Raw genomic sequence first — 56,281 nt, 5'->3', positions numbered from 1 at the left:
CACCGAGGAGATGCACGCGCTGTCCCTCGGCCAGGCGGTCACGGGGCTGGCGGCGTTCCGCTGATCCTTTTTTGTCGGTGGTGCCGGGTAGCTTTCGCCTCGTGACTTTCACCGAGTACGAAACGGTCCTGGAGCTGCGGCGCTACACGCTGCACCCAGGGCGTCGCGACGAGCTGATCGAGCTGTTCGAGCGCGAGTTCGTCGAGCCCCAGGAAGCCGCCGGCGCGCACCTGTTCGGCCTGTTCCGCGTGCCGTCTTCCCCGGACGAGTTCTGGTGGCTGCGCGGATTCCGGTCGATGGAGGCCCGGAAGGAGGCACTGGAGGCCTTCTACTTCGGCCCGGAGTGGAAGGCCCACCGGGAGGAAGCGAACGAGACGATGATCGACTCGGACAACGTCCTGCTGCTGCGCCCGGTCCAACGTGGCCTGACGTCACCACCATCGGGCTCGGAGCTGTACCTGTCCCTTGCGGCGCCGCCTACCGCTTTTGCCATTTTCGAGACGGAGCCATCCCCGAACACCTTCCCCCAGCTGCCGGTCCGCGAAGACGGCCCATTTTCGGTGTCGTTCAGCCGCTCTGCTTCGCCTTCGGGGGTGTTGCTGGAGCCGACGACGCGGTCACTGCTCCGGTGAGAGCAGCTCGGTGAGCCCTCGCGGGTAGAGGATCTTGCCGCCGTCACGGAAGTCGACGAACGGAACCCAGCGCGCGGTGGCGGGGTCGTCGAGGATCTCCATCTCGTCACGCTCGTAGAGGCTTGAGTCGGCGAACCCGGCGTCGAACATGAAGGCGATCTCGTGCCCTTGACGCCCTCGCCAGGTGTAGACGTTCTCGAGCACGCCGATCCGCTCACCGACGGTCACCTCCGCGGCAAGCTCTTCGACGAACTCGCGTTTCAGAGCGTCCCGGCTGGCCTCACCGAACTCGATCCCGCCTCCGAGCGGCCGGTAGAAAGTCTCACCTTTGAGGTCGTCCCGCCCTTCGAAGACGAGCAGCGCGTTTCCTCGCCAGATGACCCCGAGCGCAATCGGCCGAATCGTGGACCCCATGGCGGCCACGTTATTCCCTCCGGAGGACCCAGCCCAGCCACGCCACACCGGATACGGCGAACACGGCAGCCACCCCGTACGCCCATCCGGACCCGAACACCCCTGCCACCGCGATCGCGGCGATCACGGCCGGTGGCACGGCCCACGGCGAAACCGTCATCCCGCCTGCCTCACCTTGTCGACTGAGCCAGCATGCTGACCTAACATGGTCGGATCCTGGAGGGCGGGGTGAGGCGATGCGCGGACTTCGGCTCCTCCTCGCCATCGCACTGTTCGCCGCGTTCGGTTACGGCAAGGGCCCGCTTCCGCCACCAGGTGAGGCCGAAGACAAGACCAGCAGTGGCAAGTGTCCACGCTGCGGTGGCACCCTCCGGCGGCGTGAAGACAAATCCTACTGCCGCAAGTGTGCGAGGGTGATCTACAAGTCCTCGGGCGGAGATTGAGATGGCAGCACCCTCGTTGCCCGACGCCGCAGTGGGTCTCGGCTCTCGCATCGGCCGCTACTTCAGCGTCGTCAGTGTCCTGCCCGCCCTGTTTCTGGTCGTCTGGACCGCCGCGCTGGTCACCAGCAATGCCTGGCAAGGCCGGCCTGATCTGGGTTTGATGGCGCGCAGACTCGGCGGCCTGAATCTCGGTGGCGCCGCCTGGCTCATCCTGATCACGATACTCGTGGCGTTGTTCCTGCACCCGTTGCAGTTGGGGATGACCCGCCTGCTGGAAGGGTACTGGGGAAGCTCCCGGCTGGCCACGGTCCTGCTTCGCCTGCGCATCACTCGGTATCGCAGGCGGCTGGAACGACTCGAGGATCGCAGTGATGCGCTCGAGGAACGACGCGATCAGGAGCTCGACCGGTTACGAATCGCAGCCTACGAAGCCGCTTTGGCCGAAGGTGAGGACGACGAACCGGATCCAGCCAAACTGACCGGAAGCAAGCTCGACGACTCCCGTGAGGCTATGCTCGAGACCGCGGAAGCCGAAGGACTGAGCGGTATCCACGCGGCGCGCGCAGCGATTCCGCGGGCCAGATCACGCTACCCGGTCGTATCACGGATGATGCCGACCCGACTCGGCAACGCCTTGCGCTCAGCCGAAGACAAGGTCGGGAAGCAGTACCGGCTCGAGGTCATCAAGACAGCACCCCACATCGCCCTGATCGCGCCGGAGAGTCACCTCAACTATGTCGACGACGCGCGACAGCAACTCGACACGTCGGCACGACTGTGCGTCGTCGCTTTGGTGGTCACCGCCGAAACGGTGGCTTTTCTCCTGACTGGCGGATGGTGGCTGCTTCTTGCCTTGGGGCCGTATTTCCTCGCCTACATCGCATATCGAGCGTCGGTGGCCGCGGCCGAGCAGTACATGGGAATCATCGGTACCGTACTCGACCTGAACAGGTTCAAGCTCTACGAGAGCCTGCACGTGAACCTTCCCAGAAACAGTTATGAAGAACGCAGCAGCAACCTTCGGCTGATGGAGTTGCTCAACGGCTCGACCGAGGTGAGCGTGTTGTACAAACACCCAGCCGCGGGCAACCCCGGCACCGGCGCCACTCCGTCTACTCCCCCAGGAACTCCCTGATCGACAGCCCCAGCGACCCCGCGTCCAGCCCGTGGGCCAGGTCGTGGTCCGCGATCTCCCCGTACGTCCGCACCTCCGCGTCCCGTCGCACCCCCAGCGACCGCAGCCGGTGCGGCACGTCCGACAGCGCCTCCGAAACCCAATGCGCCGACGTCCCCGCCAAGTACGGCTCCACCATCACGACGGAAGCCGAAGCAGCGAGCACCGCCGACCGCAAGCCCGCCGCGTCGAAAGGGCGGATCGTCGACGCGTACAGCACCGTCACGTCCAAGCCGGAAGTGGCCCGCAGCACCCGATCCAGCACCGGCCCGACCGCCACCACGACACCGCGAGAGCCCGATCGCAGCCGCGTGAACCCGACTCCCAGGTGCGGCGACGCGTTCTCCTGAGCCGAAAGGCGCAAGTAGACGCGGCCGTCTCCCGGGATCGACTCCAGCAAGAGCCGGCGTGCCTCCGAAGGGTGGCCTGGGACGTGCACCGTCCAGCCCGGCAGAGCATCGATCAGCGCCACGTCCCCCGGCGCCTGGTGCGTGCGGCCCGCCGTCGGCATGTCGTACGACGCGCCGTACGACACCAGTACCCCGCCCAGCTCCTGGTGCGAGAAGTCCAGCTTGATCTGCTCGAACCCGCGCTCCACCAGGAACGACGAGAACGTGTGCACGATCGGCCGCAGCCCCGCCAGCGCCAGGCCCGCGCCCGTGCTGACCAGCAGCTGCTCGCGGATCCCGACGTTGATCACCCGGCCCGGGTGCCGTCGCGCGGCGCCGGCCAGCTGCGCCGCCGAGATGTCCGCCAGGACGATCGCGACGTCCGGGTCGGCGTCGAGGATCTGCTCGGTCGTCGTCAGGAACGTTTCGCGCATGGGTTCAGCCCTTCGGTTCGACGACGGCGACGACCGCGAGCGGCCGGCCCGGGTGCGGGGTGGCGAACGCGTCGTACAGCGCGTCGTGGTCGCGGCCGGGCACCGTGCGCGTCTCCCAGCCTTCGACGTCGAACCGGCGCGCGATGCCGCCCGGCCAGCCGCGCGTCGACGACTGGTTGTCGATCACCACCGTCGTGAGGTTCTCGAGCGCGAAGCGCGCGGCGACGACGATCGCCTCGTGGTTCGAGCCCTCGTCCAGTTCGGCGTCGCCGATGAGCGTCACCACCTTGGGTGACAACAGGCCGCGGGCGCGCAGGCCCAGCGCCGTGCCGAGCGCGATCGGGAGGCCGTGGCCCAGCGAGCCGCTGGAGATCTCGACGCCCGGGATCCGCCGCCGGTCCGGGTGGCGGCCGAGGCGCGACACCGGGTCGGACCACGTCGGCAGCTCCGCCTCGTCCAGGAAGCCCTTCGCGGTCAGCACGGCGTAGTACGCCATCGGCCCGTGCCCCTTCGACAGCAGGAACCGGTCGCGGTCCGGCTCGCGGAAGTTCCCGTTCGTGATGTCGAGCACGCGGTCGTAGAGCACCCACAGGACGTCCACTGTGGACTCCGCGGCGGCTTGGTGCTTGTCGTCGCCCGTCATCAGCGAGATGAGTCGGGGCAGCTCGGCGTAACCCGGTTCGGTCGCAGTGGTCATGCTTCCGACGATGCAACCTCGACTAAACTCGAAGTCAAGGCTAGCCTGAGCCGGTGACGAGGCTCGCCGAACATCTCAGCATCGGGCAAGTGGCAGACCGCAGCGGGGTACCGCACACGGCGCTGCGGTTCTACGAGGAACGAGGGCTGATCAGCTCGGAGCGCTCGGCGGGCAACCAGCGCCGCTACGCGCGTTCGGTGCTGCGGCGGATCGCGTTCATCCGCGCGGCGCAACGGGTCGGCCTCTCCTTGGAAGACATCAGCGCGGCGCTGGCGACCCTGCCCGTCGACCACGCGCCGACGAAGGCCGACTGGGCCCGCCTTTCCCGCGACTGGCAGCACGAGCTCGACGCCCGGATCGACGCCCTGCAACGCCTTCGCGACCGCCTCACCGGCTGCGTCGGCTGCGGCTGCCTATCGCTGCGCAGCTGCGCGCTCTACAACAACGACGACGACCTCGCGCGCTTCGGGCCCGGCGCCAGCAAACTGCGTCCCGCGGTCGAGGGCGGCATCTAAAATCGCTTGCCCACGGCGGGATCCTGGGGAGGCAATGAACGACGAAGAAATGATCCGCATCTCGAAACGGCTGGCGCTGCACCTGCGCCACGACCCCGCCGCGATCGGCCTCACCCTCGGCCCCGGCGGCTGGGTGGCGGTCGACGCGCTCCTGCGCGCGCTGCGCGCCCACGGCTTCACGCTCACCCGCGAGCAGCTCGACGAAGTCGTCGAGACCAACAGCAAACGCCGGTACGCCTTCGACGACACCGGCACCATGATCCGCGCGAGCCAGGGCCACAGCGTGGACGTCGACCTCGGCCTGGCGGACACGCCGCCGCCGGCCGTCCTCTACCACGGCACGGTGGCGAAGTTCCTCGACGCGATCCTGCGCGACGGCCTGCGCCCGATGAACCGCCACGCCGTCCACCTGTCGGCGACGATCGACACGGCCCGGACGGTCGCCGCCCGCCGCGGCAAGCCGGTCATCCTCCGGGTGGACGCCGCCGCGATGGCGGCCGCGGGCCGCACCTTCCAGGTGAGCGCGAACAGCGTGTGGCTGACCGCCGTGGTGCCGCCGGAACACCTCCACCGCCTGGCCTGACACGGCCGACACGCGCACCTGAGCGGACGACACGTGTACCGGGATGGACGACTCGCGTACCCGGAGGGTCGGCTCGCGTACCCAGAGGGTCGGCTCACGTACCGGGACAGTCGGCTCGCGTGCCCAGAGGACTCGGCTCGCGTACCTGGAGGGTCGGCTCGCGGGATCAGAACCCGAACTCGCGTGATTGAGCGCGCATCTCGCGTGATTGAGCGCGGGACTCGCGTGATTGGGCGCGTATCTCGCATGGCTGAGCGCGGGACTCGCGTGATTGAGCGCGGGACTCGCGTGATTAGGCGCGTATCTCGCGTGACTGGAGGGGTATCTCGCGTGGTTGGGGGGTCGACTCGCGAGGCGGGGGGGGGCTCGCGGGTTAGAGGGTTGAGATCGGGAGGTGGGCTCGGCGGCGGGGGCGGCCCAGGAGGCGGCGGCCGACGTCGAGGAGTTCCGTGCGGAGTTCTTCGTCGTCCAGGCCGGCCAGGTCCGGGGAGCCACCGGCCATCGCGATGCCCGTCAGGGCCACCATCGCGTTGACGCGGGCCGCCGTGTCCGGGTCCGGGCCCGACAGGATGCCGAGCAGCGCCTGGCCGAAGCCCTCCATGCCGCCGTGGGCCGACTTCTCGATCGCGCGGATGAGGCCCGGGTCGCTCGAGAACAGCGCCACCAGCGTGCGGTGCCGGACCACCAGGTCGACGAACCCCTCCAGCAGCAGGTCCACCTGCGCACCGCGGCGCTTCTGCGCGGCCGCGCGCAGGACCAGCTCGTCCAGGTCGCGGATACCGGGCTCGGCGACGGCCTCGGTGAGCTCCGCCTTCGTCTTGAAGTGGTAGTAGACCGCGGCCTTCGTGATGCCGAGCGCGTCGGCGATCATCTGCAGCGACGTGCCTTCGACCCCGTGTTCGGTGAACAGCCGCAGCGCGGTGTGCAGCAGTCGGGTCCGGGTGTCCTCGGCCGGGCCGGCGGTCATTCTTCCTCCTCAGCGAGTCGTCGGAGCGTACGTCAAGCCCCTCTTCACGGGCAAACCCGCTTACTTGCCGATCGGCAAGCGAACTCCTTGCTGTTCGACAAGTCACATACTTGCCGATCGGCTTGGACGCCTCCTTGCCGATCGGCTAGCTTGGAAAGTAATCAGATGGAGTGAACCGACCCCGTTCGGGCGAAACGGAGCTGACTCGTGGCGACCTTCCTATACCGGCTGGGCCGGTTGTCGTTCCGGCGGCGCGCGCTGGTCGCGGCCGTCTGGGCGGCCGTACTCGTGGCCCTCGGACTGGGCGCGCTGACGCTGTCGGGCCAGCTGTCCAACTCGGTGACCATCCCCGGCACCGAGTCGCAGCGGGCGATCGACCAGCTCACCGAGAAGTTCCCGCAGGCCAACGCCGGGGGCGCCACCGCGCGCGTCGTGATCGAGGCCCCGGCCGGGACCACCGTGGCCGACGCCCGGGGCAAGGCCACCGTCGAGGCGCTCGTCGGGCAGCTGAAGACCGCGCCGAAGGTGTCGAGCGTCGTCGACCCGTTCCAGGCCCAGTCGATCTCGCCCGACAAGCGCGTCGCCCTCGCGCAGGTCAGCTACGGCGCGAAGGCCTACGAGCTCACCGACGAGGACCGCCAGGCGCTGCTGAACACCGCGAACGCCGCCCGCGCGGCCGGGTTCACCGTCGAGCTCGGCGGCGACGCGGTGCAGGGCATCCCCGAAACCGGCGCGACCGAAGGCCTGGGCGTCGCGGTCGCGGCCGTCGTGTTGATCATCACCTTCGGCTCGCTGATCGCCGCCGGGATCCCGCTGCTCACCGCGCTGATCGGCGTCGGCACCGGGATGGGCGGCATCTTCCTCGCCTCCGGCTTCCTCGAGCTGAACTCGAACACGCCGATCCTGGCGCTGATGATCGGGCTCGCCGTCGGCATCGACTACGCGTTGTTCATCGTGTCGCGCTACCGGCACGAGCTCAAGCTCGGCCGCAGTCCCGAGGAAGCCGCGGGCCGCGCGACCGGCACCGCCGGGTCCGCCGTCGTCTTCGCCGGTCTCACCGTGATCATCGCGCTGGCCGGGCTGACCGTCATCGGCATCCCGTTCCTCGGCCAGATGGGCGTGGCCGCCGCGGTCACCGTCGCGGTCGCCGTCGTCATCGCACTGACGCTGCTGCCCGCCATCCTCGGCTTCGCCGGGAAGCGGGTCGCCGGCGAGCGGATCCGCCTGCGCCGCAAGCCGGTCGAGACGACGCACGGCGAGCGCTGGGCGCGGTTCGTCGCCCGCCACCGCTGGCCGGTGCTGCTCGTCGCGCTGGCCGGGATGGCCGTCGTCGCGCTGCCCGCGCTCGGCATGCAGCTCGGCCTGCCCAACGACAGCACCGCCGCGCCGGAGTCCACGCAACACAAGGCGTACGAGATCGTCAGCCGCAGCTTCGGCGAAGGCGCGAACGGGCCGCTGCTGGTCGTCGTCGACGTCGGCTCGAGCACCAACCGCCAGGCCGCGCTCGGCCAGGCCGCGGCCGACATCCAGAAGCTGCCCGACGTCGCCGCCGTCACCCCGCCGAAGGTCAACCAGAACGGTGACACGGCGTTGCTCTCGGTGATCCCCAAGAGCGGGCCGAGCAGCACCCAGACCGAAGACCTCGTCGCGGCGATCCGCACCGAATCCGGGACGCTGCAGGAGGCGACCGGCGCGAAGCTGGCCGTCACCGGGCAGACGGCGGCGAACATCGACGTCTCGGAGAAGCTGTCCGACGCGATGCTGCCCTACCTCGCCCTGATCGTCGGGCTGGCGTTCATCCTGCTGATGCTGGTGTTCCGCTCGGTCGTGGTGCCGCTGAAGGCGACGATCGGCTTCCTCGGCTCGGTCGCCGCGACGTTCGGCGCCGTGGTCGCGGTGTTCCAGTGGGGCTGGCTGACGGACCTGCTCGGCGTCGAGTCGACCGGGCCGATCATGAGCATGCTGCCGATCCTGCTCATCGGTGTCCTCTTCGGACTCGCGATGGACTACCAGGTGTTCCTGGTGACGCGGATGCGCGAGGAGCACGTCCACGGCGCCGAACCCCAGGAGGCCATGGTCACCGGCTTCCGGCACGGCGCCCGCGTGGTCGTCGCGGCGGCGCTGATCATGATCAGCGTGTTCGCCGGGTTCATCCTGGCCGAGTCGACGCTGATCCAGTCGATCGGCTTCGCGCTGGCGTTCGGCGTGCTGGTGGACGCGTTCGTGGTCCGGATGACGCTGGTGCCGGCCGTGATGTCGCTGCTCGGCCGCGGTGCCTGGTGGCTGCCGAAGTGGCTCGACCGGATCCTGCCGGACGTCGACGTCGAGGGCGAGAAGCTCACGAAGCACCTGGACGACGCCCCCGGCGACGACCCGCGCGAACTGGTCGGCGCGAGCCGCTAGCCGCAAAGTCCGTGAAGGCCTCCTTACCGGCCATAAGAGCCGGTAAGGAGGCCTTCACGGCTTTACGGGGTCAGCTGGCGAACCAGAAGATGGCGCCGCCGATGGCCAGTACGGCCGCGATGCCCAGGACAACCGCCATGAACTTGGCCGTCTTCCAGGCCGAATAGACGCCGCCCACCAGGAAACCACCCAGGGCCAGCAGCAGGACGCCCACTACTTCCTTGCTCACGCTGGTTAGGGTGCCACATGCCGTTCGACGTGATCGTGCTGGGCAGTGCCAGCCCCTACCCGCGCCCCGGCGAGCCGTGCTCGGGGTACCTCGTGCGCAGCGCGGGCGCCACGCTCTGGCTGGACGCCGGGCCCGGCACCCTGGCCGCGCTGCAGGAGCACACCACCCTCACCGACATCGACGCGATCTGGATCTCGCACCTGCACGCGGACCACGTCGCCGACCTGCTGCCGGCGGTGTACGCGCTGCTGTTCGCCGACCTCCGCCCGGCGCGGCCGGTCCCGCTGTACGGCCCGCCGGGCATCGCGGCCCGGCTCGGCGCGTTCCTGACGAACACCGCGGCGGCGCCGATCGGCGAGGCGTTCGAGGTGCACGAACTGCACGACGGTCACTTCGCCGAGGCCGGCGGGCTGACACTGGCGACCACCGCGGTGGACCACGGCTTCCCGGCGTTCGGCGTCCGCGTGACCGACGGCGACCGGGTGCTGGCGTACTCCGGTGACACCGGCCCGTGCGCCGCGCTCACCGAACTGGCCAACGGCGCCGACCTGTTCCTCTGCGAGGCGGACGGGCCGGAGCCGTCGACGGTGCACCTGACGCCGGAGGACGCCGCCCGGGCCGCGCACGGCTCCGGGCGGCTCGCGCTGACCCACCTCGGGCCGTTCCTCGGCGCCGCCGACGCCGTCGAGCGCGCCTCGGCCGTCCACCCGGGACCGGTCGAGGTCGCGACCCCCGGCGCGGTGTTCGCGGTCTAGAGCACGCCCTTCGTGGAGGGGATGCCGCCCGCGCGGGGGTCCGGTTCCGTTGCCGCGCGCAGGGCACGGGCCACCGCCTTGTACTCCGCCTCCGCGATGTGGTGCGGGTCGCGGCCGTGGATGACGCGGACGTGCAGCGCTATCTGGGCGTGGAACGCCAGCGAGTCGAACACGTGGCGGGTCAGCACGAACGGGTAGTTGCCGCCGATCGTGAAGGTGGTGAACTGCTCCGGCTCGCCCACGTGCACGCAGTACGGCCGGCCCGAGACGTCGATCGTCGCGTGGGCCAGGGTTTCGTCCATCGGGATCCAGGCGTCGCCGAAGCGGCGGATGCCGCTCTTGTCGCCCAGGGCCTGGCGGATCGCCTGGCCGAGCACGATCGCCGTGTCCTCGACCGTGTGGTGCGCGTCGATGTGGACGTCGCCCGTCGCCTCGACCTTGAGGTCCAGCGAGCCGTGCACGCCGAACGCCGTCAGCATGTGGTCGTAGAACGGGACGCCGGTCGAGATCTCCACCTCGCCCGTGCCGTCGAGGTCCAGCTGCACGGAGATCGAGGACTCCTTGGTGGTCCGCTCGACCTTGCCGATGCGCGTCATCGTGATACTTCCTTACTCGCCTCGAGGAAGGCGTCGTTCTCCTCCGGGGTGCCGATGCTGACGCGCAGGTGCCCGGGGATGCCCGGGTCCCGGATCAGCACGCCTCTGTCCAAATAGGACTTCCAGGCCACCGAAGGCGCAGCGAACCGTCCGAAGAGGACGAAGTTCGAGTCGCTCGGCACCGGGTCGAATCCCAAGCCCGCCAACGCCTCCACGACGCGGTCGCGTTCCGCCGCCAGCTTGTGCACGGTGCCCAGCGTCGCGTCGGCGTGGCGCAGCGCAGCGCGTGCGGCCGCCTGGGTCAGCCGCGAGAGGTGGTACGGCAGGCGCACCAGCAGCAGCGCGTCGACGACCGCGGGGGCCGCCGCCAGGTAACCGAGGCGGCCGCCGGCGAAGGCGAACGCCTTGCTCATCGTGCGCGACACGATCAGCCGCGCCGGGTAGTCGGCCAGCAGTTCGACCGCGCTGGGCTGCGACGAGAACTCCGCGTACGCCTCGTCGACGACGACGATCCCGGTGGCCGCGTCCAGCACCACGCGCAGCTCGTCGAGCGGGATCGAGCCGCCGGTCGGGTTGTTCGGGCTGGTGACGAACACGATGTCCGGCCGCTTCTCAGCGATCACCGACGCCGCCGCGGCCGTGTCGAGCGTGAAGTCGGCGCGGCGCGGCGCCGGGAGCCACTCGGTGCGCGTGCCCGACGCGATGATCGGGTGCATCGAGTACGACGGCTCGAAGCCGAGCGCGCTGCGCCCGGGACCGCCGAAGGCCTGCAGGATCTGCTGCAGCACCTCGTTGGACCCGTTGGCGGCCCAGACGTTCTCCTCGGTGAGCACGACCCGCGTCGACACGCTCAGGTAGTCGGCCAGGTCGTGACGCAGCTCGAGGGCGTCGCGGTCCGGGTAGCGGTGCAGCTCGGCCGCCTCCGCGCGGACGGCCTCGGCGACGTCCGCGACCAGCTCGGGCGGCGGCGGGTACGGGTTCTCGTTGGTGTTGAGCCGGACCGGGACGTCCAGCTGCGGCGCGCCGTAGGGCGACTTGCCGCGCAGGTCGTCGCGCAGCGGCAGCTCGTCCAGCGTGATCTCTTCGCCGATGGTCATCGGGCCTCCCCCGCGAATCGGGCCGTGACGGCTTCGCCGTGCGCCGGCAGGTCCTCGGCGTTCGCCAGCGCGACGACGCGGCCGGCGACCTCGCGCAGGGCGTCCTCGGAGTAGTCCACGACGTGGATGCCCTTGAGGAAGCTCTGCACGGACAGGCCCGAGGAGTGGCGGGCGAACCCGCCGGTGGGCAGCACGTGGTTGGAGCCGGCGCAGTAGTCGCCGAGCGAGACCGGGGCGTACGCGCCGACGAAGATCGCGCCGGCGTTGCGGACGCGGGCGGCGACCTCGCGCGCGTTCGCCGTCTGGATCTCGAGGTGCTCGGCGGCGTAGGCGTCGACCACGGTCAGGCCGTCGTCCACAGTGGACACCAAGATGACACCGGACTGCTTGCCGCCCAACGCTTCGGTGACGCGCTCGGTGTGCTTGGTCGCCGAGACGCGCCCCACCAGCTCCTTGTCGACGGCGTCGGCCAGCTCCTCCGACGTCGTCACCAGGACGCTCGCGGCGAGCGGGTCGTGCTCGGCCTGGCTGATCAGGTCGGCGGCGACGTGCACCGGGTCGGCCGTTTCGTCGGCGAGGATGGCGATCTCGGTCGGGCCGGCTTCGGAGTCGATGCCGATCAGGCCGCGCAGCATCCGCTTCGCCGCGGTCAGGTAGATGTTGCCCGGGCCGGTGACGACGTCGACCGGGGTCAGCTCGGTGCCGTCGGTGTCCGTGCCGCCGTAGGCCAGCAGCGCGACGGCCTGCGCGCCACCGACCGCCCAGACCTCGTCGACGCCGAGCAGCTCGGCCGCGGCGAGGATGGTCGGGTGCGGCAGGCCGGCGAACCCGGCCTGCGGCGGTGAGCAGACGACCAGCGAGCCGACGCCGGCGATCTGCGCCGGGACGACGTTCATCACCACGGTCGACGGGTACACCGCGAGCCCACCCGGCGCGTACAGCCCGACGCGCTCGACCGGGACCCACTTCTCGGTGACCGTGCCGCCGTCGACGACCGTGGTCGTGACGTCGGTGCGGCGCTGCCCCTCGTGCACCTTGCGGGCGCGGGTGATCGACTCCTCCAGCGCGGCGCGCACGGCCGGGTCGAGCTGGGCGAGGGCCTGGGTGAGCCGCTCGCGCGGCACGCGCACGCTCACCGGCCGGACCTTGTCGAACTTCTCGGTGTACTCCAGGACGGCTTCGACACCGCGGTCGCGGACCGCCTCGACCACCGGCCGCACCTGATGCAGCGCCGCGTCCACGTCGTATTCGGCACGCGGGAGGGTGGCGCGCAGTTCGGCGGCGGTCGGGACCTGCCCACGCAGGTCGGTGCGGTTCAGCATGCCCACCAGGGTACGAGGTCACGATCCCGGCCCGTTCGGCGATACTCCCCGGTGACGGCGGATCCCAGCATGCAGGAGGCCACGGTGGCGCGAATCGCGTTGTGCCAGCTCAACTCGGGTGACGACCCGGAAGCGAACCTGAAGCTGGTTCGCTCGGGCGTCGAAGCGGCGGTCGCCGACGGCGCCCGGATCGTCGTGTTCCCGGAGGCGACGATGGCGCGCTTCGGCCGGCCCCTCGACACGGTCGCCGAGCCGCTGGACGGGCCGTGGGCGTCGGCGGTCGCGGCGGTGGCGGCCGAGCACGACGTGGTGGTCGTCGCCGGGATGTTCACCCCGGCGGACCGCCGGGTGCGCAACACGCTGCTGGTCACCGGCGGCGGGCACCACCGCGGCTACGACAAGATCCACCTCTACGACGCGTTCGGCTTCGCCGAGTCCGACACCGTGGCGCCGGGCGCTTCGTTGACGACGTTCGAGTTCGAAGGCGTCGTCTACGGCGTCGCGACGTGCTACGACGTCCGGTTCCCGGAGCTGTTCCGGTCGCTGGCCGACGACGGCGCCGACGTCGTGCTGCTGCCGGCGTCGTGGGGCGCGGGCGAGGGCAAGCGCGAGCAGTGGGAGGTCCTGGTACGGGCCCGCGCGCTGGACTCGGGCTGCTGGGTCCTGGCGTGCGGCCAGGCCGACCCGGCGGCGACGGGCGTCACGGTGAACCCGAAGGCGCCGACGGGCATCGGCCACTCCCTGGCGTCCGACGGCTTCGGCCGGGTGCACGCCGCGGCGGGCCCGGGCGCGGAGACGCTGGTGGTGGACGTCGACCCGGCGATTTCCGCGCGAGCCCGCACGGCGACCGGCGCCCTGGCCAACCGCCGGCTTTGAACCGCAAAGCGGAACTTTCGCTAGGAAAGATACGTCGGAGGCCCCTCCGGACGCATCTTTCCTGGCGAAAGTGACGGCTTAGCGGAGCAGGCCTTCGCGGATCGCCACCCGGACGAAGCCCGCGCGGCGGCGTTCGCCCGTCTTGTCGCGGATGCGGTCCAGGTAGGAGCGGACCGTGCGGACGCTGATGTTGAGGATCTCCGCGACGTCGACGTCCCGCTCGCCCGCCGCCACCAGGCGCAGCACCTGCTTCTCGCGCTCCGACAGCACTATCTTCGGCCCGGCGTGCCGCTCCTCGCTGTCCTGGATGATCATCCCGGCCAGCGTCGGCGACACGTAGGCGTTGTCGTCGGCGATCGTGCGGATGGCGCGCAGCAGCTCGTCGCCGTCGACGTCCTTCGACAGGAAGCCCTTCGCGCCCGCCTGCATCGCGCCCAGCACCTCGGGCTGCTCCGCGTGCGCGGACACCACCAGCACCTTGTGCCCCATGTGCCCCACCTCCAGGACCGCGGCCGCGTCCTGGACGCCACGCAGCTTGAGGTCGAGCACCACGACGCTGCCGGCCGGCTGTTCCTGCACGGCGAAGCGGGCCACCGAGTCGGCGACCGCGCCCAGCTCGATGTCCGGGGCCTCGGTGAGCACGCGGGTCAGCGCGTACCGGTAGAGCGGGTGGTCCTCGATCACGCCGACGCGGATGCGCCGCGGGGCCGGGGTCTGCTCGCCGGAGTCGCTCACTTGCGACCGCCGCGCCGCGGGCCGGACCCGCCGATGAGACCGCGCCGGATGGCTTCCTTGACCAGCCCCGGCCGCCGGCGTTCGCCCGTCTTGTCGCGGATCCGGTCGAGGTAGCCGCGCACCGTCCGGACGCCGATGCCGAGGATCAGGGCGATGTCGACGTCCCGCTCCCCCGCCGCGACCAGCCGCAGCACCTGTTCCTCACGCGGTGACAGCTCGACCTCCGCCGCGGTGACCGGGCGGTCGGCGTTGTCCTTGATGATCATCCCGGCGACCACCGCCGAGACGTACGCGCCGCCGTCGGCGACCGTCTTGATCGCGATCAGCAGCTCGTCGGCGTCGACGTCCTTCGACAGGAAACCGCGCGCGCCGGCCGCGATCGCGCCGAGCACGACGTCCGGTTCCGCCTGGGCGGACACGACGAGCACGTGGTGGCCCAGCTCGCAGACCTCCAGCACGGCCGCCGCGCCCGCGACACCCGGGAGGCCGAGGTCGAGCAGCACCACGCTGCCCGGCGGCTGCCGATGGACGTGGAAGCGCGCGACCGAGTCGACCACCGCGCCGAGCTCGACGAAGTCGGCCTCGGCCAGCACGCGCTCCACGGAAACGCGGTACAGCGGGTGGTCCTCGACGACCGCGACCCGGATCTTGCCCATCGCGGCCAGTGCGTCTTCGGTCGAGCGCTCTTCTGTCATGTGCACGACTTTCACCCCGTTCCACCCGACGGGGCCGGCCGGCCGGCGGTGACCGGATCCAGCGCGGGGCCCGTCGGCACCAATGCGAGCAAACTACCTGCGATCGACTGGCGGGCCACTCCTCCGTACCCCAGCGAGGCCAGCGCCTGTGTGTTCACCACCGGATACTTCAAGCCCGTGTCGGTCACCAAGTACGTCGTCGCCGAACCCGCTTCGACGACCACCGCACCTCCCGACGGCGGCACGAACACCTCGTCCGCCACCCGTGCTTCGGAGCGGGTCGCGACCTGGATGGCCCGGGATCCGGCGGGCAGCGGAAGTTCGGCCGAAACGAGCAACCGGTTCCCCTGACTGCACAGCGTCACCGAGTTCCCGGTGATCGGCGCCTTGCCGGGGATGCGGTCCGGGAAGGCGGCCGGGTCGGCGCCACCGGCGCGGGGCGCGGCGAGCTTCGGCGCCCCGGCGACGTCGGCGGCGCGCACCTGGACCGGCGCCGGCGTGCCGGCGTAGGCCGCCGCGTTGGCCTCGGTCGTCACCAGCAGGCTCGCCTCGGTCTGCCCGACCGGCTCGAGCCCGTCCGCGCGGACCAGGTAGTACGACGTCGCGGTGCCGGGCGCGGCCATCGCGTCGACCACGGAAAGCACTTCGCCGACGCGCGTGTCGCGGCCGCCCACGACAGGCCCGCGGCCGCCGGCGCCGTCGACCGGCAGCGCGGTGAGGTCCCGCCCGGAGGCGACGGTGTCGATCCAGCGGGCGGACACCGCGATCGTCGGGTAGCTGTCGAACTGCAGCGCGGTCGCGGCCTCGTCGCCGAGCTTGTAGCGGCGGCCGCCGGCGAGCAGGAACCTCTCGCCCTGCGGCAGCCGGACGATGACGCCCTGGTCACGCGGCAGTTCGACGCCGGACGCGGGCGCGGCGAGCAGGACGGCGGTGCGCGGCTCGGCCGACGCGGGCGCGTCCTGGGTGGTCCGGCTGCAGCTCGTCCAGGGCGCGGTGACCAGCGCCGGCGCCGCGGGCAGCGAGTCGGGGGCGCCGGCGATGCCGATCTGGGCGCCGCGCCCGGCCTTGCCGAGGTTCTCCGAGGACACCGAAACGGTCGCGTCGCCGTTGCCGCCGGCCAGCAGCCGGGCGGAGGCGTAGTTGAGGACCGGGTGCAGCACGCCGTCGGCGCCGAGGACGAACCGCGCGCCGGTGCCCTCTTCGACGATCACCTTGCCGCCGGCCAGCCAGTCCTTGCCGCCGGAGGGGTTCAGCAGGCCGATGATGCCGAAGACGGCGGTCACGAGCAGGGCGGCGACGAGGCCCAGGACGGTGCCGAGCACGAGGCGGCGGCTGGGCGAGACGGGGTGGTTGGCGTCGGCGGCGACGAGCGCGGAGACCAGCCTGCGGCGGAGGAACTGGTACGCCTGGATCTGGTCCCGCTGCGTCCACACGCTGCTGCGCCCCCGGTGTGTGCGTACCGACCCTCCGAGCGGTTGATGCTAAGCACCCGATCCGGGCACGGCGAGGGTAATTTTTACGCCCACGCCGTATCTGGGGAGGTACTAGCGTCCCGGACCGGGGAAAGGGGAACCTGTGTCCGTCGGAACCGCTGAATCCGCCGTCCGCCCGGCGCCGCCGCGACCCGCTCGCGCGCCGCTGCCCTGGCTGCTGCCGATCCGGCCGCTGCAGGCCGCGGTGTGGGAGGTCGCGGCCATCGCCGCGCTGCTCGCGTGGACCGTCGGCGGCCTCGCGCAGCCCGTCCGGATCGGCGTCAGCGCCGCCGCCGGGCTGGTGGTGCTGCTGACGTCGGTGCGGTTCGCCGGCCGGCACCCGGCCGGCTGGACGCTGACGTGGATCGCCTACCGCTTGCGACGGCACGACACCCGCCACGACAGCCCGGACCCTCTGATGCGCGTGGCCGGACCGGTGAAGGTGCGCCAGCACGTCGACCGCGCGGGCAACCGCTTCGGCGTCGCCGAGGTCGACGGCGGGTGGAGCGCGCTGGTGCGCCTCACGCCCGGGTCGGGCTCGCCCTCGTCCGCGGCGCTGGTGGACATCCTGCGCGCGGCCTACCGCCGCACCGACGTCCCGCTGGCGTCGGCGCAGCTGCTGACGTGGGCGGTCCCGCGCGGCGACCAGGTGCTGCGCGTGCGCTGGCTGGCCGTGCGCTACCGCCCGGACCTCGCGCCGATCGCGGCGCTGGCCCGCGGCGGCGGCGACCTCGGCGCGTTGCGCAGCACGGCGTCGGCGGCGCTGAGCCTGATGGGCGAGCTGGCCGAGGCCGGCTACCCGAGCACGGTGCTGGAGGCGGGCGAGCTGGGCCAGGAGCTGCGGGTGGCGCTGGGCGTCCAGGGGCCGTCCGCCGCGCAGGCCGACCACTGGCGAGCGTGGACGTGGGGCGAAGCGAGCCAGATGTGCTTCATGCCGCGTTCGGTGCGGACGCTGGACGTCTCGGTCCCGGAGGCGGCCTTCACGGCGACGTCGTACACGCTGCGCCGCACGGCGGCGGGCAAGGAACACGAGGAGCTGACGATCCGGGTGGGCGGCCGTCCCGGCAAGCCGGTGCCGTCGCCGGGCCACTCGGCCGTCCCGCTGCACGGCCGGCACGGCGCCGGAGTCCGCCGGACGCTCCCGCTGGCGCTGGACTCCTGAAAAGCCGTGAATGCCACATTGAGGGACACTTAGTCCCTCAATGTGGCATTCACGGCTTTGGGCCAGGGTCAGCCGCGGACGGCTTCGTAGACTCCGGCGATCATGCCGACGAACGGGACCAGCGAGAGCAGCACCAGGAACTCCGAGACGTCCAGCAGCCGGGACCAGTACGGCGAACGCAGGCCGCGCGCTACTCGCGTGGCGTAGGCCAGGCAGATCGCCGCGGCGAGGACCACCGCGCAGCCCGTCGCGAAGATCGCCGTGCGGTTGCCCGAAGCGACCAGCCAGCCGCCCGCGACGACCAGGCTCGTGATGCCGAAACCCACCAGCACCAGGCGTTGCGTCTTCCCCGCGTACGACCGCGACCGCAGGATCCACGCCAGGCCCAGCACCGCCGCCAGCCCGGCGTCCCACGGGCCGCCGGTCGCCAGCACCACCGTCGAGAACAGGACCACCAGGCCCAGCGCCACCAGCAGGCCCGTCAAGACGGCTTGGGCGCGAGACGTCCGGCCGAACATTTCGTCGCCCAGTGACGGCTGTTCGTCGGCGCGGAAGGCCTCCATGTCCTCCGGCACCCGCGGCAGCGGGAGCCGCGCCAGGCGCAGCGCCAGCATCGGGGCCACCGCGGCCAGTGCCGTGGCGAGTACCGCGGCCACCGCCGCGGCCGCCACCGGAGTGGTGCCGGCCAGCAACACGACCCCGGTCGTCACCGCGCCGAAGCCGGCCGCGACCGTGATCGCGACGAACCACGGCAGCCGGTCGGCGACCGAGACCGCCGCGAGGACGCCGTAGATCGTCACGGCGGCGAAGCCCGCGGCCAGCGGGCCGGCCGACAGCGAGAACAGCGGGTGCGGCGGCAGCACGGACATCCCGGCCAGCAGCGCGACGCCGACCCCGGCGAGCGACCCGGCCGCGCCGGCCTCGGCGTCGCCGTACGCACGGCTCAGCGCGCCGCCGCCCAGGAGCAGCACCAGCGCCAGCAGCCCGGTCCCGATCGGGGCCAGCACGCTGCCGGACGCCGCGGCCTGCACCAGCAGCCCGCCCGCGAGCAGCAGCACGACCGCGGCCACCAGCCCGGACCGCCGCGCGACCGACGGGCCCCAGCCGCCGTTCGAGTCGGCGACGCTGGCGATCGAATCGATGACGTCGTCGAACAGCAGCGGACCCCGCGGGCGTTCCCGCGGGGTCAGGTGGAGGACTTCGCCGTCACGGATCTGGGCCGCGGCGACGCTCAGGCCGAGTGCGAGTGGCGCCCCGCCCAGCCGGGAGAGCACCCAGCCGGGATGGTCGGCCGACGCCTGCCCGGCGGCGCCGGCCAGCCGCACCAGCTGCGGCACCAGTTCGGCGAACGTCGATTGCTGCGGCAGCGCGACGTCCACCCGGGCCCGCGGCGTGACCACGGTGACCCGGCGGGTTGTCCCCGTGATTGCGGCGGCGGTCATCAGATGTTCTTGGCGGCCGAGATGACCGGGGCGAACTTCGCGTTCGAAGCCTCGGCGAGCTTCGTGAGCCCGGCGTTCACCGCCTCCAGCACGATCTCCGAGAGGTTGCGGGCGTCGTACTCGCGGATCGCGCGGGGGTCGATGTCGATCGAGGTGAACCGGCCGTCGCCGCGGAGGGTGACGGTGACCTCGTTCTGCCGCGAGTGCGCCTTGACCTCCATCGCCTCGACCGTGCGCTGGATCCGCTGGACCTCTTCGGTCTGCTTGCGCACCTGCGCCAGCAGTTCGTCCATGTCCGGCACCGCGTACGGATCGGTCATCGCGTTTTCCCTTCGTGCTGGCGGACGTGGACGCTGCCCACGAACCGCTGGAAACCGGGTGAGAGCGCCCGCGCGGTCGCGGGCGCGGCCGTGCAGGCGAGCTCGAGCACCAGCCGCTGCTCCGGCGTGGCGCCGGGAACGGTCAGGTGCACCTGGGTCTGGATCAGCTCGGTGCCCTCGCCGGTGCGCAGGCGCAGCAGCTGCATGACACCGGGCGCGGCCGGGGCGCCGACGTCCCGGTGGCTGAGGACGTCGAGCCCGGCCGAGGTGAGGGAAAGCCGTTCGACGGCTTCGGCGGCGATGTCGTCGATCGACTTCGCGTCGGGCCGCTGCTGCACGCTCACCGTGATGTTCGGGACGAACTCGCCGGCCGGCGCGTCGTGCACGGCGACGAACACCGCGCCGGACTCTCCGGGGTCGACGGCCGTCCAGCCGTCGGGGATCACGAAGTCCAGGGGAAGGGTCACCACGCCCCCACCGACGAAACCGCGTCGTCCCAAGCGGAACCGACGGCGTTGGCGGCGTCGTGCGCCGCGGTGCCGACGTAGTCGACGGCCGCGCCGCCGTACTCGCTGATCGTGTGGCCGACCTTCGGCAGGTCGATGTCGATCTTCGCGCCGACGCCCGCGCCGAAGCCGAGCGCGGCGCCCGCCTTGAAGTTGACCTTGAGGTGGCCGGCGTCGTAGACGGCCTGGGCGTCGAGCTGCGCGCCGATGCCGTACTGCAGCGTGCCGTTCGCGCCGACGCCGATGCCGGCGACGTCCGCGGCGACCTCGCCCTCGACCTTGCCGCCGACGAAGACGTTCGCGTGCGCGCCGACGCCGTGCGCGCCGAGCGTGCCGGACGCGCTCGCCTCGCCGCCCGCGAACACCGTGCCCTTGGCGTGCGCCGACGAGACACCCCAGTCGCCCTTGAGCTCGGCCTCTTCCTTCACCGCGGCCAGCTCGGTGTGCCCGGACGCGCCGACGTCCCAGCCCTTCGACGTGATCTTCCCGTCGTACTCCGGGGTGAGCCCGTCCTGGTCCTGCTTGAACTTGTAGTAGGTGATCTCGGTGTTGTTGCCCAGCTTGTCCTTGAGGCCCTCGGGCTTCGGCTGCCCGAACGGCGTGTCCGCCTTCTTCGGCGCGCGCGTGCCTTCGAGGCCGTCCCAGGTGAGCTTCTTCCAGCCCGAGTTCTTGAACCACGACGGCGCGTCCCGCGGCCGCTTGCGCCCGTCGAGCGGGCTGCCGTTGAGCCAGCCCAGCGGGCCCGCGGTCTTCTTGCCCAGCTTGTACTCCAGCCGCTGGGTGCCCTCGGGAGGGAACAGCTCGGCGAGCGCGTCGGAGAACTCGTCGACGACCTGGCGCGCCGCTTGGACGCTCTGCTCGCCGAGCTGCCGGGCAGCCTGGATGAACGCGCCGACCGAGGCCGAGTTCACCGCTCGGGCCTGCGCGGTCAGCTGCTGGGCGTACTGGTCGAACTGCGCGAGCACCGAGTCGACGGCGGCCTTCGCGGACTGCACGAGCTGCGACGCCGTCGAAAGCCGTTTCGCCTGGTCGTCGAGCTTCGTGGCGGCGTCGGTCAGCTCCCCGCCCAGTTTCTGCGCCGCGGTGGCGAACGCGGTGTAGGCGTCGCCGTCCCAGTCCGCGTGCAGCGTCTTCGCGGACTCGTCGATCTCCTTGGCCTTGCCCGAAACCGTCGAGGCCTGGGTGGCGACCCGCTGCGACGCCGCGCTCAGCGCACCCGGGTCACCCGTGACGCGCCGCCGGCACTCGAGCAGGACCTGCCGGTACCCGGACAGCACGGAGCTGACCACACCCGACGCGTCGACGACCCCCGAGCCCGTCATCGGCTAGTTCCCCGCCGCGTCGTAGCCGACGTGCTGGCTGAAGTGCTTGCCGTCGTAGTCGAGGTTGATGTCGACGTCGAAGTCGCGCCCGCCCGGAGCCTCCACAGTGGACTCACCGGTGGTGAGGTTGGTGTGGATGACGACCTCGTTCGCCCCGCCGGCCGCGCCCGCGCCGCCGGTGACCGGGGCGGGCTGGGTGACGGGCTGGGTGACCGGCGCCGGCTGGGTCGGCACGGTGGCGCCGTTCTGGGCCGGGTCCACGGCGATCCAGCTGTTCGACGGGTCGAGCGGGGTGCCGTTGGCCGTCACCGGCGTCGTCGCTCCGGTCGCTCCGGTGCTGGAACCGCCGCCGGTGGCGAGTGCGGGCGGGGTGTAGTCGGTGAACGAAGGCTGCTGCGGGATCCCCCCGCCGCTCCCGCCCGCCACCGCCTGCTGCCCGGCCGGGCTCGCCACCGACGACGGGGCCTGCGGGGCCGTGACCGGGGTGGTCCCGGCCGACGGCGTCGTCGCTCCCGCGGTTCCGGTGTCGTGGTGGAACAGCTTCTCGATCTCCCCGATGACCGTCGCCAGCTGGGTGATCTGCTGGGCGAGGTCGGTCGCGCCGAGCGCCTTGAGCAGCGCGCCGATCGACGTGATGAAGGCCCGCAGCGACGCGCTCGTGCCGGTCGACAAAGCGACCGCCGCGCCGTAGGTCCACGGGTTCGACATCAGCGAGGCGACCGTCGGGTTCACCGCGGCGACGACCGCGCGGTAGGCCTCCTGCGCGGTCTTGATCAGCGTGCCGGAGATGCCGAGCAGCTCGGCACCCTTCTGGACCACGCCGATGATCTTGGTGAGCTGGTCGAGGGAGTCGGTGATCTTCTTCAGCGCCGACTCGCTCGCCGCGCCGGACCAGATCTTGCCGAGCTGGTCGGCGGCCTTGGACAGCTCGGTGTACATGCTCAGGAACTGCTCGGCCTTCTTGACCAGGTCGAGCACGTGCTGGGCGATCTGCTCCGGCTGGCCGGTGACGATCTGCGGCAGGATGGTGATCGGCCCGCCCGAGGACGCGGTCGCGTCCATCGCGCTGGAGTTCGGGAAAGTCAGCATCGGACGACCTCACAAAGTCTCATCGGGCGGGAAACACAGCTCAGACGACGGAAGCGGGCCGGTACACACTGACTTTCGCCAGTCCGCTGATGCGGGCGTCGAGGAGCCCGTGGTTGTACAGGCGGCCGCCGTCGCCGGCGACGCCGATGACCGGCTGGCGGTCGGAGAACAGCAGCGGTTCGACCACCACGACGTCCCCGCTGTGCACGCCGCCGGGGACGTCGGAGAACGTGCGGGCGGTCCCCGCGTAGACCTCGATCAGCCCCATCCGCGCCTGGTTGTCGGCGTCGCCGGCGAGCCAGTCGTTGAAGTCGGCGACCCCGTGGAAGCGGGTGTCGGTGATCGGGTGGTCGCCGAGCTTGCCGAGGTCCGCGTCGCCGAGGTAGCGCAGGACGTTGCCGACCGACGACGGCTCGCCGTGGGCGCCCGCGCTGTCGTTGATCGCCAGGGTGGCGAGCTCGGAAGCGTGCGAGTTCCCCCAGATCGACGCGGGCGGCGTGGCCCCGCCGGACGCGGTGCCGCCGCCGTAGCCGGTGGCGACGTCCTGGTCCGCCGCCTGGTAGGCGTCGGCGCTGGCCTTGACGAGCCCGTTGATCTGCTGCAACAGCTGCAGGAGCGTGCGGACCGCGGTGATCTGGCCGGAGTGCAGGGCGGCGTTGGCGGCGGCGACCGCGCTGCCGAACGTCGCGAACGACGTCGGCTGCACGACCAGGCGTTCCAGATCGGCCACGGCGTTGATGCCGTGGGCGATGATGCCCCCGACGTTGCCCACGGCGGAGCGCATCGCCTCGGGCTCCGCCCGGTACTCGCCGGCCATGGCTCTCCTTCCGCGGATGGCTGCTCGGCAGAGCGTAAGTTCGTCCCCGGAAGCGGGCGGACGGCAAAAGTACCCACCGCGATGCCGTGGGAAGTGGCCAAAATACCGGGCAGAGCCGTCCCGATCTGGAGTTTTCGCCGCATGAACGAGCCTGCGAGTGAATCATTGAACACAGCGCCCTCGCGAATGCGAGCGCCGAGCGTCAGCGAGGCGGCGCTGTGAGCCTTTCGCCCGAGCGCCCGACCGAGATCGTGCTGCAGTCGCCGCCGATGCTTCCGAAGAGCTCGTCCGGCGGGATGATGCAGCTGATGATGTTCCTGCCGATGATGCTCGGCATGGGCGCGATGTCGTTCGTCTACATCGGACGCGACGGCGGGGTGATGACCTACATCTTCGGCGCGTTGTTCATCTGCGCCATGGGCGGCATGGTCGTGATGTCGCTGGGCCGCGGCGGGATGGCGAAGAAAGCGCAGATCAACGACGAGCGCCGCGACTACCAGCGTTATCTCACCGGCCTGCGCGGCCAGGTCCGCGACATCGCCGACGGCCAGCGCGCCGCGATGGTCGCCGTCCAGCCGGACCCGGCCGACCTGTGGGCCTACGTCGAGACCGGCCAGCTGTGGGACCGGCGCCGCACGGACGGGCAGTTCGCGCAGGTCCGCGCGGGCACCGGGCCGCAGCGGCTGGCGACGCCGTTGAAGGCGCCGCAGACCGTGCCGCTGGAGGACCTGGACCCGGTGTCCTCGACCAGCCTCAAGCACTTCATCCGCACCTACTCGACGGTCGACGGCCTGCCGGTGGCGCTGTCGCTGCGGTCGTTCGCCGCGGTGAGCCTGGCCGGGCGCCGGCCGGACGTGCTCGGCCTGGCGCGGGCGCTGCTGTGCCAGCTCGCCACCTTCCACTCCCCCTCCGACCTGCGGCTCGCGCTGTGCGTGTCGCCGGATCGCCGGCACGACTGGGAGTGGCTGAAGTGGCTGCCGCACGCGACGGCCGCGACGGCGTCCGACGCCGTCGGCTCGCGGCGGCTGGCCGCCGACACCGCGGCCGCGCTGGCCGAGCTGCTCGGCCCGGACCTGGGCGAGCGCCCGGTGTTCAGCCGCCGCGCGGCGAGCGAGCTCGACCTGCCGCACCTGGTGGTCGTCGTCGACGGCGGCAACGCCCACGGCGAGCCCCGGCTGATCGGCGTGGACGGCCGGCTCGGCGTCACGGTGATCGAGGTCGGCGCGGAGCACCCGCGGACGTACTCGACCGAGAAGCTGCTGAGCCTGCACACCACCCCGGACTCGCTCGGCATGGTCGTCGGCGACGCCACCGAGCAGCGGCTCGGCTTCCTCGGCCGCCCCGACGTGCTCGACCGCGGCGCCGCCGAAGCGCTGGCCCGGATGCTGACGCCGTTGCACACGCCCGCGGCCGTCGTCGGTGAGAAGCCGATGTCGGCGACGTTCGGGCTGTCCGGGCTGCTCGGCATCGGCGACCCGCGCGACACCGACACCGCCGTGACCTGGGCGCCGCGCGCGGCCCGGGACCGGCTGCGGATCCCGCTGGGCATCAACCCGGAGGGCCGGCCGGTGGAGCTGGACCTCAAGGAGTCGGCCGAGGGCGGGATGGGCCCGCACGGCCTGGTCATCGGCGCGACCGGGTCCGGCAAGAGCGAGCTGCTGCGGACGCTGGTGACGGCGCTGGCCGTGATGCACTCGTCGGAGACGCTGAACCTGGCGCTGATCGACTTCAAGGGTGGCGCGACGTTCGCCGGGATGACCGACCTGCCGCACACGTGCGCCGTCATCACGAACCTGTCCGACGACCTCGCGCTCGTCGACCGCATGGCCGACGCCCTCAACGGCGAGCTGCTGCGGCGGCAGGAGCTGCTGCACTCGGCCGGGAACTACGCGTCGGTGCGGGACTACGAGAAGGCCCGCGCGGACGGCGCGCCGCTCGACCCGCTGCCGTCGCTGCTGGTCATCATCGACGAGTTCAGCGAGCTGCTGTCCGCGCGGCCGGAGTTCATCGACCTGTTCGTCGCGATCGGCCGGCTCGGGCGCTCGCTCGGCATCCACCTGCTGCTGGCGTCGCAGCGGCTGGAGGAGGGCCGGCTGCGCGGGCTCGACTCGCACCTGTCCTACCGCGTCGGCCTGCGGACGTTCTCCGCGGCGGAAAGCCGCGCGGTGCTGGGGGTCGCCGACGCCTACCACCTGCCGCCGGTGCCGGGGTCGGCCTACCTGAAGGCCGACACCGACACGCTCATCCGGCTCAAGGCGGCCTACGTCTCGGGTGAGCTGCCGCCGCGCAGCACGGTCGTGCGCGAAGACGGCCAGGCGCTGGGCGTGCTGCCGTTCTCGCTGGCCCCGGTCGAGATCCCGGTGACGACCGAGATCTCGGAAGCCCCGGTCGCGCCGGACGGCACCGGTGAGACGATCATCCACGCGATGCTGTCGCGGCTGGAGGGCCGCGGGCCGTCGGCGCACCAGATCTGGCTGCCGCCGCTGGCCGAACCGCCGACGCTGGACCAGCTCCTGCCGCCGCTGGGCGAGGACGCCGCGCGCGGCCTGTGCCCGCTCGGCTGGGGCGGCAACGGGAAGCTGACGGTCCCGGTCGCGCTGGTGGACAAGCCGTTCGAGCAACGCCGCGACATGCTGTGGGCCGACTTCTCCGGCGCGGGCGGGCACGCGTTGATCGTCGGCGCCCCGCAGACCGGCAAGTCGACGCTGATGAAGGACATCGCGGGCATGCTCGCGCTGACCCACACCCCGGCCGAGGTGCAGCTGTTCGTGCTGGACATGGGCGGTGGCGCGCTCGCGCCGATCGCCGGGCTGCCGCACACCTCCGGCTACGCCACCCGCCGCGACGCCCAGCGCTGCCGCCGCGTCGTCGCCGAGCTGACGACGTTGCTCGAACAGCGCGAGGAGTTCTTCGCCGCCAACGGGATCGAGTCGATCACGACGTTCCGCCAGCGCCGCGCGGAGTTCACCGAGAGCACCGAAGGCCGCGAGTTCGGTGACGTCTTCCTGTTCGTGGACAACTGGACCACGATCCGCCAGGAGTACGAGCAGCTGGAGGAGCAGATCACCGGGCTGGCCGCGCGCGGGCTCGGGTTCGGCATCCACGTGATCGTCTCGCTCAACCAGTGGATCGGCGTCCGCGCCCAGCTGCGCGACGCCATCGGCACGCGCTTCGAGCTGCGCCTCGGTGACCCGATGGACTCCTCGATCGACCGCAAGGTCGCGATCAACGTCCCCGCCGACCGCCCCGGCCGCGGCATCACCGCGGAGAAGCTGCACTTCCTGGCGGCGCTGCCGCGGATCGATTCGGACCAGCGCCCGGAGACGATCGGCGCGGGCGGCGTCGACCTGACGCGCCGGATCAACGAGGCCTGGCAGGGCCCGCGCGCGCCGCAGGTCCGGCTGCTGCCGCCGGAGGTGCCGCTGGACACGCTGGCCGCGGCCCCTTCCCGCCAGGTCACGCTGGGCATCGCGGAGTCGACGTTGCGCCCGGTGTACCTGGACTTCGCGGCGGACCCCCACTTCGTGGCCTTCGGCGACGTCGAGTCCGGGAAAAGCTCGCTGCTGCGGGCGATCGCGACCGGCATCACCTCGGCGTACACGCCGGAGGAAGCGGCGATCATCGTCGCCGACTACCGCCGCGGCCTGCTCGGCGCGATCTCCGAGGAGCACCTGCTGGGCTACGCGGGCGCGGAGGGCAAGCTGACGGAGCTGATCGCGGACTGCGCCACGGCGATGCGCAACCGCTTGCCGGGCCCGTCGGTGACGCCGGAGCAGCTGCGCAACCGCTCGTGGTGGCGCGGCCCGGAGCTGTTCGTCCTGGTGGACGATTATGAGCTGGTGGCCACCGTCGGGCGCAACCCGCTGCAGCCGTTGCTGGAGTTCCTGCCGCAGGCCCGCGACATCGGCCTGCACGTGATCATCGTCCGCGGCTCGGGTGGCGCCGGACGCGCGCTGTTCGAGCCGGTGCTGCAGCGGCTGCGGGAGCTGGGCTCGCCGGGGCTGATCATGTCGGGCACCAAGGACGAGGGCGCGCTGCTGTCGGACGTCAAGCCGTCACCGCAGCCGCCGGGCCGCGGGACGCTGGTCTCGCGCCGCCACGGCACGGGTCTGGTGCAGGTCGCGTGGACCAAGCCCGTGGAGTCCTGACCGCACCGCGCTACAGTTTCCGCCTGCGCCATCGCGGGCGCGGCCGGTTTCCCGGGCGCGCGCGGGTGCCGGTGTCTTCCCAGGGAGCTGTCCGTGAAGACCGTGGTCGTCGAGGAACCCGCCGCCGTCTCGCCGTGGCGGCTCGTCAACCGCGTGACGCTGGGGCTCACCGTGGCCGGCTTCGCCGCCGCGGCCTGGGATCGGCGCTGGATGAGCGACGACGGCCTGATCGTGCTGCGGACCGTGCGGCAGCTGCTGGCCGGGAACGGGCCGGTCTTCAACGTCGGCGAGCGCGTCGAAGCCAACACCAGCACGCTCTGGACGTACCTGCTGGCCGCGTTCGGCTGGGTGCCCGGCGTCCCGCTCGAATGGGTCGCCGTGGTCACCGGGCTGCTCTGCTCGGCCGCCGGGCTGCTGCTGGCCCTCGACGGCGCCCGCCGGCTCGGCGGCGGGTTCACCCTGCCGGCCGGTGGGCTGGTCGTGCTCGCGCTGCCGCCGTTCCGGGACTTCGCGACGTCCGGGCTCGAGACCGGCCTGATCCTCCTGTGGCTGGGCGGCACGTGGTGGCTGCTGGTCCGCAGCGCCCGGCGGCAGCCGTCCGGTCCACTGTGGACGACGGCCGTCGCGGTGGGCCTGGGCGTGCTCGTCCGGCCGGATCTCCTGCTGTTCAGCGTCTTCGCCGGGATCGGCCTGCTGGTGCTGGAGTGGCGGGGCTGGCGGGCCGCGGCGGCCTGGCTCGCGGCCGCCGCCGCGCTTCCGCTGGCGTACCAGGTGTTCCGCATGGGCTACTACGGCCTGCTGACGCCGAACACCGCGCTGGTGAAGGAGGCGTCGAGGGTGCGGTGCGACCAGGGTTTCGCGTACCTGGACGACTTCTTCACGCCGTACCTCCTGTGGATCCCGCTGGCGTTGTGCGCGGTGGCGGCGCTTCTCCGGCGCTTCTCCTTCGACCGCCGAGTGGTCGTCGTGTGCGCGGTGCCGGTGGTGGCCGGGCTCGGCCTGGCGCTGTACGTCGTCCGCATGGGCGGCGACTTCATGCACGCCCGGATGCTGCTGCCGGCGCTGTTCTGCCTGCTGCTGCCGGTGATGACGGTCCGGCTCACCCGCGCGTCGGCGCTGCCGGTGGCCGCGCTGGGCGCCTACGCCCTGATCGCCGCCGGCGACCTGCGGACCGCCTACGCCGACCTGCCGGCCCCGCTCGACGAGGCGACGGGCATCGCCGACGAGCGCGCGAGCTACGTCGTCGCCAGCGGCCACGCGAACCCGGTCCTGGCCACGGACTTCACGCGGTTCACGGCGATCGCCGACCGCATCCGCCCGCAGCTGGCGGCGGAACCCGCCCCGGTCGTCTTCTGGGACGACGATTCCTGGCACGCGTACCCGACGGCGGCCGGCCACAGCACCGGGACGTTCTTCAACATCGGCGGCCCGGGCCTGCTGCTGCCCCTGGACGTGGCGGTCCACGACCCGATCGGCCTGGCGAACCCGCTGGCCGCGCACACGACGCCGTACCCGGGCCGCCGCGTCGGCCACGACAAGTACGCGGGCCCGATCTGGACGGTGGCGGACCAGGGCGTCGGCGCCCCGGCCGGCTTCCCCCCGGACCGGCTGGCGGCGATCCGCCGGACGCTGGCCTGCCCGGAGGTGCGCGAGATGCTGGACTCGGTCCGCGCACCGTGGACGTTCGAGCGCTTCCGGGACAACCTGCTGGGCGCGTTCGCGCGCACCAGCCTGCGCTACGACCACGACCCGGTGAAGGCCCAGTACTGCGGCCCGGCTTGAGCCCTCAGCGCGCGGGCGCGGTCATCTCGGCCGCGAAGCGGTAGTAGCAGACCGCCCGCGGCTTGCCGCCGACGCCGCTGACCGAGATCGGCGTCATGACCTGGACGCGCGCGCCGGGAACCGGGCGGGCGGCGGCCTTCGGTGCAGGTCGTCAGCAGCACGTCGACTTCACTCGGGCCCGTCAGGGACAGGAAGCACTGGCCCGTTGTGACGTCGAGTCCGTGCGCCTCCCCCTCCGGCAGCCATTCCCCGGGCGGCTGCCGCCACCACACCACGCAGGCGGCGAACACGATCAGCCCGGACACGAGCGTCGCGATCGCCGACCGGCCGACGGCACCGTCCGGTGCGCGTCAGCTCGTCGAACAGTTCCGCATCACCGTCGGCGACTTTCCGACTTCGGTAGGTTTCGGAAAATTCCGGCGCAACTTACCTTGGGCTGATCGTCCCGCTCGGGACGGATCACCAGGCCGAAGGGCATTTTCATGCGAATGTCGAGGGCTTCGAGGGCGGTCGCCGCCGTGGGTGCCGCTGTCGCCGCGTTGAGCTTGGTCTCCGCGGGAGCCGCGGACGCCCAGCAGGACATCATCGGCGGGAGCACCGTCTCCTCCGCGCCGTGGGGCGCGCAGATCTACTGGAACAACGTCACCACCTACGGCGGGTTCGAGTGCTCCGGGACGATCATCGCCCCGCAGTGGGTGCTCACCGCCCAGCACTGCCTGAACTCGCCGGGCATGCACGTGAAGGTCGGCAACGTGACCCTCCAGCAGGGCACGAACGCCGTCGTCGACCAGCAGAAGGCCTCGCCCAACGGCGACGTCGCGCTGCTGCACCTCACGACCGCGGTGAACACCACCTTCATGAAGCTCGGCACCGGCAACCCGCCGTCCGGGTCCACCAACCAGATCTACGGCTGGGGCCGCACGCAGGGCACCAGCCCGCCGTCGAGCACGCTGAAGACCGCCAACGTCCGCGTCACCGGCACCAGCACGGACGCCTTCGGCGGCACGGCCATCGCGAGCCAGGGCGTCAACGGCGCGGCCTGGCACGGCGACTCGGGCGGCCCGGAGCTCTACAACGGCGTCCAGGTCGGTGTCTGCTCCACCGGCAACAACTCCGGTTCGAACCCGCAGGGCACGCAGAACTACGCGAGCATCGCGTCGAGCCGCAGCTGGATCCGCACCACCGCCGGCGTCTGACACGCGCCCCGCGCCGGCCTCACCGCCCGGGAGGCCGGCGCGGGGCATACTCGCCCCATGAAGTTCCGCACCACGGTCCTGCTCGGCGGCAAGACGGCGACCGGCTTGCCGGTGCCCGGCGACGTCGTCGAGGCGCTCGGCGCCGGCAAGAAGCCCGCGGTCACCGTCACCCTCGGCGGCCACAGTTACCGCACGACGGTCGCGAGCCGCGGCGGGCAGTTCCTCGTGCCGCTCAGCGCCGAGAACCGCGAGCAGGCGGGCGTCGCCGCGGGGGACGACGTCGACGTCGAGATCGTCCTCGACACCGCCCCGCGCGAGCTGGAGATACCGGACGACCTGGCCGCCGCGCTGGCCGCCGATCCCGAAGCCCGGAAACGGTTCGAAAGCCTGTCCTACAGCCGGAAGCAGGGGTTCGTGCTGCCGATCGGGCAGGCGAAGACCGAGGAGACCCGGCAACGGCGGATCGCCAAGGTCGTCACGGACCTGCGCGCCGGGAAGTGATGGACGCCCGCACGGTCCTGCGGGTGCTCGAAACCCTGGCCCCGGCGCGGGTCTGGCTCGCCGGCGGCTGGGGCGTCGACGCCCTGCTCGGCCGGCAGACGCGCGAACACCGCGATCTCGACCTGCTGCACCGCCGGGAGCAGGAGCCCGCGGTGCTCGCGGCGCTGGCCGAGCTCGGCTACCGCGAGACGCTCGACCTGCGCCCGGTCCGGTTCGTCCTCTCCGACGGCGGCACCGAGCTCGACCTGCACCCGCTGGTCTTCGCCGCGGACGGCTCAGCCGTCCAGGCCGCCCCCGACGGGACTTTCCCTTACCCCGCCGGGTGTTTCGTCACCGGCCGGATCGACGGCGTCGAGGTGCCGTGCGTTTCCGTGGCCCAGCAGGTGTTCTTCCACCAGGGTTACGAGCCGGCCGGGCGCGACCTCGCGGACATGCGGGCCCTGCGCGAAGAGTTCGGCGTCGACACCCATTTCTAGTCCACGATGGACGCCCGTAGCGCCGCTTTGTCCGGTTTTCCCGACGGCGCCACCGGCACCGCGTCCACCAGCTCGAACCGCGCCGGCACGGCGGCCTCCCCCAGCTCGGCCGCCACGCCCTTGCGCACCTCGGCCAGGTCCGGCGAGCGCCCCGGCACCGGCAGCACGAACGCCACCGCGGCCTCGCCGGTCAGCGCGTCCGGCACCGCGACGACGTACGCCTGGTCGACGTCCGGGTGCGCGGCGATCGCGTGCTCGATCGGGCCGGTGTAGTGGATGATCGCGTTGACGATCACGACGTCGCGGGCGCGCCCGGACAGGTGCAGGTAACCCTCGGCGTCGAGGTGGCCGAGGTCCTGGGTGCGGACCCAACCGTCACGCAGCACCTCCGCCGTCGTGGTCTCGTCGCGCCAGTAGCCCGCCAGCGCCGACGGCGTGCGCACCCAGACCTCGCCCTCCCGCCCCTGGGCCACCGCCGCCCCGGCGGCGTCGCGGACCTCGATCTCGACCGTGTCGCACGCCTTCCCGACGGACCCGGGCCCCTCGTCCGCGCCGCAGACCGTCAGCATGCCGGTCTCGGTCTGGCCGTACGCGTGGTGCATCGCGGGCCCGATCAGCTCGGCCGCCTCCGCGAGCTTGTGCGGCGGCACCGGCGAGCCGGCCACGATCAGCGTCCGCAGGTCGCTCAGGTCGACGTCCTCGGCCCGCAGGGTGTCGAGGACCTGGTGCAGCCGCGGCACGGTCATCAGCGCCGCGCTCACCCGCAGCCGCGGCAGGATCCACGGGAAGTCCGGGAGCCCGTCGGGGATCACGGCCGTGCCGCCCGAGAGCAGGCAGAGCGCCAGCTGTTCGAGCATCACGGCGCTGGAGAGCGTGCCGAACAGCAGGAACCGGCTGAACCCCGCGCCGAGCTTCTCGTGGGCCGAGCCGGGCACCGGGGCCCGCCAGACGCGGCCCTCGCTCAGGGCCCGGTAGTCGAAGGCGACGCCCTTCGGGACGCCGGTGCTGCCGCTGGTGAACACGACCGTCGCGATGTCCTCGGGCCGGCCGGCGGGCACCGGTTCCTCGTACGCGGCGAGCAGCTCCGGCCCGATCCGCAGGATCAGCGCGCCGGCGACGGTGCCGAGCAGCTCGGGCGACTCGGTCGCCTCGTCGACCACGAGCGCGTCGATGTCCTCGACGACGTGCCGCAGCTGCGGCACCGGCAGCCCGGCCCGCACGCAGACGACCCGGCAGCCGAGCACGTGCGCGGCGATGATCGCGGCGAAGCCCTCGGGCGTGACGGCGGTGGCGATCCCGACGCCGGCGCCCGGCCCGAGCCCGGCGGCCCGCAGCCCGGCGGTGAACCGGCCGACCAGCTCCTTCAGCGACGCCCGCGTGGTCACCGCGTCCCCCCGCTCGAACGCGGGCACGTCCGGCGCGCGGTCCAGTTCGGTGAGCAGAGCGTGCGGGTGGACCATCTCGGGCCGCCTTCCGTCCGGGCCCCCGGGTCTACCGGGCGGATCTCAGAATTTCGGCAGAGACCTCCCGGAGCCGGATCGGCGTGTTGACCACCGTGCGATCATCTACGAGCAGCCCGGGCACCGGCGCCACGCACAGCGGCGCCGTCGCTCCGGCGAGCACGACAGCGGGTGGTGCCACGACCGGTGCGTGACCAGCGGATTCCCTTGTCTGCCATGGCATACAGCCTGGCCGGGACGGTCACGACGGGCACTGGAGCGCGCCCCCGCCCGGGGCCGGGGCGGGCCTAGCCGAGCCGCTGTGGGTAATAGTGCCGTCAGCACGACCGGCAGTTGTGCCGTTTGACCACACCCCCCTTCTTTCTAGCGTGACTTTCACACCGCGCGGATCACCGCGCCAGGGGAAATTCGCTTCAGGAAGGAGGTGGCCCGTCGATGTCCAGTCCGGGATTCCAGGCAGATTCCGCTGCTATGACGCGCGCCGTCCAGGGTTTCGAGGAAACCGCCACGAACGCCAAGTCCACGATGGCCAGCTTGGAGTCCGAGCTGACCGAGGCCCTGCGCAACTACAAGGGTGACCAGGCCGTGGCGTTCTGGGACCTCCAGCGCCGGCTCCAGGAGAAGATGACCACGGCCGTGAAGGAGCTCGACACCATGTCGCAGCTCGTCCACACCAGCCACGCGAACTACGGCCGCGGCGACTCCGACGTCCACCAGAGCTTCCAGGGGGTCGGCAACACCCTCGAGGGCTCGGGCGTGATCCCCCGCCTCAACCCCTGACCTGAGAGGACGTACCGATGGCCGACGTCGTCGAAATCAACTTCGCCGCGCTGCAGCACAGCTCGGCGTCCCTGGCCGCCAAGGCCAAGGCGCTCACCTCCCAGCTGGAGCAGCTGCACCAGAACCTCCAGCCCATCACCGCGACCTGGTACGCCTCCGGCAGCTCCGCCGGTGACGCGGCGCGCCAGTCGGAGACCCGGCTGCGCCAGGCCACCGCGGACATCGTCGCCATCATCGCGCAGTTCGGCGGCAAGGTCGGCGAGGCCCACGACCTCCAGCAGCAGCTGGAGAACCGCAACCAGGGACTGTTCGCGGGCTGATCCGCGCCCAGACGTCGGTCGGCCGGTGCGGGAAACCCCCCGCTCGCACCGGCCGACCGGCTTTCCCTCATCCCCCACGTGCGGACAGAGACGGGATCCGATGCACGACCAGTCGTACTACGTCCACCTGGAATCGCTGAAGGACTTCGTGCGGGAGCTGGAGACCCAGATCCAGGCGATGTCCAAACCGAACGACTTCCTGCTCACCCTCGGCGACGAGCCGCTGCTGTTCGGCGAGTTCGGCGAGGCCGGGTCGCTGGCCGACGCCAACCGCGCCGCGGTGTCGGAGATGCAGGGCCTGCTCGACCAGGTCCGCAGCGCGATCGGGTTCGCGCAGGACGTCACGAACACGGTCGCCGACGGCTACGCGAACGCCGACCAGTCGGTGGCCGGTGACCTGCACAGCTCGGGCGCCGTCACGGGCCTGCTGGACCCGGTGCTCGGCCTGCTCGGCCTCGGGCACAGTGACGGGAGCAAGGGATGACCCACCACCACGACACCACGGCCCACACGAACTTCGCCGCGTACAGCCACCAGCAGCTGTACGCGATGCTGCAGGCCGGCGACCCGAACAGCGCGCGGCACGCCGCCGACAAGTGGAAGTCCGCGTCGCTGCACCTGCACGAGCAGGCCCACAACCTGAACTCCGAGCTCACCCAGTTCAAGGACCAGTGGACCGGTGGCGCCGCCGACCAGTACCAGCACATGATCGTCGACCTCGCGAACGGCATCGCCAAGGTGGCGCAGACCGCCGAGGCGATGAACGTGATGCTCGACGACGCCGCCGACGCGCTGGTGAAGGCCAAGAAGGAGATGCCGCCGCCGGTTTCGGTGCCGGACGTCTCCCCCGCCGACGTCGCGCTCGCGGTGAACCCGCCGCTGCTGCCGCCGGACGCCTCGCCCGCCGTGGTGCAGGCCGCCGCGCAGCAGCGCCAGCAGGCGATCTCGAACGTCGAGGCGCAGCAGTCCGCCGCGAACGCCGCGGGATCCGCGCACGGCAAGGCGATCGCCGTCATGACCACACTGGCCGGTGAGTACGGCGTCGCCGAGGACTCGATCCCGGCGTCGCCGAACGCCGTCGAGACGCCGGTCGCCCCGCCCGCCGGCGGTGGCGCGGGCGGTGCCGGCGCGCCCGGGCTCGTCGGCAACGGCACGACCGATCCCGGCGTCGTCGTCACGCCGACCGACGGGCACCCGCTGCCCGGCGCCGACGGCACCACGCAGCAGCCCGGCACGACCGCGCCGACGTCGAACCCGCTCTTCGGCGACATGTTCACCGCCGGGCTCGCCGCGGCTTCGGCCGCCGCGTTCGGCCGGTTCGGCTCGATCATGCCGAAGGTGCCCGGCTGGGCGTCCGGCAAGGACCCCAAGGAGAACAAGGACGAGGCGCCCGGCACGAAGCTCGGCGGCGGCGCCGGCGTCGAAGGCGGTGCCGGGGGCGGCATCCCGATCGGCGGGGGTGACGCGCCGTCGATCGGCGGCGGCATCGGGGGAGCCGGCGGGCTTTCGGCCGGCGGCGGCGCGGACGCCCCGGCGGCGCACTCCGGGCTGGCCGGCGACGGCGGCTCGGGCAACGCGCTCAGCGGCCTGGCCGGCAGCGCGGTCGGGGCCGCCGGTGCGGCGGCCGCCAAGAGCGCGATGCCGATGATGCCCATGATGCCGATGGGCATGGGCGGCGGCGGGGACATGGGGTCCGGCCGCCGGATCCCGGCCTGGCTGGTGGAGACGGAGAACGTCTGGGGCCAGTCCGCCCCGGTCGCGCCGCCGGTGATCGGCGAAGAGCCGGACGTCTACTAGGAAAAGAACGGAGGCGACCCGGTGACGGGATCAGCCACGGGTTACCGGGTCGCCCCCGCTCGCCTCGACACGGCGGCGGGAGAGTACGGCACGCGGGCGGAAGCGCTGTCTTCGGCGCAGTCCGCCGTCGCGGGTGAGAAGGTGCCGGCCACGGCCTTCGGGCAGGTCAACGCGTCCAAGGCCGCGGCCAAGACGTTCGAGAAGACGATGACGGAGCTGGGCTCGAAGCTCTCCGGCGACGTCACGCTCGCCAAGAAGCTCCAAAGTGGACTGACCGAGTCGGCGGCCGGGTACCGGCGGGCCGACGCCCAGGTCGCCGCGATGTACCGGGCCTTGATGCCCGAAGATCCCTTGCCGGCGGCCGGAAATCCCGCCGGGATCGGCGGCGCGGCCGACACCGGCGCGTGGGGCCAGGCGATCGCGGCCAACCGCACGAAGGTCACCGACGCGCTGACCGCCGAGCGCTCGCGGCTCGCTTCGTTGACCGACGCCGACGACATCAAGGCGTCCCAGGCCCGGATCAAGCTGTACGAGGACATCCTCGCGAACAACCGGCAGATCCTGAAGTTCGACCCGTCGGGCAACGGCCGGATCGCCGAGCTCGTCGGGCACATCGAGCTGGGGACGCGCAACGTCGGGCTGTTCGTGCCCGGCGTCAACACGCAGATGTCCAACTTCGACGCCTACGCCGGCCTCGGGCGCAGCCTGGTGGCCGCAGACCCGACCGGGCGCACCGCGATGGTCGTCTGGGCCGACGGCGTCTTCCCGCAGAACCCGGTGGTGCAGGGGCCGGACGCGAGCTACGCCCAGACGATGGCGCCGGACCTCAAGCACTTCACCGACGACCTGCGCGGCGAGATCGCGAGCCACGCCGGTTCCGACGTCACGCTCACCGCGATCGGGCACAGCTACGGCGGCGCGACGGTCGGGCTGGCCGAGACGCAGGGCCTCGACGTCGACCGCGTCCTGCACGTCGAGTCGGCGGGCATGGGCCACGGCGTCTGGTCGCCGGCCGACCTGCCGGCGAGCCAGGCGGGCGTGCAGCGGTTCTCGATGACCGCGCCGCTCGACCCGATCCAGATCGCCCAGGGCAACGCGTGGGGCCTCGAGTGGACCGGCATCGGCCACGGCGCCGACCCGGACACCTTCCCCGGCGTCACCGACCTGGAGACCGGGCGCGACGCGGCCGGCAACGAGATGTGGGGCCTGTCGTCGCACAGCGACGTGCTCAAGCCGGGTTCGGAGTCGTGGACGAACATCTACCGCGTCATCACCGGCGGCCCGACCACCGCCGACGGCACCTTCGACCCGCATGGCATCGTGGAGAACGGCGTCGAGTTCCTCAACGACGGAGGTGTGCTGCGATGAGCGTCGAACTGGACCGCCTGGCCGGCGAGCTGACGGGCGTGATCGACAGCGTCGCGGCCGTCTTCGGCTCGCCCGCGGACCCCACGGTCAACAGCGAGCTGGACTGCGACCCGACCCGGCCGGGCAACCTGCTGTGCTGGCAGTACGGCGTCCGCCTGGAGCACCCGGGCGAGCCGGAACGCCGCCTCACCGAAGAGATCCTGCCTTCCCTGGAGCAGCACGGCTGGCAGGCCCACGACCGCAGCACCCCCCGCGAACTCATCGCGAGGTTCAGCCGCGAAGGCGCCGACTTCACGATCCACGTCGCCCGGTCAAGCCACGCGGTAGCCATCATCGGCTCGACCCGCCCGGTCCCCGCGTAACCACGCGAGTTCCGCCTCCAATCACGCGAATCCCGTCCCGGATCACGCGAGTTCCGACCTCCGTACCGTGAACCGACCCTCCAGGCACGCGAGTCGACCATCCAGGTACGCGAGTTCGCCGTTCCGGTACGCGTGACTCGCGTGATCAGAGACGTATCTCGCGTGATTGAACGCGTAACTCGCGTACCTGGAGGGTCGGTTACGGGGTGAAGCGGGAGGGGCGCCAGCCCCGGCGGCGGGCCCGGCGGACCGCGGCCACCGTGACTCCCGCCGCGGCCGCGAAGGCGACCCCCGCCAGGGCGATCGTGCCCGCGGCGACGTTCGAGGCCGGGCGGGCCGGGGCCGCGGCCGGGACCACCGCCGGGCCGGGGGCCGGGGCGACGGCCGAGCCGGGCGGCGCGACGTCGGCGGGGAGGGTCGAGGAGACGGCGGCGTAGGCGTCCAGGACTCCCCAGCCCAGCCGCGGGTCGTGTGCCCCGGAAGGCGGGCGGTGCGCGGTCAACGTCAGCCGGGTGACGACCTGGTCGCCGGTCAGGTCCGGGTGGTACGCGCGGACCAGCGCCGCGACGCCGGCGACGTACGCCGCCGCGAGGCCCGGATCCGTCACCGGCCAGCGGTGCGCGACCGCACCGCCCGCGCCGGCCGACGTGCTGACCAGCTCCGCGCCCGGCGCGGCGACGCCGACGTAGTCGCCCGCCTCGGTCTGCACCGGCTCGCCCGCCTGGTTCACCGAGCCGACGCCCAGCGCCCCGGACGTCGCCGTCGGGTACGTCCGCGCGCCCTGCTGGGTCGCCGTCGCCGCCGAGACGACCACCGCGCCCTGAGAACGCGCCCGCGCGACCGCGCCGGACAGCGCCGGGCTGTCGAACGCCGCGGGGACGGCCACGAGGATGACGCCCGCGTGCCGGTCGACCGCCGTGTCGATCGCGCCGGCCAGCGCACCCGGGTCACCGCCGTCGTTGGACGAGCCGTTCGCCTGCGTGTAGCGGATCGGCAGCAGGTGCACACCGGGCGCGACCCCGGCGAACGTCGTCGACGGATCCGGCTGGGCGCCGACGATCCCGGCCGCGATCGTGCCGCGGCCGTCGCAGTCGGACGCCTCGGTGCCGCCGCCGCCTTCGAGCTGGCCGGGCGCGAACTGGGAGTTCTGCCCGTCGACGCCGGTGCCGATGACGGCGACCAGCTGGCCCGCACCGCGCGTCAGCGGCCAGAGCCGCGCCGGGTCGACCAGCCGCTGCCCCCACGGGACGCCGCCGGTGTACGTGCCGGACGGGTTGGCGCACTGCGCCTCAGGCGCTGCGAAGGCGAGTGTGGGCGCACCGGTCAGCACCAGGCCCGCCACCGCGAGCACCGCCGGAAACCGCACCCCGACCCTCCGAACCCAGACTGAAACCGGTGGCGGAAAGGAACTTCCGCCACCGGCAGTCTAACGGGGAAACACCGTTCAGCGAAGGTCCATGCCGAGATCCAACGCGGGTGACGAGTGGGTCAGACCACCCACCGACAGGTAGTCCACACCGGACTCGGCGTAGGCCTTACCACGGTCGAGGGTGAGGCCACCAGAGGATTCCAGCCGCGTTTTCGGGGAGACGTCGTCGCGGCGCGCGACCGCCTGGGCGCACTCCTCCGGCGTGAAGTTGTCCAGCAGCACCTCGTCCGCCGCGGCCGCCAGCGCTTCTTCCAGCTGCGCAAGCGAGTCGACCTCGACCTCGCACGGCAGCTCCGGCGCGTGCGCCCGGGCCGCTTCCAGCGCGGCGGTGACCGAACCGGCCGCGACGACGTGGTTGTCCTTGATCAGCACCGCGTCACCCAGCCCCAGCCGGTGGTTGACCCCGCCACCGCAGCGGACGGCGTACTTCTGCAGCAGCCGCAGCCCCGGCAACGTCTTGCGGGAGTCCCGGATCGCGGCGCCGGTACCGTCCACTTCGGACACCCAGGCGGCGGTCGCGGTGGCGACGCCGGAGAGGTGGCAGAGCAGGTTCAGCGCCGTGCGCTCGGCCGTGAGCAGCCCGCGGACCGGGCCGCGCAGCACCAGCGCGGGCTCCCCCGCGACCAGCCGGTCGCCGTCCTCGCGCCCGGCAAGCACTTCGTACCCGTCGCCCAGCACCATGTCGAACACGGCCAGCGCAACCGGCAGCCCGGCCACCACGCCGTCGACGCGCGGAGTCAGCTCGGCGACGGCGATCGCGTCCTCGGGCACCGTCGACGCGGTTGTCGCGTCCGGCCCGTACCGCAGGTCCTCGCCCAGCGCCGTCGCGACCACCCGCGTCACGTCCTCGACGTCGAGGCCGGACGCGGCGATCAGGCGCAGGACCGGTTCGGAGATCGGGAAAGTCATGCCACGCCCTCCAAGGGGATCGGGTCGGCCAGCACCGGCTGACCGGAGAGGCTGAGCCGGATGTGCTGGCTGCGCCGCCAGGTCTCGGCCGGCGCGGGGAAGTCGGTCCGCACGTGGCAGCCGCGCGACTCGGTGCGCCGGTCGGCCGCGGTGAGCAACGCCTGCGCGACCACGGTCAGCGCCGCGTCTTCGACGGCCGCGTGCGTCCACAAGGGACTGTCCTGAGTAGACAGGTCGAGCACGGATCCGGCGGCCGCCAGGCCGTCGGCGTCCCGGCCGATCGCCGCGTACCGGCTCATCACGCGCTGCAGCGCGTCGCGCTCGGCCGTCGGCGCGGTCGTCCACGACGGCAGCCGCCCCCGCGACGGATCGGCCAGCAGCCCGGCCGCGAGGTCCGCCGAAACGGCCTCCGCGACGCGCTGCCCGACGACCAGGCCTTCGAGCAAACTGTTGGACGCCAGCCGGTTCGCGCCGTGCAGGCCGGTCCGCGCCACCTCGCCGGCGGCGTACAGACCGGGCACCGACGAGCGACCGTCCACAGTGGTCACCACGCCGCCGCACGAGAAGTGCGCCGCCGGGGTCACCGGGATCGGGTCGCGGGCCGGGTCGAGCCCCAGCACCGCGCACGCGGCGAACACCGTCGGGAACCGCTGGGCGAACCCGGCGATCCCGGTGGCGTCGAGGAACACGTGGTCGTCGACGCCGCCCGGCGCCGTCAGCATCCGCCGGGTGATCGCCGCCGAGACGACGTCGCGCGGGGCGAGGTCGCCGAGCGGGTGCACGCCGTGCATCACGGACTCGCCGGCGCCGTCGACCAGGGTCGCCCCCTCGCCGCGCACCGCCTCGGTGACCAGCGGACAGCGGCCGCGCGCGCCCGGCGTGTAGAGCACCGTCGGGTGGAACTGGACGAACTCGATGTCGGCCACCGTCGCCCCGGCCCGCAGCGCGAGCGCGAGGCCGTCGCCGGTGGCGATCTCCGGGTTCGACGTCGCCTGGTAGAGCTGCCCGACCCCGCCGCTGGCCAGCAGGACGGCCGGCGCCCGGACGACCCCGGGCACGCCGTTGCGGTCCAGCACCGTGACCCCGGCGACCCGGCCGCCCGGCGTGCGCAGGGCGTCGATGGCGATGTGGTGCTCCAGCACCGGCACCCGCGCCTGGCCGGCCTGCGCGACCAGCGCGCGCTCGACCTCGGCGCCGGTGGCGTCGCCGCCCGCGTGGATCACGCGGAACGCGCTGTGCCCGCCCTCGCGGGTCCGCGCCAGCAAGCCGTCTCCGGACGAGTCGAACGTCGCGCCGTCCGCGCGGAGCCGGGCGATCGCGGCCGGGCCGCCGTCGAGGATCGAGCGGGCGGCGACCTCGTCGACCAGCCCGGCGCCCGCGGTGAAGGTGTCCTCCGCGTGCTTCTCCACGGAGTCGTCGAGGTCGTGCTCGTTCTCCAGGACCACGGCGACGCCGCCCTGGGCCCAGCGCGTGTTGCCGTCCGCGACCGCCGCCTTGGTGATCACCAGGACGTGCAGCCCGAGCGCCTGGGCCCGCAGCGCCGCGGTCAGCCCGGCGACGCCGCTGCCGATCACGACCAGGTCGGCGCGCGCTTCCCAGACCGGGGTTTTCGCCTGTGGGTCATTAACCGGCGTGCTCATTCGGCGCCGCCGGGCTGCCCGATCTCGATCATCCGCTGCACCGAAGCGCGCGCCCGGGACGCCGTTTCAAGGTCGACGTGGACCTCGTCGAGGCCGTCGCGCAGGCACCGCAGCAGCGCCGCCGGGGTGATCATCTTCATGTACCGGCAGGACGCGCGGTCGTTCACCGCGCGGAAGTCGATGTCCGGCGCAGCCTTGCGCAACTGGTGGATCATGCCGATCTCGGTGGCCACCAGCACGGTCTTGGCCTTGGTGTCGCGGGCCTCGTGGACCATGTCGCCCGTCGAGAGGATCTTGACCCGCTCCGGCGCCACCGCGCCCTCGCCGGCCAGGTAGAGCGCCGACGTCGCGCAGCCGCACTCGGGGTGGATGAACAGGTCCGCCGCCGGGTCCTCGGCCGCGCGCTCGGCCAGCTCCGCGCCGTTGATCCCGGCGTGGACGTGGCACTCCCCGGCCCAGATGTGGATGTTGTCCCGGCCGGTGACGCGCTTGACGTGCGCGCCGAGGAACTGGTCCGGCAGGAAGAGAACCTCCTGGTCAGCGGGGATGGACGCGACGACGTCGACCGCGTTCGAAGACGTGCAGCAAATGTCCGTTTCGGCCTTCACCTCGGCCGTGGTGTTGACGTAGGAGACGACGACGGCGCCCGGGTGCTCGGCCTTCCAGGCCCGCAGCTCGGCGCCGGTGATCGAGTCGGCGAGCGAGCAGCCGGCCCGCGCGTCGGGGATCAGGACGGTCTTCTCCGGGGCCAGGATCTTCGCGGTCTCGGCCATGAAGTGCACGCCGCAGAAGACGATGGTGGACGCATCGCTGCTCGCCGCGATGCGGCTGAGCGCGAGCGAGTCGCCGGTGTGGTCGGCGATGTCCTGGATCTCCGGGAGCTGGTAGTTGTGCGCGAGCAGCACCGCGTCGCGCTGCTTCGCCAGGCGCCGCACCTCCTCCGCCCAAGCCGCGTTCGCCTCGACGCCGCCGAACGGCGTGAGACCTTCCGGAACCAACGTGGTGGTCATCTGGCCCTCCTGGACCTTTCTCCGGTTTTCGCCTTATAATCGAAAACCGTGCGAAGTCATCTTAACACCCAGACCCCCCTGGCCCACGAGGTTTTGGGAGCGGTACTGCAAGTGCGCTCGGACACACTGCGGGTCCTGCTGTGGCGGCGCGCGCTCGACCCGCACCTCGGCCGCTGGTCGCTGCCGGGCGGCCGGCTGCGGCCGGACGAGGACGTCGAGACGTCCGTCCGGCGCCAGCTGAAGGAGAAGGTCGACGTGCGCCAGCTCAAGCACGTCGAGCAGCTCGCGGTGTTCAGCGCCCCGGACCGCGTCCCCGGCCCGCGCGTGGTGGCGACCGCGTTCCTCGCCCTGGTCCCCTCCGACGTCGACCCCGAGGTGCCCGAGGACACCGAGTGGCACGACGTCGCGAAGCTGCCGCGCACGGCGTTCGACCACGAGTCGATCGTGCTGCGCGCCCGCGACCGGCTGCGCTCGAAGCTCTGTTATACGAACCTCGGGTTCGCCCTCGCGCCCGAGGAGTTCACGGTGTCGGCGCTGCGCGGGCTGTACTCGGCCGCGCTGGGCTACAAGGTGTCCGCGACGAACCTCCAGCGCGTGCTGTCCCGGCGTGGACTGCTGGTCCCGACCGGCCACACCGCGCCACCGGGACGCGCCGGCGGACGTCCCGCGGCGCTCTTCTCCTTCGCGGGCAAAGGCATGCAGATCACCGATCCGTTCGCCGTGTTCAAGCCGCCGAACCGGTGACCATCCTGCGGCGGAGGCGTTCTCCCCTTACCGTGGGACGCGTGACCGAGCCGGAATCGGAAAGTGACGCGACGACGACGATCCTGCCGTTGTTCCCGCTCCAGACCGTGCTGCTGCCCGGCACCCGCCTCCCGCTGCACATCTTCGAACCGCGGTACCGGCAGCTGACGGCGGACCTGGTGAGCGGCACCGTGCCGGGGCGCGAGTTCGGCGTGGTCGCGCTGCGCTCGTCGCTGACCCGCGAGGTGCGTGGTCTGGACCAGCTGTACGACATCGGCTGCAGCACGGTGCTGCGCGAGGCGAAACGCCTGCCGGACGGCCGATTCGACGTCGTGACGCTGGCCCAGCGCCGCTTCCGCCTGCGGGAGCTCGACTGCACGTCCGCGCCGTACCTGATCGCCTCGGTGGAGTGGGTCGACGACGAGCCGGTGGCGCCCAGCGGCGGCGTCGCCGAGCGCCTGGCCGCCGTCGCGCGCACCGCGCACCAGCGCTACTGCGAAACGGCGTGGCGCAGCGACGACTGGGTCGAACCGGAAGCCGACGCCGCCCTCGAAGACCTCGCCTACCTGCTGGCCGCGGACTGCCTGCTGCCGCTCGAAGACCGCCAGCGGCTGCTGGAGGAACGTCACCCGCTGCGCCGGCTGCGCATCGCCTGCCGCTTGCTGACGCGCGAAACCGGCTTCCTTAACACGCTCGGCGCGGTGCCCCTGCCGCCGGGCGAGCTCACCGATCTGAGCCGCCCGGCCAGCCTGAACTGAGGCGCGTCAGGACTCGCCCGCGGACCCGGTGCCGAACTTGTTCCAGACCTTGCCCGCGGCGCCGGACACCGTCTCGCCGACGTCGCTGAACACCTTCGTCAGCGGGTCGGCGGACGCGCTCCACGAGTCCTTGTACGACTTCGCGGCCGACTTCAGGTCGTCCTTCCAGTCGGCCGTCGGGCTGTCGTCGTCGCGGCGCGGGTAGTCACCGGCCAGGACGGCGCGGTACTCCGCCGACGCCGCCCACTTCTGCAGCTGCGCCGCGCGGACCACGGCGAACGGGTGCGACTCCGTCTCGACGTAGCGGAGCTTGAGGAAGCTGTCGCGGATGTCGTCGACCGACTCGTACTCGGTCGCCTGCTGCAGGAACGACGGGATGTCGATGCGGGCCGGGTCGATACCGCCGGCGACCTGGATCTGGGCGCGCAGCGCGGCCGTCGGATCCTGGCTGCAGAGCAGGCCCGCGCGGTCGCAGGACAGCTCGGCCTTGCGGTACCACTCGCGCAGCGCCGCGATGATCGCGCGGATGCCGAGCGCGCTGACCGGCGTCCACGACATCGACAGCTGCAGGCTGATCAGCCGCACCATGATCGTGCGGTACACGGTGTGCCCGGAGAGCACGTGCCCCATCTCGTGGCCGAGCACGAACCGCAGCGCGTCCGGGCTCATCAGCTCGACGAGCCCGGTGCTGAGCCGGATGAACGGCTCGTCCATGCCGACGGCCGACGCCTGGACCCGCGGGTCCTGGTAGACGAACACGTTCGGCACCGCGGGCAGGTCGAGCGTCTCGGCGCACTCGTGGCGGAGCTTCTCCAGCTCCGGGTACTGCTTCGGCCCGACGCGGACCGACGACGCGAGCGCCATCAGCCGCTCGCCGCGTTCGTTGTAGAACCCCGAAACGGCCTTCACGACCTGCGCGAACCCCGGCACCGCGCGCAGCGTGGCGAGCGCGCCGCGGTCCACGGGGTGCTCGTAGGCGCGCGGGCTGATGCCGGGAAAGCGGACGGCGTTGTGCCGCGATACCTCGATGTCCTCGGTCACTGCTGGAACCCCCTGTGGTTTTCGAGGGGGCCAGCCTAGGGAACGCTCAGCCGAGCCGGCGGCCGAGGTCGTCCCGGCCGTTCCAGGTCGTGAGCAGGCTGTAGGCCAGGGCCACACCGAACGGGCCGGTGATCAGCACCCACCACGACTCCAGGCGCGGCGCCAGCTCGATCACCGAACCGAGCGCGGGCGCGCTGCCGATCGTGTAGTGGCTGTTGGCCCAGCCGACGCCGAGCAGCATGGCCAGCGCGCTCGCGAGCGCGACCCCGAGCACGGCGGCGAGGAAGACGACCGGCCCGCGGCGCTCGCGCATCAGCCACGCGACGACACCGACGACGATCCCCAGGCCCAGCGTCAGGAAGCCGAAGATCGCGAGGTCGTCGAAGCGGTGCCAGCTCTCGAGTTCGAGGGCGCCCTGGGTGCCGTCGGCGGCGATGATCCGGACGCGCTCGGGCGGCGCGATCCGCGACCACAGGAAGGCGAGCGGGAAGCTCAGGACGCTGAGGGTGCCGAGCACGCTCACGGCGGGCAGCAGGTCGGCCTTGACGACGACCCGCGGCTGCCGCTCCCGGAACAGCACAGGCACGGACCACGGTCCCGGCACGGCCGACGGCCGGTGCGCGGGGCCCGACGACTCACTCACCCGGACTCCCTCCTGCAACACGTGTCGACCGAGCGTAACCGGTCGGTGTGCAAGGGACGTCAGCCGCCGACCGTGTCGGCGGCACTCACCCGCCGGCCCGGCTCCGGAGGCCGGCCGCAAAAGCCGTGAAGGCCTCCTTCCCGGCTATAAGAGCCGGGAAGGAGGCCTTCACGGCACTCCGGGGAAGCAGACGTCAGCCGCTGGCCGTGTCGCCGTGGCGGCTGCAGCGCGCCGTCCAGCCCAGCGGGCTCACCTGGACCACCAGCCGCCGCGCGCAGTACGTGCAGAACCGCGGGGGCTCCAGCGCCGTGCGCGGGTTGTGGCACGCCGGGTGGTCCGCGCCACCCGGCGACTCCTGTCCACAGTGGACGCAAAAAGCGGCGACGGCCTCAGAGGCTGTCACTGAGGGCCTTGATGGGCATCTTGAGCTCGTCCAGCATCTCCAGGTCCGCGCTGGCCGGGCGGCCCAGGTTCGTCAGGTAGTTGCCGACGATGATCGCGTTGATGCCGCCCAGCATGCCCTGCTCGGCGCCGAGGTCACCGAGCGTCAGCTCACGGCCGCCGGCGAAGCGCAGCATCGTGCGCGGCATCGCCAGGCGGAACGCCGCGACCGTGCGCAGTGCGTCCTTGCCCTCGACGATCTCGTAGTGCTCGTACGGCGTCCCGGGCTGCGGGATGAGGAAGTTCATCGGCACCTCGTGCGGGCTCAGCTCGGCCAGCTGCACGGCGAACTCCGCGCGCTGCTCGATCGTCTCCCCCATGCCGATGATCCCGCCGCAGCAGACCTCCATGCCCGCCGCGGCGACCATCCGGAGCGTGTCCGCGCGCTCTTCCCAGGTGTGCGACGTGACGACGGACGGGAAGTGCGACCGCGCCGTCTCGAGGTTGTGGTTGTAGCGGTGGACGCCCATCTCGACGAGCTCGTCGACCTGCTCCTGCGTGAGCATGCCCAGCGAGCAGGCGATCTGGATGTCGTTGCCGTCTTCGCGGATCGCCTTCACGCCCTCGCGGACCTGCGAAAGCAGCCGCTTGTCGGGCCCGCGGACGGCGGCGACGATGCAGAACTCCGTCGCGCCGGTCTCGGCGGTCTGCCGGGCGGCCTTGACGAGGTTCGGGATGTCGAGCCACGCCGAGCGCACCGGCGTCGGGAAGCGGCCGGACTGCGAGCAGAAGTGGCAGTCCTCGGGGCAGCCGCCGGTCTTCAGGCTGATGATGCCCTCGACCTCGACCTCGGGGCCGCACCAGCGCATCCGCACCTCGTGCGCCAGGGCCAGCAGGTCGGGGAGCCGGTCGTCCGGCAGCCGCAGCAGCTCGAGGACCTCGGCCTCACCCAGGCCGACGCCGTTTTCGAGGACCTGCTCGCGCGCGTAGGCGAGGACATCGGTGTCCGGGACTGCGGTCACGGGCGTCTCCTTGGTCGTGGTGGAGCGGAAAGCGTCTCTCATCGTGCACGAAGCGCGGTCGAGGCGACAGCGACGCAGGTCACTTCTGGGCGGACGCCCGTCCGGTGAACAGCTCGGGGTCGAACTCGCCGCCGAACCACGGCGAGAGCCCGGCCCGCGCCGCCGCCAGGAACTCCTCGGGCGACGCGGTGCCGATGCCCGCGGGCAGCACGCCCAGCAGCGGCGCCCCGGCCGCCACCGGCAGGTCTTCGAGGTTGGACAGCGCCGCGAGGTCCGGTTCGGCCGGCCAGGAGCCGATGATCACCCCGGCGACGGTCAGCCCGCGCTTCGTGGCGACCTCGGCGGTCAGCGCGGTCGCGTTGAGCGTGCCCAGCCCGGCCTCGGCCACGATGATCACCAGCGAACCGAGCGACCAGGCGACGTCGGCGAGGCTCGACCCGGCGGCGTCGAACCGCACCAGCAGGCCGCCCGCGCCCTCGATCAGCGTCAGGTCGTGGTCGGTGTCGAGGTCGGACGCCGCCCGCGCGATCTCGCCCGGGTCGAGCGTCGGCAGGCCGCTGCGGCGGGCGGCGGCCTCGGGCGACAACGGGTCGGGGTAGCGGCGCAGCTCGCGCGTGGTCACCTCGGCCCCGGCCAGGCGGACGACGTCGGCGAGGTCACCGGGCTCGTCGGGGCCGACCCCGGTCTGCGCCGGTTTCAGCACCGCCACCCGCTGCCCGCCGGCCACCGCCAGCGCCGCGATCGCCGCCGTGGAGATCGTCTTGCCGACCCCGGTCCCGGTCCCCGTCATCACCAGCATCGTCACGGACCATCAACTTAGTGACCCCCGCCCGGGCCGCGCAGCCCGGGCGGTGCGGCCGCGGCCCGCGTCAGGCCTCCGGCACCACCGCCCCGGCGAGGCGGAACGAGCGCGCGTCACCCTCCAGCAGGTGCACCTGGGCGGCGCCGACGTCGAAGTACATCCCGGTCAGCTGCAGCTTCCCGGCCGCTTCGGCCGCCGCGACCTGCGGGTACTCCCGGAGGTGGTCGAGCTGCTGGAGCACGTTGAGCAGGGCCAGCCGGTCGCCTTCGCGAGCCGGGCGGGCGCCGTCGACGGTGACCGGGCCGGACCGGCGGGCGCTGGGCACGGCGTAGCGCAGCCACGTCTCCAGCGGCCCCGGCGGCGGGCCGTCGGCGAGCGCGGCCATCGCCCCGCAGCCGGAGTGCCCGCAGACGACGATCTCCTCGACGCCGAGCACGCCCACCGCGTACTCGATCGACGCGTTCATCGACGGGTCGGCCTGCCCCGGCGGGACCAGGTTGCCGATGTTGCGGATGGTGAACAGGTCGCCGGGTCCGCTGGTGGTGATCAGGTTCGGCACGATCCGCGAGTCGCCGCAGGTGATGAACAGCGTCCGCGGTTTCTGCCCGTCGGCCAGCCCGGACAGGGTGTCCCGCAGCAGCGGCGCGGCCCGGCGGTGGAACTCCGTGGCGCCGCGGCGGGTCTGCTGGGCCGGGATGTCGACGGACTCCACGGCCTGCCAGTCGGACCACGGCGCGAGCCACCGCGGGACGGCCCGGCTCGCGGCGAACCGCGACCGCGTCGGCCGGCCGGCCTTGCCCTCGCCGAACCAGGGGTGGCCGACCTCGTCGACGTCCACCGTGCCGCCGGCGCGTTCGTGCGCCTGCTGCCAGGTGGTGAGGCTTTCGAAGGCCGCGTGGTCCAGGTAGTCGACGACCAGTTCCAGCCGCACCGGCACCCCGGCCGGGATGGCGCCGAGCACCTTCGACAGCCGCGGCACGGACAGGAACGTCAGGACGCCTTCGACGACGACGCGGTGGCGGTCGCCGTCACTCTCGACGTGGATCCCGGACCAGACGGTGCGGCGCAGCATGAGCACCAGCGCCAGCCCGATCCCGGCGAGCACGCCGGTGAGCAGGTCGAACACCACCACGCCGGCGAGGGTGAGCAGGTAGACGGGCAGATCGCCGTGCCTGAGCGCGGTCTTCATGTGGCCGGGGTTGACCAGCTTCGCGCCGACGTGCACCAGCAGCCCGGCCAGCGCGGCGAGCGGGATGTTCTGGATCAGGCCGGCGAGCAGGACGACGAACACCAGCACCCAGACGCCGTGCAGGACCGCCGACACGCGGGTCTTCGCCCCGGCGGCGACGTTGGTGGAGCTGCGGACGATGACGCCGGTGACCGGGAGCCCGCCCAGCGCGCCGGACACCATGTTGGCCGCGCCTTGGCCGACCAGCTCGCGGTCGAGGTTGGCGCGCGGGCCGGTGTGCATGCGGTCGACGGCGACCGCCGAGAGCAGGCTCTCCACGCTGGCGATCAGGGCGATGGTGACGACGGCGAGCGCGAACCCGCCCCAGCCGCCGTCGGGCAGCTGCGGGACCAGGTGGACGTTCAGCAGGTCACCGGGCAGTTCGACGCGCGGCAGCGTCATCCCGGCGGCGACCGACGCCACGGTGGCGAGCGCGATCGCCGCCAGCGGCCCGGGAACCCGCTGGACGGCCTTCGGCAGCCGCGGCCAGATCAGCAGGATCGCGATGGTGAGCAGGCCGATCACGGTGGCGGAGTCGTGGTGGGCGACGATCTGGCCGGGCAGCTCGGCGACGTTCTCCACGGCCGAGCTCTGGGCCTTGCCGCCGAGGATGACGTGCAGCTGGCCGAGCACGATCGTGACGCCGATGCCGGCCAGCATGCCGTGCACGATGGCCGGCGAGATGGCCAGCGCGGCGCGCGCGATGCGGCTCAGCCCGAGCAGGATCTGGAGGGCACCGGCGGCGACCGTGATCAGGCACGTGACGGCCCAGCCGAAGGTGCTGATGGTTTCGGCCATGATCACGGTCAGGCCGGCGGCGGGCCCGCTCACCTGGAGCGCGGAGCCGCCGAGGGCACCGGCGACGACCCCGCCGACGACGGCGGCGATCAGGCCGGCGGCGACCGGCGCGCCCGAGGCGAGCGCGATGCCGAGCGAAAGCGGGACGGCGACGAGGAAAACGACCAGGGAGGCCGGCAGGTCGTGGCGGAGCACGGCGAGGGGTCTCATGATCGCCATGCAACCGGAAATCGTGTGAAATGTCCGCTATGCACCACTCGATCGAGTGAACGCCTGGCCATAATTTGCCCGAATGACACAAATCGGACGTCCGCTTAACCCGCCGTTCACGCCCGGCGTGCCTGTCACCCGACAGTTGAACCCTTTACGACACAAGGGTTCCCGAGCGCCCCAATGTGGCGTTGGGTGCGTCCAACGCACCGAACGCCACATTGGGGCGCTTGGTCAGGACGTGACGGCGCCCGCCGGGACGAAGCCGCGGGCCGCGTCGTCCAGCAGGGACACCTGCGCGGCGCCGACGTCGAAGTACATCCCGGTCAGCCGGAGGCCGCCGCGCTCCAGCGCCGCGGCCACCACCGGGTAGCCGCGCAGGGTTTCCAGCTGCTGCACGACGTTCTGCAGCGCGAGCTGGTCGGCCTCGGCGGCGGGCCGGCGGCCGCCGAGCAGCAGCGGCGCCTCCCGGCCGCGGCGCAGCAGCGTCGGCTCGCCGTGGCGCAGCCAGGCGCCGAGCTGGTGCAGGCCCGCCGGGGCCTGGCCGAGCAGCGCCTTCATCGCGCCGCAGCCGGAATGCCCGCAGACCACGATCTCCGCGACCCCGAGCACACCGACGGCGTACTCGATCGCCGCGCCGACCGAGGAGTCGGCGCCGCCGTCCGCCGGCGGGACGAGGTTGCCGATGTTCCGCACCGTGAACAGGTCACCCGGCCCGCTGGTCGTGATCAGGTTCGGCACGATCCGCGCGTCGCCGCAGGTGATGAACAGGGTGTGCGGCTCCTGGCCGTCCGCGAGCCCGGTCCAGGTGTCGCGCAGCAGCGGCGCGGTGCGGCGCTGGAACTCCGACGCGCCGCGGCACAGCAGCGAGCTCGCGCTGCGCTGCACGGGCAGGGCGACGTGCTCGGCCTGCCACTCCGACCAGGGCGCCAGCCAGCGCGGCACCACGCGCGCGGCGAGGCCCCGGCGCACGGTCGGCGTCCCCGCGCGGCCGCGTTCGAACCACGGGTGGCCGAGCTCGTCGACCGTCACCGGCCCGGCGTGCGCCTGCTGCCAGCCGCGCAGGCAGTCGAACGCGGCGTGGTCGAGGTAGTCGACGAGCAGTTCCAGGGTGACCTCGGCGTGCGCGGGCACCTCGGCGAGCACCCGGGTCAGCCGGGGCACGGAGAGGAACGTCAGCGCGCCTTCGATGACGACGCGGTGGCTGTCGCCGTGTTTTTCGACGTGAATGCCGGAGAAGATCATCCGCCGCAGCATCAGCGCGAGGGCCAGCAGTATCCCGGCGGCGACGCCGGTCAGGAGGTTGACCGCGACGGCACCGGCCAGCGTGACGACGTACACCGGGAGGTCGCCGTGGCGGCGGACGTCCTTGATCGCGGCCGGGTTGACCAGTTTCGTCCCGACGTACACCAGCAGCGCGGCGAGGGCGGCCAGCGGGATCAGCCGCAGGGTGCCGGTGAGCAGCAGGCAGGCGGCGAGGATCCAGGCGCAGTGCAGCATCGCCGACATCCGGGTGCGCGCGCCGGCCTCGTAGTTGGTCATGCTGCGCACGACGACGCCGGTGACCGGGAAGCCGCCGAGCGCGCCGGCGGCGACGTTCGCCATGCCCTGCCCGACCAGCTCGCGGTCGAGGTCGGTGCGCGGGCCGCCGCGGCGCTTGTCGACCGAGACCGCGGACAGCAGGCTCTCGAGGCCGGCGATCAGCGCGATGGTGACGGCGGCGAGGGCGAACCCGCCCCAGCCGCCGTCGGGCAGCCGCGGCACGAGGTGCAGGGACGGCAGCCCGGCGGGCAGGTCGACGCGCGGCAGGGTCATGCCGGTCAGCACGGACAGCCCGGTGGCCAGGGCGATGGCGGCCAGCGGCGCGGGCACCCGGCGGACGACGGCGGGCAGCCGCGGCCAGGCCAGCAGCACGGCGAGGGTGACGACCCCGATCAGCACGGCCTGGTCGTGGTGGGCGGCGATCTGCCGCGGCAGCGCGACGACGTTGGCCAGCGCGGAGCCCTGCGCGGTGCCGCCCAGGACCACGTGCAGCTGGCCGAGCACGATCGTGACGCCGATGCCGGCGAGCAGGCCGTGCACGATGGCCGGCGACACCGCGAGCGCGGCGCGGGCGGTGCGGGTCAGGCCGAAGAGGATCTGGAGCAGCCCGGCGGCGACGGTGATCGCGCAGGTGACGGGCCAGCCGTGGGTGGCGATCGTGTCGGCCAGCACCACGGTGAGAGCGGCGGAAGGCCCACTGACCTGCAGCGGCGAGCCACCGAAGACGCTCGCGACCAGCCCGCCTACAACGGCGGAGACGAGTCCGGCGAGCACCGGAGCCCCGGCGGCGAGCGCGATGCCGAGGGAAAGCGGTACGGCGACGAGGAAAACGACTATCGAGGCGGGCAGGTCGTGCTTGAGGTTCTGCTTGAAGGTCTCCAGCGGAGACGGCGGGCCGGTGTCGTGTTCACCACGAACGATCTCGATCATGGGGGCAGGATCGCCGAAAGCACGCGAAAAGTCTGCTATGCAAGCATTTCTCGCGTTTACCTGGGCACGGGATCGATGCCGCACTGGGAACCTTTCACACTCGCCGCCTCCGCCGTTCGCGTGGTGTAGATCGAGGGTTTGTACGCAGAGCGACGATGAGGGACCTTCGGGTCTCGCTGTGCGCGCGGTCACACCCGATATGCTGAAATCAAGCGTTTACAAGCCCCGGCGGTCTCCCGCGGGTGATCACGCCTTCTCCGCCACCGCCAGCATCGCGCCGGTGATCACCGCGAGGTCCGCGTCGCTCGTCACGTACGGCGGCATCGCGTACACCAGGTCGCGGAACGGCCGCAGCCACGCGCCCCGCGCCGTCACCACCTCGGTCGCCACCGCCATGTCCACCGGGTGGTCGAGCTGCAGCACGCCGATGCCGCCGAGCACCCGGACGTCCACCACCGACGGGAGGTCGCGGGCCGGGGCGAGGCCGTCCAGCAGGCCCTTCTCCACCCTCGTGACGTCGCGTTTCCACGCGCCGTCCGCCAGCAGGCCCAGCGACGCGTTCGCGACCGCCGAGGCGAGCGGGTTGCCCATGAACGTCGGGCCGTGCGCGAGCACCGGCAGCGCGCCGCGGGAGATGCCGGCGGCGACGTCCGGGGTGCACAGCGTCGCCGCCATGCTCAGGTAGCCACCGGTCAGCGCCTTGCCGAGGCACAGCACGTCCGGCGTCACGCCCGCGTGCTCGGCGGCGAACAGCGCGCCGGTGCGGCCGAAGCCGGTGGCGATCTCGTCGAAGATCAGCAGCACGTCGTGCGCCTCGGTCAGCTCCCGCAGCGCGCGCAGGTAGGCGGGGTGGTGGAAGCGCATCCCGCCGGCCCCCTGCACCACCGGCTCGACGATCACCGCGGCCAGCTCCCCGGCGTGCCGGGCGATCTCCTCGCCGAGCAGGTCCACATAGGACTGGTCCGGCGGGGTGTCGAACCCGGACGGCGGCATCGGCACGAAGACCTGCTCGGGCAGCACCCCGCGCCACAGCGAGTGCATGCCGCCGTCGGGGTCGCAGACGCTCATCGGCGTGAACGTGTCGCCGTGGTAACCGCCGCGCCAGGTGAGCAGCCGACGCTTCTCCGGCAGGCCGCGGGAACGCTGGTACTGCAAGCACATCTTCGCCGCGACCTCGACCGACACCGAGCCCGAGTCGCAGAGGAAGACGTGCTCGAGACCGTCCGGCGTCAGGTCGACGAGCGTCTTGGCCAGGGTGATCGCCGGCTCGTGCGTCAGGCCGCCGAACATCACGTGGCTCATCCGCCCGGCCTGCGCGGCGAGCGCGGCGTCGAGGGCCGGGTGCCGGTAGCCGTGGATCGCCGACCACCACGACGACATCCCGTCGACCAGCTCCCGGCCGTCGGCGAGCGTGAGCCGCACCCCGCTCGCCTCGGTCACCAGCAGCGAAGGCACCTTCGCGGGCATGGGCGCGTACGGGTGCCACACGTGCTGGGCGTCCAGGGCGAGCAGGTCGGCGGAGTCCATCCGCCGATTAAATCAGCGCAACCGGACCGGAAGGGACTCCAGGCCGTGGATCAGCGAGCTGGGCCGGTAGACCAGCTCGTCCGGCTTCGCGTCCAGCTCGAGGTCCGGGAACCGCGCCAGCAGGCCGCCGAGGGCGATCTCCGCCTCCAGGCGGGCCAGCGGGGCGCCGACGCAGTAGTGGATGCCGTGGCCGAAGGCCAGGTGGCCGCCCGCGGCGCGCGTGATGTCGAGCTTGCCCGGCTCGGCGTACCGCGCCTCGTCCCGGTTGGCGCCCAGCAGCGAGATCAGCACGAACTCGCCCTCCGGGATCGTCACGCCGCCCGCCTCGACCGGCGCCGTGGTGAACCGCAGGGTGGCCAGGTGGATCGGGCCGTCGAAGCGGAGGAACTCCTCGACGGCGTTCGGCAGCAGCGACGGGTCTTCGCGCAGCAGGGCGAGCTGCGCCGGCTCGCGCAGCAGCGCCAGCACGCTGTTGGCGATCAGGTTGACGGTGGTCTCGTGCCCGGCGACCAGCAGCAGGAACGCCATCGACACCAGTTCGGGCTCGGACAGCGAGTCGCCGTCGTCGCTCGCGTGGACCAGGTCCGACAGCAGGTCCTCGGCCGGCTCGGCGCGCTTCTGGGCGATCAGGCCGGTGAGGTAGCCGAACATGTTCTGCGCCGCGGCCTGCCCGGCCGCCGGCTCCGACGCGCTCAGCAGCGTCTTGGACCAGTCGGCGAACTCCGTGCGGTGCTCCGGCGCGACGCCGAGCAGCTCGCAGATCACCGTGATCGGCAGCGGCGCGGCGAAGGAGGGCAGCAGGTCGGCCCGCTCCCGCCCGGCCAGCGCGTCGAGCAGCCCGGCGGTGATCTCCTCGATCCGCGGCCGCAGCCGCGCCACGGTGCGGCCCGTGAACGCCTTGTTGACGAGCTTGCGCAGCCGCGAGTGGTCCGGCGGGTCCATGTTGAGCATGTGGTGGCCCAGCGACTCGCCGAAGCCACCCTGCGCGGCCACTTCGTCGGGCAGCTTGGCCTCGAACAGCGCGTGCGCGCGCACGTTGTCCTTCTGCAGCCGGGAATCGGCCAGCAGCGCCCGCGCCTGCGTGAAGTCCGTGACGATGTAGCAGGTCAGGCCCCGCGGCATCCGGACCAGGCGCGCGGGCCCGCCCGCGCGCAGCAGTTCCGCGAACAAGTGCGCGTCCTGCGCGAAATCTTCGGCTACCTCGACCGTCGTCATACCGTCCCCCAAGAAATCGTCAGCGCTCGGCGAGCGCCGCCACCACGCGATCGATCACGTCCTGCCAGTATGCCCGTTGTTCTTCGCGTTCTTCCGCGCCCGAAAGCCATTCCTGGTGGAAGCGCAGCGTGGTCCTGGCCCCGGAACCGCTCAACCGCACCTGGACGGTGGAGTCGTGGTCCCAGTCCTGCGGCCGCCAGGTGAGCCGGACGCGGTCGCCCGCGACGAAACTGCGGATCTCCCCGACGGTGCCGTTTTCGGTCTCGTACTCCGCACCCGGCTCCTGCGGCAGGTCGACGCCGGGGCCGAGCCAGATCGCGACGCCCTCCCGGCTGACCAGGAAGTCCCAGACCTCCGCGCCGGAGTACGGCAAGGTGCGGGAAACCCCTGTGTTCCAACCGACATCGGCGGTCTTCCCCACTGAAGAGCTCACTGAAGAGGTCATGCTCGCATCATCCCACCGGGGTACGACGAAAACCGTCCCCGGTCCGGGTGGAGGATCTCTTCCCGTGCGCTACCGCCCGATTTCCCCCGCCGTCCTGGCCGAAGAACTGACCGAGCGCATCAGCGCGCTCACCGAGCGCCCCCGGATCGCGGTCGCCGTCGACGGCGCGGACGGTGCGACGGAAACCACAGAACTCGCGGACGCCCTGGTCGAGCCCCTGCGCCTGCGCGGCCGCGCGGCCCTGCGCGTGTCCGCGCGCGACTTCCTGCGCCCGGCGTCGCTGCGCTTCGAGCACGGCCGCACGAACCCCGACGCCCGCTACACCGACTGGCTCGACCTCGGCGCGCTGCGCCGCGAAGTGCTCGATCCCCTGGCCGGCACCGGTTCCGGCGAGATCCTGCCGTCGTTGTGGGACACCGAGCGCGACCGCGCGACCCGCGCCGCCCGCGTGCCGGTGCCCGAAGGCGGCGTCGTGATCCTCGACGGCGAGCTGCTGCTCGGCGCGGGCCTGGCCTTCGACCTGGCCGTGCACCTGTGGCTCTCCCCCGCCGCCCTGCGCCGCCGCGTGCCGGACGCCTGGGCCGTCCCGGCCTACGAGCGCTACGAGGAGGAAGCGGACCCGAGCGCCCTGGCCGACGTCGTGGTCCGCGTCGACGACCCGCGCCACCCGGCGCTCTACACGCCCTGACGTTCCCGGCCTCCCCGCGCCCGCCGGAAAGCCGTGAAGGCCT

Annotated in this window: 55 protein-coding genes (1 of these 55 only partly in view); 23 read left to right on the top strand and 32 right to left on the bottom strand. The window is 72.3% G+C overall.

Annotated elements, in window-relative coordinates; genetic code table 11:
* Together MUY22_RS24300 and MUY22_RS24295 are read left to right on the top strand one after the other, a co-directional pair.
* Positions 1-64 carry the end of an acyl-CoA dehydrogenase family protein gene (locus MUY22_RS24300; RefSeq protein WP_247062855.1) on the top strand. The gene continues 1,109 nt to the left of window position 1, outside the view, so 64 of the gene's 1,173 nt are visible here — the last part of the coding sequence; its start codon lies off the left edge, out of view; the stop codon is at positions 62-64.
* A gap of 37 nt (positions 65-101) precedes the next feature.
* Positions 102-632: an NIPSNAP family protein gene (locus MUY22_RS24295; protein WP_247062854.1), complete on the top strand. Its 531-nt coding sequence runs from the start codon at positions 102-104 to the stop codon at positions 630-632.
* On the opposite strand, the gene MUY22_RS24290 is transcribed toward MUY22_RS24295, so the two are convergent.
* Positions 618-1,046: an NUDIX hydrolase gene (locus MUY22_RS24290; RefSeq protein WP_247064091.1), complete on the bottom strand. Its 429-nt coding sequence runs from the start codon at positions 1,044-1,046 to the stop codon at positions 618-620. The genes MUY22_RS24295 and MUY22_RS24290 overlap by 15 nt on opposite strands.
* Before the next feature lie 444 nt (positions 1,047-1,490).
* Here MUY22_RS24290 and MUY22_RS24285 point away from each other — a divergent pair, with 444 nt between their 5' ends.
* Positions 1,491-2,624 carry a hypothetical protein gene (locus tag MUY22_RS24285; protein WP_247062846.1) on the top strand — a complete coding sequence of 378 codons (1,134 nt, stop codon included), beginning with the start codon at positions 1,491-1,493 and terminating at the stop codon, positions 2,622-2,624.
* Here MUY22_RS24285 and MUY22_RS24280 read toward each other — a convergent pair.
* Positions 2,602-3,486 carry a transketolase family protein gene (locus MUY22_RS24280; RefSeq protein ID WP_247062844.1) on the bottom strand — a complete coding sequence of 295 codons (885 nt, stop codon included), beginning with the start codon at positions 3,484-3,486 and terminating at the stop codon, positions 2,602-2,604. The two genes, MUY22_RS24285 and MUY22_RS24280, sit on opposite strands and share 23 nt — an antisense overlap.
* Positions 3,487-3,490: 4 nt before the next feature.
* Positions 3,491-4,183 carry a thiamine pyrophosphate-dependent enzyme gene (locus MUY22_RS24275; RefSeq protein WP_247062843.1) on the bottom strand — a complete coding sequence of 231 codons (693 nt, stop codon included), beginning with the start codon at positions 4,181-4,183 and terminating at the stop codon, positions 3,491-3,493.
* Between the two features lie 53 nt (positions 4,184-4,236).
* Here MUY22_RS24275 and soxR point away from each other — a divergent pair, with 53 nt between their 5' ends.
* Together soxR and MUY22_RS24265 are read left to right on the top strand one after the other, a co-directional pair.
* On the top strand, positions 4,237-4,698 hold the full coding sequence (gene soxR / locus MUY22_RS24270) for a redox-sensitive transcriptional activator SoxR (protein WP_247062842.1): 462 nt from the start codon (positions 4,237-4,239) through the stop codon (positions 4,696-4,698).
* Between the two features lie 34 nt (positions 4,699-4,732).
* On the top strand, positions 4,733-5,281 hold the full coding sequence (locus MUY22_RS24265) for an RNA 2'-phosphotransferase (protein WP_247062841.1): 549 nt from the start codon (positions 4,733-4,735) through the stop codon (positions 5,279-5,281).
* Between the two features lie 373 nt (positions 5,282-5,654).
* Here MUY22_RS24265 and MUY22_RS24260 read toward each other — a convergent pair whose 3' ends face one another.
* Complete coding sequence (locus MUY22_RS24260; protein ID WP_247062840.1) at positions 5,655-6,248, bottom strand: TetR/AcrR family transcriptional regulator; 594 nt, start codon at positions 6,246-6,248, stop codon at positions 5,655-5,657.
* Between the two features lie 207 nt (positions 6,249-6,455).
* Here MUY22_RS24260 and MUY22_RS24255 point away from each other — a divergent pair, with 207 nt between their 5' ends.
* Positions 6,456-8,651, top strand: coding sequence for an MMPL family transporter (locus MUY22_RS24255; protein ID WP_247062839.1), 2,196 nt, complete (start codon positions 6,456-6,458; stop codon positions 8,649-8,651).
* A gap of 70 nt (positions 8,652-8,721) precedes the next feature.
* On the opposite strand, the gene MUY22_RS24250 is transcribed toward MUY22_RS24255, so the two are convergent.
* On the bottom strand, positions 8,722-8,880 hold the full coding sequence (locus MUY22_RS24250) for a hypothetical protein (protein ID WP_247062838.1): 159 nt from the start codon (positions 8,878-8,880) through the stop codon (positions 8,722-8,724).
* A gap of 17 nt (positions 8,881-8,897) precedes the next feature.
* Here MUY22_RS24250 and MUY22_RS24245 point away from each other — a divergent pair, with 17 nt between their 5' ends.
* Entirely contained in the window at positions 8,898-9,635 is a 738-nt protein-coding gene (locus tag MUY22_RS24245; protein WP_247062837.1) for an MBL fold metallo-hydrolase, read from the top strand.
* Here MUY22_RS24245 and hisB read toward each other — a convergent pair.
* Genes hisB through hisD form a run of 3 tightly spaced genes read right to left on the bottom strand, consistent with a single transcriptional unit; the run spans position 9,632 to position 12,650 of the window.
* Positions 9,632-10,231 (bottom strand): imidazoleglycerol-phosphate dehydratase HisB, encoded by a 600-nt coding sequence (gene hisB, locus MUY22_RS24240; protein ID WP_247062835.1) that lies wholly within the window; start codon positions 10,229-10,231, stop codon positions 9,632-9,634. The genes MUY22_RS24245 and hisB overlap by 4 nt on opposite strands.
* Positions 10,228-11,328, bottom strand: a complete 1,101-nt coding sequence (locus tag MUY22_RS24235; protein WP_247062833.1) for a histidinol-phosphate transaminase — start codon at positions 11,326-11,328, stop codon at positions 10,228-10,230. Before MUY22_RS24235 ends, hisB begins: the two co-directional genes overlap by 4 nt.
* Positions 11,325-12,650 carry a histidinol dehydrogenase gene (gene hisD / locus MUY22_RS24230; protein WP_247062831.1) on the bottom strand — a complete coding sequence of 442 codons (1,326 nt, stop codon included), beginning with the start codon at positions 12,648-12,650 and terminating at the stop codon, positions 11,325-11,327. Before hisD ends, MUY22_RS24235 begins: the two co-directional genes overlap by 4 nt.
* 84 nt (positions 12,651-12,734) lie before the next feature.
* On the opposite strand from hisD, the gene MUY22_RS24225 reads away from it, so the two are divergent.
* Complete coding sequence (locus tag MUY22_RS24225; protein WP_247064089.1) at positions 12,735-13,526, top strand: carbon-nitrogen hydrolase family protein; 792 nt, start codon at positions 12,735-12,737, stop codon at positions 13,524-13,526.
* A gap of 78 nt (positions 13,527-13,604) precedes the next feature.
* Here the strand turns inward: MUY22_RS24225 and MUY22_RS24220 are convergent, their stop codons facing one another.
* The 3 genes from MUY22_RS24220 to eccB are packed head-to-tail and all read right to left on the bottom strand — an operon-like array spanning position 13,605 to position 16,389.
* Entirely contained in the window at positions 13,605-14,261 is a 657-nt protein-coding gene (locus tag MUY22_RS24220) for a response regulator transcription factor (RefSeq protein WP_247062829.1), read from the bottom strand.
* Positions 14,258-14,956 carry a response regulator transcription factor gene (locus tag MUY22_RS24215; protein ID WP_247062827.1) on the bottom strand — a complete coding sequence of 233 codons (699 nt, stop codon included), beginning with the start codon at positions 14,954-14,956 and terminating at the stop codon, positions 14,258-14,260. The genes MUY22_RS24220 and MUY22_RS24215 overlap by 4 nt, the downstream gene beginning before the upstream one ends.
* A gap of 11 nt (positions 14,957-14,967) precedes the next feature.
* Positions 14,968-16,389: a type VII secretion protein EccB gene (gene eccB, locus MUY22_RS24210; RefSeq protein ID WP_247062825.1), complete on the bottom strand. Its 1,422-nt coding sequence runs from the start codon at positions 16,387-16,389 to the stop codon at positions 14,968-14,970.
* 142 nt (positions 16,390-16,531) lie between these two features.
* Here eccB and MUY22_RS24205 point away from each other — a divergent pair, with 142 nt between their 5' ends.
* Positions 16,532-17,590, top strand: coding sequence for a type VII secretion protein EccE (locus tag MUY22_RS24205; protein ID WP_247062823.1), 1,059 nt, complete (start codon positions 16,532-16,534; stop codon positions 17,588-17,590).
* Positions 17,591-17,658: 68 nt separating this feature from the next.
* On the opposite strand, the gene eccD is transcribed toward MUY22_RS24205, so the two are convergent.
* Genes eccD through MUY22_RS24175 form a run of 6 tightly spaced genes read right to left on the bottom strand, consistent with a single transcriptional unit; the run spans position 17,659 to position 23,086 of the window.
* A complete protein-coding gene (gene eccD, locus MUY22_RS24200) occupies positions 17,659-19,032 on the bottom strand; it encodes a type VII secretion integral membrane protein EccD (RefSeq protein WP_247062821.1) in 1,374 nt (457 codons plus the stop codon).
* Positions 19,032-19,352 carry a YbaB/EbfC family nucleoid-associated protein gene (locus MUY22_RS24195; protein WP_247062813.1) on the bottom strand — a complete coding sequence of 107 codons (321 nt, stop codon included), beginning with the start codon at positions 19,350-19,352 and terminating at the stop codon, positions 19,032-19,034. The genes eccD and MUY22_RS24195 overlap by 1 nt, the downstream gene beginning before the upstream one ends.
* Positions 19,349-19,822 (bottom strand): hypothetical protein, encoded by a 474-nt coding sequence (locus MUY22_RS24190; RefSeq protein ID WP_247062812.1) that lies wholly within the window; start codon positions 19,820-19,822, stop codon positions 19,349-19,351. The genes MUY22_RS24195 and MUY22_RS24190 overlap by 4 nt, the downstream gene beginning before the upstream one ends.
* Entirely contained in the window at positions 19,816-21,180 is a 1,365-nt protein-coding gene (locus MUY22_RS24185; RefSeq protein ID WP_247062810.1) for a WXG100 family type VII secretion target, read from the bottom strand. Before MUY22_RS24185 ends, MUY22_RS24190 begins: the two co-directional genes overlap by 7 nt.
* Positions 21,181-21,183: 3 nt before the next feature.
* On the bottom strand, positions 21,184-22,269 hold the full coding sequence (locus MUY22_RS24180) for a hypothetical protein (protein ID WP_247062808.1): 1,086 nt from the start codon (positions 22,267-22,269) through the stop codon (positions 21,184-21,186).
* A gap of 40 nt (positions 22,270-22,309) precedes the next feature.
* A complete protein-coding gene (locus MUY22_RS24175; RefSeq protein WP_247062806.1) occupies positions 22,310-23,086 on the bottom strand; it encodes a WXG100 family type VII secretion target in 777 nt (258 codons plus the stop codon).
* A gap of 218 nt (positions 23,087-23,304) precedes the next feature.
* Between MUY22_RS24175 and eccCa the strand changes: the two genes are divergently transcribed.
* The 5 genes from eccCa (at position 23,305) to MUY22_RS24150 (ending at position 31,189) form a co-directional block, all read left to right on the top strand.
* A complete protein-coding gene (gene eccCa, locus MUY22_RS24170) occupies positions 23,305-27,234 on the top strand; it encodes a type VII secretion protein EccCa (protein WP_256475976.1) in 3,930 nt (1,309 codons plus the stop codon).
* A 93-nt stretch (positions 27,235-27,327) separates the two neighbouring features.
* Positions 27,328-29,016: an arabinofuranosyltransferase gene (locus MUY22_RS24165; RefSeq protein ID WP_247062804.1), complete on the top strand. Its 1,689-nt coding sequence runs from the start codon at positions 27,328-27,330 to the stop codon at positions 29,014-29,016.
* A 518-nt stretch (positions 29,017-29,534) separates the two neighbouring features.
* Complete coding sequence (locus tag MUY22_RS24160) at positions 29,535-30,212, top strand: trypsin-like serine protease (RefSeq protein WP_247062802.1); 678 nt, start codon at positions 29,535-29,537, stop codon at positions 30,210-30,212.
* Between the two features lie 57 nt (positions 30,213-30,269).
* Positions 30,270-30,713: a YdeI/OmpD-associated family protein gene (locus MUY22_RS24155; RefSeq protein ID WP_247062799.1), complete on the top strand. Its 444-nt coding sequence runs from the start codon at positions 30,270-30,272 to the stop codon at positions 30,711-30,713.
* Positions 30,713-31,189 carry a nucleotidyltransferase domain-containing protein gene (locus tag MUY22_RS24150; protein WP_247062797.1) on the top strand — a complete coding sequence of 159 codons (477 nt, stop codon included), beginning with the start codon at positions 30,713-30,715 and terminating at the stop codon, positions 31,187-31,189. Before MUY22_RS24155 ends, MUY22_RS24150 begins: the two co-directional genes overlap by 1 nt.
* Here MUY22_RS24150 and MUY22_RS24145 read toward each other — a convergent pair.
* Positions 31,186-32,649, bottom strand: a complete 1,464-nt coding sequence (locus tag MUY22_RS24145; RefSeq protein ID WP_247062795.1) for a class I adenylate-forming enzyme family protein — start codon at positions 32,647-32,649, stop codon at positions 31,186-31,188. The genes MUY22_RS24150 and MUY22_RS24145 overlap by 4 nt on opposite strands.
* Positions 32,650-33,084: 435 nt before the next feature.
* Here MUY22_RS24145 and MUY22_RS24140 point away from each other — a divergent pair, with 435 nt between their 5' ends.
* The 6 genes from MUY22_RS24140 to MUY22_RS24115 all read left to right on the top strand — a co-directional run bounded on the left by MUY22_RS24140 (position 33,085) and on the right by MUY22_RS24115 (position 37,276).
* Complete coding sequence (locus tag MUY22_RS24140; protein WP_256475974.1) at positions 33,085-33,429, top strand: WXG100 family type VII secretion target; 345 nt, start codon at positions 33,085-33,087, stop codon at positions 33,427-33,429.
* A gap of 17 nt (positions 33,430-33,446) precedes the next feature.
* Positions 33,447-33,749: a hypothetical protein gene (locus MUY22_RS24135; protein ID WP_072480751.1), complete on the top strand. Its 303-nt coding sequence runs from the start codon at positions 33,447-33,449 to the stop codon at positions 33,747-33,749.
* A 100-nt stretch (positions 33,750-33,849) separates the two neighbouring features.
* Entirely contained in the window at positions 33,850-34,233 is a 384-nt protein-coding gene (locus MUY22_RS24130) for a hypothetical protein (RefSeq protein WP_247062789.1), read from the top strand.
* A complete protein-coding gene (locus tag MUY22_RS24125) occupies positions 34,230-35,546 on the top strand; it encodes a WXG100 family type VII secretion target (protein WP_247062788.1) in 1,317 nt (438 codons plus the stop codon). Before MUY22_RS24130 ends, MUY22_RS24125 begins: the two co-directional genes overlap by 4 nt.
* A 21-nt stretch (positions 35,547-35,567) precedes the next feature.
* A complete protein-coding gene (locus tag MUY22_RS24120; RefSeq protein WP_247062787.1) occupies positions 35,568-36,914 on the top strand; it encodes an alpha/beta hydrolase in 1,347 nt (448 codons plus the stop codon).
* Positions 36,911-37,276: a hypothetical protein gene (locus tag MUY22_RS24115; RefSeq protein WP_247062780.1), complete on the top strand. Its 366-nt coding sequence runs from the start codon at positions 36,911-36,913 to the stop codon at positions 37,274-37,276. The genes MUY22_RS24120 and MUY22_RS24115 overlap by 4 nt, the downstream gene beginning before the upstream one ends.
* A gap of 199 nt (positions 37,277-37,475) precedes the next feature.
* On the opposite strand, the gene MUY22_RS24110 is transcribed toward MUY22_RS24115, so the two are convergent.
* The 4 genes from MUY22_RS24110 to nadA form a co-directional block, all read right to left on the bottom strand.
* Complete coding sequence (locus MUY22_RS24110) at positions 37,476-38,642, bottom strand: S8 family serine peptidase (protein ID WP_371827638.1); 1,167 nt, start codon at positions 38,640-38,642, stop codon at positions 37,476-37,478.
* Positions 38,643-38,720: 78 nt separating this feature from the next.
* On the bottom strand, positions 38,721-39,614 hold the full coding sequence (gene nadC, locus MUY22_RS24105) for a carboxylating nicotinate-nucleotide diphosphorylase (RefSeq protein WP_247062778.1): 894 nt from the start codon (positions 39,612-39,614) through the stop codon (positions 38,721-38,723).
* A complete protein-coding gene (locus MUY22_RS24100; RefSeq protein WP_247062777.1) occupies positions 39,611-41,254 on the bottom strand; it encodes an L-aspartate oxidase in 1,644 nt (547 codons plus the stop codon). The genes nadC and MUY22_RS24100 overlap by 4 nt, the downstream gene beginning before the upstream one ends.
* The gene (gene nadA / locus MUY22_RS24095) at positions 41,251-42,264 is read right to left on the bottom strand and encodes a quinolinate synthase NadA (RefSeq protein WP_247062776.1); all 1,014 of its coding nucleotides are present in this window, start codon (positions 42,262-42,264) and stop codon (positions 41,251-41,253) included. Before nadA ends, MUY22_RS24100 begins: the two co-directional genes overlap by 4 nt.
* Positions 42,265-42,375: 111 nt before the next feature.
* Between nadA and MUY22_RS24090 the strand changes: the two genes are divergently transcribed.
* Positions 42,376-43,008, top strand: coding sequence for an NUDIX domain-containing protein (locus MUY22_RS24090; RefSeq protein WP_247062775.1), 633 nt, complete (start codon positions 42,376-42,378; stop codon positions 43,006-43,008).
* Positions 43,009-43,049: 41 nt separating this feature from the next.
* Positions 43,050-43,766 (top strand): LON peptidase substrate-binding domain-containing protein, encoded by a 717-nt coding sequence (locus MUY22_RS24085; RefSeq protein ID WP_247062774.1) that lies wholly within the window; start codon positions 43,050-43,052, stop codon positions 43,764-43,766.
* 6 nt (positions 43,767-43,772) lie between these two features.
* Here the strand turns inward: MUY22_RS24085 and MUY22_RS24080 are convergent, their stop codons facing one another.
* The 10 genes from MUY22_RS24080 to MUY22_RS24035 all read right to left on the bottom strand — a co-directional run bounded on the left by MUY22_RS24080 (position 43,773) and on the right by MUY22_RS24035 (position 55,478).
* The gene (locus tag MUY22_RS24080; protein ID WP_247062773.1) at positions 43,773-44,807 is read right to left on the bottom strand and encodes a M48 family metallopeptidase; all 1,035 of its coding nucleotides are present in this window, start codon (positions 44,805-44,807) and stop codon (positions 43,773-43,775) included.
* 46 nt (positions 44,808-44,853) lie between these two features.
* Positions 44,854-45,450: a DUF2567 domain-containing protein gene (locus MUY22_RS24075; RefSeq protein WP_247062771.1), complete on the bottom strand. Its 597-nt coding sequence runs from the start codon at positions 45,448-45,450 to the stop codon at positions 44,854-44,856.
* A 193-nt stretch (positions 45,451-45,643) separates the two neighbouring features.
* Positions 45,644-45,853 (bottom strand): hypothetical protein, encoded by a 210-nt coding sequence (locus MUY22_RS24070; protein WP_247062769.1) that lies wholly within the window; start codon positions 45,851-45,853, stop codon positions 45,644-45,646.
* Entirely contained in the window at positions 45,840-46,853 is a 1,014-nt protein-coding gene (bioB, locus tag MUY22_RS24065) for a biotin synthase BioB (RefSeq protein ID WP_326955073.1), read from the bottom strand. Before bioB ends, MUY22_RS24070 begins: the two co-directional genes overlap by 14 nt.
* Positions 46,854-46,932: 79 nt before the next feature.
* Entirely contained in the window at positions 46,933-47,658 is a 726-nt protein-coding gene (gene bioD, locus MUY22_RS24060) for a dethiobiotin synthase (RefSeq protein WP_247062763.1), read from the bottom strand.
* Between the two features lie 64 nt (positions 47,659-47,722).
* Entirely contained in the window at positions 47,723-49,900 is a 2,178-nt protein-coding gene (locus MUY22_RS24055; RefSeq protein WP_247062762.1) for a bifunctional SulP family inorganic anion transporter/carbonic anhydrase, read from the bottom strand.
* A 225-nt stretch (positions 49,901-50,125) separates the two neighbouring features.
* Positions 50,126-52,363, bottom strand: a complete 2,238-nt coding sequence (locus MUY22_RS24050; RefSeq protein ID WP_247062761.1) for a bifunctional SulP family inorganic anion transporter/carbonic anhydrase — start codon at positions 52,361-52,363, stop codon at positions 50,126-50,128.
* 246 nt (positions 52,364-52,609) lie between these two features.
* Positions 52,610-53,890, bottom strand: a complete 1,281-nt coding sequence (locus MUY22_RS24045; protein WP_247062758.1) for an adenosylmethionine--8-amino-7-oxononanoate transaminase — start codon at positions 53,888-53,890, stop codon at positions 52,610-52,612.
* 12 nt (positions 53,891-53,902) lie between these two features.
* On the bottom strand, positions 53,903-55,105 hold the full coding sequence (locus MUY22_RS24040) for a cytochrome P450 (RefSeq protein ID WP_247062756.1): 1,203 nt from the start codon (positions 55,103-55,105) through the stop codon (positions 53,903-53,905).
* Between the two features lie 19 nt (positions 55,106-55,124).
* Positions 55,125-55,478, bottom strand: a complete 354-nt coding sequence (locus tag MUY22_RS24035; RefSeq protein ID WP_247062754.1) for an SRPBCC domain-containing protein — start codon at positions 55,476-55,478, stop codon at positions 55,125-55,127.
* Between the two features lie 136 nt (positions 55,479-55,614).
* Here MUY22_RS24035 and MUY22_RS24030 point away from each other — a divergent pair, with 136 nt between their 5' ends.
* Positions 55,615-56,238 (top strand): uridine kinase, encoded by a 624-nt coding sequence (locus MUY22_RS24030; protein ID WP_247062752.1) that lies wholly within the window; start codon positions 55,615-55,617, stop codon positions 56,236-56,238.
* Positions 56,239-56,281: the final 43 nt, after the last annotated feature.

The sequence above is a fragment of the Amycolatopsis sp. WQ 127309 genome, assembly GCF_023023025.1.
Classification (GTDB): Bacteria; Actinomycetota; Actinomycetes; order Mycobacteriales; family Pseudonocardiaceae; genus Amycolatopsis.
This window is presented reverse-complemented; position numbering and strand designations above follow the sequence as displayed.

What these genes read in the sequence shown, in the direction of transcription:
- MUY22_RS24055 (WP_247062762.1), bottom strand. Translation starts at nt 49,900, where the DNA reads ATGGCGATCATGAGACCCCTCGCCGTGCTCCGCCACGACCTGCCGGCC.
- MUY22_RS24265 (WP_247062841.1), top strand. Translation starts at nt 4,733, where the DNA reads ATGAACGACGAAGAAATGATCCGCATCTCGAAACGGCTGGCGCTGCAC.
- MUY22_RS24180 (WP_247062808.1), bottom strand. Translation starts at nt 22,269, where the DNA reads ATGCTGACTTTCCCGAACTCCAGCGCGATGGACGCGACCGCGTCCTCG.
- MUY22_RS24290 (WP_247064091.1), bottom strand. Translation starts at nt 1,046, where the DNA reads ATGGGGTCCACGATTCGGCCGATTGCGCTCGGGGTCATCTGGCGAGGA.
- MUY22_RS24235 (WP_247062833.1), bottom strand. Translation starts at nt 11,328, where the DNA reads ATGACCATCGGCGAAGAGATCACGCTGGACGAGCTGCCGCTGCGCGAC.
- MUY22_RS24140 (WP_256475974.1), top strand. Translation starts at nt 33,085, where the DNA reads ATGTCCAGTCCGGGATTCCAGGCAGATTCCGCTGCTATGACGCGCGCC.
- MUY22_RS24175 (WP_247062806.1), bottom strand. Translation starts at nt 23,086, where the DNA reads ATGGCCGGCGAGTACCGGGCGGAGCCCGAGGCGATGCGCTCCGCCGTG.
- MUY22_RS24275 (WP_247062843.1), bottom strand. Translation starts at nt 4,183, where the DNA reads ATGACCACTGCGACCGAACCGGGTTACGCCGAGCTGCCCCGACTCATC.
- nadA (WP_247062776.1), bottom strand. Translation starts at nt 42,264, where the DNA reads ATGACCACCACGTTGGTTCCGGAAGGTCTCACGCCGTTCGGCGGCGTC.
- MUY22_RS24185 (WP_247062810.1), bottom strand. Translation starts at nt 21,180, where the DNA reads ATGACGGGCTCGGGGGTCGTCGACGCGTCGGGTGTGGTCAGCTCCGTG.
- eccD (WP_247062821.1), bottom strand. Translation starts at nt 19,032, where the DNA reads ATGACCGCCGCCGCAATCACGGGGACAACCCGCCGGGTCACCGTGGTC.
- MUY22_RS24215 (WP_247062827.1), bottom strand. Translation starts at nt 14,956, where the DNA reads ATGACAGAAGAGCGCTCGACCGAAGACGCACTGGCCGCGATGGGCAAG.
- MUY22_RS24050 (WP_247062761.1), bottom strand. Translation starts at nt 52,363, where the DNA reads ATGATCGAGATCGTTCGTGGTGAACACGACACCGGCCCGCCGTCTCCG.
- hisD (WP_247062831.1), bottom strand. Translation starts at nt 12,650, where the DNA reads ATGCTGAACCGCACCGACCTGCGTGGGCAGGTCCCGACCGCCGCCGAA.
- MUY22_RS24195 (WP_247062813.1), bottom strand. Translation starts at nt 19,352, where the DNA reads ATGACCGATCCGTACGCGGTGCCGGACATGGACGAACTGCTGGCGCAG.
- MUY22_RS24260 (WP_247062840.1), bottom strand. Translation starts at nt 6,248, where the DNA reads ATGACCGCCGGCCCGGCCGAGGACACCCGGACCCGACTGCTGCACACC.
- MUY22_RS24150 (WP_247062797.1), top strand. Translation starts at nt 30,713, where the DNA reads ATGGACGCCCGCACGGTCCTGCGGGTGCTCGAAACCCTGGCCCCGGCG.
- MUY22_RS24285 (WP_247062846.1), top strand. Translation starts at nt 1,491, where the DNA reads ATGGCAGCACCCTCGTTGCCCGACGCCGCAGTGGGTCTCGGCTCTCGC.
- MUY22_RS24145 (WP_247062795.1), bottom strand. Translation starts at nt 32,649, where the DNA reads ATGGTCCACCCGCACGCTCTGCTCACCGAACTGGACCGCGCGCCGGAC.
- hisB (WP_247062835.1), bottom strand. Translation starts at nt 10,231, where the DNA reads ATGACGCGCATCGGCAAGGTCGAGCGGACCACCAAGGAGTCCTCGATC.
- nadC (WP_247062778.1), bottom strand. Translation starts at nt 39,614, where the DNA reads ATGACTTTCCCGATCTCCGAACCGGTCCTGCGCCTGATCGCCGCGTCC.
- MUY22_RS24040 (WP_247062756.1), bottom strand. Translation starts at nt 55,105, where the DNA reads ATGACGACGGTCGAGGTAGCCGAAGATTTCGCGCAGGACGCGCACTTG.
- MUY22_RS24245 (WP_247062837.1), top strand. Translation starts at nt 8,898, where the DNA reads ATGCCGTTCGACGTGATCGTGCTGGGCAGTGCCAGCCCCTACCCGCGC.
- MUY22_RS24155 (WP_247062799.1), top strand. Translation starts at nt 30,270, where the DNA reads ATGAAGTTCCGCACCACGGTCCTGCTCGGCGGCAAGACGGCGACCGGC.
- MUY22_RS24100 (WP_247062777.1), bottom strand. Translation starts at nt 41,254, where the DNA reads ATGAGCACGCCGGTTAATGACCCACAGGCGAAAACCCCGGTCTGGGAA.
- MUY22_RS24135 (WP_072480751.1), top strand. Translation starts at nt 33,447, where the DNA reads ATGGCCGACGTCGTCGAAATCAACTTCGCCGCGCTGCAGCACAGCTCG.
- MUY22_RS24125 (WP_247062788.1), top strand. Translation starts at nt 34,230, where the DNA reads ATGACCCACCACCACGACACCACGGCCCACACGAACTTCGCCGCGTAC.
- MUY22_RS24115 (WP_247062780.1), top strand. Translation starts at nt 36,911, where the DNA reads ATGAGCGTCGAACTGGACCGCCTGGCCGGCGAGCTGACGGGCGTGATC.
- MUY22_RS24045 (WP_247062758.1), bottom strand. Translation starts at nt 53,890, where the DNA reads ATGGACTCCGCCGACCTGCTCGCCCTGGACGCCCAGCACGTGTGGCAC.
- MUY22_RS24280 (WP_247062844.1), bottom strand. Translation starts at nt 3,486, where the DNA reads ATGCGCGAAACGTTCCTGACGACGACCGAGCAGATCCTCGACGCCGAC.
- MUY22_RS24130 (WP_247062789.1), top strand. Translation starts at nt 33,850, where the DNA reads ATGCACGACCAGTCGTACTACGTCCACCTGGAATCGCTGAAGGACTTC.